The following is a 57,466-nucleotide window of genomic DNA, read 5'->3' as shown; positions in this document are numbered from 1 at the left end:
AAACGCCAGGATCGGCGGCAAATTTGCCAGCCTTTGTTCCCGCGCCGCGCGGCCAATCTGCTCCTGCAGGGCCTTCGTCAGCAGCCACGACTGGCGGGCGGCGTTCACCGGGAACGAGTTATATTTGTACGGATTATATTCCGGAGAGATATTCAGCCACGCCGCTTTGGCAAACGCCGGCAGCAGCGCCGGTAGCCCGGCGAAGCCGGCAAAGCGCGCAAAGGCCGTCACGCCAATCATCGGTGAGAGCAGGATCACCTGCTGCGGTTTACGCAGCGCAGGCGCGTCCAGCGCATCAAGAGCATATTTCATCGCCAGCGCCCCGCCGTTGGAGTAGCCCACCAGATGCAGAGGTACAGCCTCTCCCGCCAGACGCGTGGCTTCCCGCACGGCAAGGCGCGTCGCCGCGAGCCACATTTCCCAGTCGACGTCCGTCAGCGCGCCGGGCGCGGTGCCGTGCCCGGGCAGGCGCGGCACCACGGCCACAAAGCCGTGCTGCTGATAGTTCACCGCAAGGCGCATGACGCTGTAAGGCGAGTCCGTCAGACCGTGCAGCAGCACCACCGCGCCGCGCGGCTTTCCGGCAGGCATCAATACAAACGAGCGGTTGGCATCGGGCGTAAACCGTCCCGGCCACACCAGGCTCTGGCGATAATAGCGGTTTAACGGCGTACGTTCCTCGCCCACTGTTTTCGCCGTCACCGTGCGATCAAGATCGGCGAAAATCGCCTTTTCCCGGGCGAGATACCCGGCAAAATCGGCGTTATCCATCTCGCGGACGGACATCTCATCGGCCCGCCAGGTGTGCCAGAGGTGCAGTTCCGGTCCCTGCTGCGAGAGATAGACCCGAACCGCCAGCAGGACGACCAGGACGATCCCCACGACAATCCCTATTTTCTTTGCAAGCGCCATCAGGCGCACGCTGACTCGCCAGGGCAAATTTGCCATGCCGGGATCCCTTTTATATTCACAGTACATCTATCTTATCAAAAATGTGAACAGGCTGACGTATTCACCAAATTCATACCTGCCGCGTCAGACAGTGCACCAAAAGTGAACTACGCTGCACAAATGTTGATCATTGGTTAAGCAAATATTGCATGAAGTTTACTGCACTGGGGGTTTCACCCGCCCTGTAATCATGGCACGCGTCATGCATTGTTAACCAGGTAACAAAAATTCGGCCATTGACAGCCTGTTAACAGCGAGGCGGTATGACGACGAAACCTGAGATGTTGAGCCGTATCGAAGCGACGTTCAGCCAGCTTACGCCCAGCGAAAAGCGGGTCGGAAGCTGGCTGCTGGCGCACGCGGCGCAAATCCCGTTTGAAACGGCAGAGAGCATCGGTCAGGCGAGCGGGACCAGTGGAATTACCGTCGGACGCTTCCTGCGCAAGCTGGGGTACCGCAACCTGGAAGATGCCAAAAAGAGCCTGCGCGATCCGTATCAGCCCTGGGGCATGAACGAGCGGCTGGACTCCTGGCAGCAGCAGCGCCCCCTTTCCAGCCGCCTTCAGCACGCCCTGTCGCTGGAAGTGGATGCCATCACGCAGGTGTACCAGCTGGCGCAAACGGACGCCTTCCGTCAGGTGGTGCATAACCTCACCTACGCCGATGCGGTGTTTGTGCTGGGGATCCAGTCCACGCGCGGGATTGCCAACGCCTTCTTCAGCCACCTCGAGTACCTCCGCCCGCGCGTGAGCTATTCGGAGGGCGCTTCCGGCAGCTGGGTGGAATCGCTGAACTCGGGGTTTTCGCACCCGTACGTTGTGCTGACCGATACGCGCACCTACTCCTCGATGGCCCGCCAGTACTGCCGCGTCGCCAGCGAGAAAGGCATTCCGCTGGCTTTAATCACCGATATCTGGTGCCCGTGGGCGCGGGATTACCCGATGGATTTACTGCAGGTGAAAACCGATACCGGTCATTTCTGGGATTCACTTGCTCCCGTGAGCTGTCTGTTCAACCTGCTGCTGTCGGGCGTGGTGGAAGCGCTGGGTGATGCGCTCCCGGCGCGGCTGGCGATAAACCGACAATTACAACAAGAGTTTGGTCAATTCGAACGCTAAAGGAGCGGAGATATGCCCGAAGAGAGTGAACTGATTGATGTGGCGAAGACGTTTCCCACGCTGCATATCGATCTGAAGTACGCCACCGCCGACAACATTACCGGCCGCCCGATCTATCAGGAGGCGCTGTGCCTGCTGCATACCGACGCGGCCACCGCGCTGGCAAAGGCCATCAGCATTGCCTCACTGGCCGGGCTGAAGCTGGTGGTGTACGACGCCTATCGGCCGCAGCAGGCGCAGGCTCAGCTGTGGGATGCCTGCCCGAACCCGGAATACGTGGTCGACGTGGCGATTGGCTCCAATCACAGCCGCGGTACGGCCATCGACGTCACCCTGATGGATGAACATAACGCCGTGCTGGATATGGGTGCCGGTTTTGACGAAATGCACGACCGCTCGCATCCGTATCACCCCTCCGTGCCGCCGCACGCCCAGCGCAACCGTCTGCTGTTGAACGCCATCATGTTTGGCGGTGGTTTTGTGGGTATCAGCAGCGAATGGTGGCACTTCGAACTGCCGAACGCCGCCAGCTACCCGCTGCTTGACGACCGTTTTGCCTGTTTTCCCCTGACGCACACTTCTCTTTAAACCTGGAGCACTGCCATGAAAACATCGCTTGTCTCGACTCTGATCGCCGCCACGCTGGCCCTGAGCGCACCGCTGGCGCTGGCTGCCGTCCCGAAAGACATGCTGGCGATCGGTAAAGCCGCCGACCCGCAAACGCTCGATCCTGCCATCACCATTGATAACAACGACTGGACCGTCACCTATCCGTCCTACCAGCGTCTGGTCAAGTACAAGCCGGGCTCTACCGAGGTGGAAGGCGATCTGTCGACAGGCTGGAAGGCGTCTGAAGACCAGAAAGAGTGGACCTTTACCCTGGCGGATAACGCGAAATTTTCCGACGGCACGCCGGTCACCGCCGAGGCGGTAAAACTCTCCTTTGAGCGCCTGCTGAAGCTCGGCCAGGGGCCGTCTGAAGCTTTCCCGAAAGACCTGAAAGTTGATGCCGTCGATGACCATACGGTGAAGTTCACACTCAGCCAGCCCTTCGCGCCTTTCCTCTACACGCTGGCAAACGACGGGGCGTCCATTATTAACCCGGCGGTGCTGAAGGCCAACGCGGCGGACGATGCGCGCGGTTTTCTGGCGCAAAACACCGCTGGTTCCGGGCCGTTTATGCTGAAAAGCTGGCAGAAAGGCCAGCAGCTGATTCTGGTCCCTAACCCTCACTGGCAGGGTGAAAAGCCGCACTTTAAGCGCGTATCGGTGAAAATTATCGGTGAGAGCGCCTCGCGCCGACTGCAGCTTTCCCGCGGCGATCTGGACATTGCCGACTCCCTGCCGGTCGATCAGCTCGCAGCCCTGAAGCAGGAAGGCAAAGTCGCCGTCGCGGAATACCCGTCCCTGCGCGTGACTTACCTCTATCTCAACAACAGCAAAGCGCCGCTCAATCAGGTGGATTTACGTCGGGCCATCTCCTGGGCGACGGATTACCAGGGCATGGTGAAAGGCATCCTGAGCGGCAACGGCAAGCAGATGCGCGGCCCGATCCCGGAAGGCATGTGGGGCTTTGACGCCACGGCAATGCAGTACAGCTTCGATGAGGCCAAAGCCAAAGCGGCGCTGGAGAAGGTCAAAGACAAACCCGCCAGCCTGACCTTCCTCTACTCGGACAACGATCCGAACTGGGAGCCTATCGCCCTCTCCACTCAGGCCAGCCTCGGCAAGATCGGCATTAGCGTCAAGCTGGAAAAACTGGCTAATGCCACCATGCGCGACCGCGTCGGAAAAGGCGATTACGACATTGCCATCGGCAACTGGAGCCCGGACTTTGCCGACCCGTACATGTTCATGAACTACTGGTTTGAATCGGACAAAAAAGGGCTGCCGGGCAACCGTTCGTTCTATGAGAACAAAGAGGTCGATTCGCTGCTGCAGGCGGCGCTGAAAACCACCGACCAGGCGGAACGCACCAAAGATTATCAGCAGGCGCAAAAGGTGGTTATCGACGAGGCGGCCTACGTTTATTTGTTCCAGAAAAACTACCAGCTGGCGATGAACAAAGAGGTCAAAGGCTTCACCTTTAATCCGATGCTCGAGCAGGTGTTCAACATCGCCACCATGAGCAAATAACGGTTCTCGCCGGGGGAAAGCGTATGACGTTCTGGAGCATAGTGCGCCAGCGCTGCTGGGGGTTAATCCTGGTGGTGGCCGGTGTCTGTATTATCACCTTTATTATTTCACACCTGATCCCCGGCGATCCGGCCCGTCTGCTGGCCGGCGACCGCGCCAGCGACGAGATCGTGCAGAACATCCGCCAGCAGCTGGGGCTGGACCAGCCCCTGTATGTTCAGTTTGGCCGCTACGTGGACGCTCTGGCCCACGGCGATTTAGGCACGTCCATCCGTACCGGTCGCCCGGTCGCGGAAGACCTGAAGGCCTTTTTCCCCGCCACGCTGGAGCTGGCCTTTTGTTCTCTGCTGCTGGCGCTGGTCATCGGCGTGCCGCTTGGGATTTTGTCGGCGGTGTACCGCAACCGCTGGCTGGATCACCTGGTGCGTTTAATGGCGATGACCGGGATCTCCACGCCGGCCTTCTGGCTCGGGCTGGGCGTCATCGTGCTGTTCTACGGGCACCTGCAGATCCTCCCGGGCGGCGGCAGGCTGGACGACTGGCTCGATCCGCCGACGCACGTCACCGGGTTTTATCTGCTGGACGCGCTGCTGGAGGGCAACGGTGAGGTCTTTTTTAACGCGCTTCAGCACCTGATTTTACCCTCGCTGACGCTGGCGTTTGTTCACCTGGGGATCGTGGCGCGCCAGGTTCGTTCGGCGATGCTGGAGCAGCTCAGCGAGGACTACATCCGCACCGCGCGCGCCAGCGGACTGCCCGGCTGGTACATCGTCCTGCGCTACGCCCTGCCGAATGCGATGATCCCGTCCATTACCGTGCTCGGGCTGGCGCTGGGCGATCTGCTTTACGGCGCCGTACTGACCGAAACCGTCTTTGCCTGGCCGGGCATGGGCGCCTGGGTGGTGACGTCCATTCAGGCGCTCGATTTCCCTGCCGTGATGGGCTTTGCGGTCGTCGTTTCGCTGGCCTACGTGCTGGTTAATCTGGTGGTCGATCTGCTTTACCTGTGGATTGACCCGCGAATCGGGCGCGGAGGTGCCGAATGATGTTAACGCAGGAAACGCCCGTCCCGGTTAAAACCGCCGGACAACGCATCAACTGGGCAAAGCTGTTCTGGATGCTGCGCCAAAGCCCGCTCACTATCGTCGGCGGCGTCATTATGATGGCGATGCTCTTTCTGATGGTGGCTTCGCCGTGGATTGTGCCGCATGACCCTAACGCGCTGGATCTGACTGCACGCCTGCAGGCGCCGTCTGCACAACACTGGTTTGGTACCGATGAGGTGGGACGCGACCTGTTTAGCCGCGTGCTGACGGGCAGCCAGCAGTCGATTACCGCCGGGCTGGCGGTGGTGGCGATTGCGGGCGGCATCGGCTCGCTGCTGGGCTGTTTTTCCGGCGTACTGGGCGGGCGCGGCGACGCCATCATCATGCGGGTGATGGATATCATGCTCTCCATTCCCTCCCTGGTACTGACCATGGCGCTGGCCGCCGCGCTCGGGCCGAGCCTGTTCAACGCCATGCTGGCGATTGCGATTGTCCGCATCCCGTTTTACGTCCGCCTGGCGCGCGGGCAAACCCTGGTGGTGCGCCAGTTTACCTACGTTCAGGCCGCCCGCACGTTTGGCGCGTCCCGCTGGCATTTGATCCGCTGGCATATCCTGCGCAACGCCCTTCCGCCGCTGATTGTGCAGGCTTCGCTGGACATTGGCAGCGCCATTCTGATGGCCGCCACGCTGGGATTTATCGGCCTGGGCGCGCAGCAGCCGACCGCCGAATGGGGCGCGATGGTGGCCGTAGGCCGTAACTACGTCCTGGACCAGTGGTGGTACTGCGCCTTTCCCGGTGCGGCGATTTTGATTACCGCCGTAGGCTTTAACCTGTTTGGCGACGGTATCCGCGATCTGCTGGATCCGAAATCGGGAGGAAAACAGTGATGACCGAACCGGTATTACGTATTGAGGACCTGCACCTGAGCTTCCCGATTTTTCGCGGTGAGGTCCACGCGCTGAACCACGTCTCGCTGGAGATCGGCAGGGGCGAAATCGTCGGCGTGGTGGGCGAGTCGGGTTCGGGTAAATCCGTGACCGCCATGCTCGCCATGCGGCTGTTGCCGGAAGGGAGCTACCGCATTCATCACGGACAGGTGAAGTTACTCGGCGAAAACGTCCTGACGGCGTCCGAGAAGCAGCTTCGCCAGTGGCGCGGTGCTCGAGTGGCGATGATTTTTCAGGAGCCGATGACCGCCCTCAACCCGACGCGGCGGATTGGCAAACAGATGGTGGAGGTGATCCGCCAGCATCAGCCGCTTTCGCGGCGCGAGGCGCAGCAGAAGGCGATTACCCTGTTGGAAGAGATGCAAATCCCGGACGCGAAGCAGGTCATGGAGCGTTATCCGTTTGAACTCTCCGGCGGCATGCGCCAGCGGGTGATGATCGCCCTTGCCTTCTCCTGCGAGCCGGAGCTGATTATCGCCGACGAGCCGACCACCGCGCTGGACGTTACCGTCCAGCTGCAGGTGCTGCGCCTGCTGAAGCACAAGGCGCGGGCCAGCGGGACCTCGGTGCTGTTTATCAGCCACGATATGGCCGTGGTGTCCCAGCTCTGCGACAGAATGTACGTGATGTATGCGGGCAGCGTGATCGAGAGCGGTGCCACGCAAACGCTGATCCACCGCCCTGTACACCCTTATTCCATTGGCCTGCTGCGGTGCGCGCCGGAACACGGCCAGCCGCGTGCCCCGCTTCCCGCCATCCCCGGGACGGTGCCCAACCTCAGCCAGCTTCCGCAGGGATGCGCGTTTCGCGAGCGCTGCTTTGCAGCCGGGGCGAAATGCAGCGAAACGCCGCGCTTAGCGCCCACTGGCGCAGAAGGCCAACAGGCCGCCTGCTGGTATCCGCAACGGGAGAAACACCATGACTGACGTACTGCTGGAACTGGATAGCGTGCACGTGAACTTTGCGGCGCGCAAAAACTGGCTGGGCCGCGTGACGGAACAGGTCCATGCCCTCAACGGGCTCGATCTTCAGATCCGTCGGGGGGAAACGCTGGGCATTGTCGGGGAATCCGGCTGCGGGAAAAGCACGCTGGCACAGCTGCTGATGGGCATGCTTAAACCCAGCACCGGTGCGTGCCAGCGGGCGCACCACGCGGGCGGTATGCAGATGGTGTTTCAGGATCCGCTCTCGTCTCTCGACCCGCGATTGCCGGTCTGGCGCATCATCACCGAGCCGGTGTGGGTGCAAAAACGCAGCAGCGAGCGCGAGCGCCGTCAGCTGGCGGAGGATCTGGCGCTGCAGGTGGGCATTCGCCCGGAATACCTCGACAGGCTTCCGCACGCCTTCTCCGGCGGGCAGCGCCAGCGCATCGCCATCGCCCGGGCGCTCTCATCCGATCCCGATATTATCGTGCTTGATGAACCCACCAGCGCGCTGGATATCTCCGTGCAGGCGCAAATCCTCAACCTGCTGGTGAACCTGCAACAGCAGCGTAATCTGACCTACGTGTTAATCTCGCATAACGTCTCGGTGGTCAGACACATGAGCGACCGCGTGGCGGTGATGTACCTTGGGCAGATTGTGGAGCTGGGCAGCGCCGGGCAGGTGCTTGGCGAGCCGCGCCATCCCTATACCCGTCTGCTGCTCGACTCGGTTCCCCGCACCGGTGAACCGCTGGATGAAAATCTGGCGTTACGCAAAACGGAGCTTCCCGGCAATCGTCATCTGCCCGAAGGCTGTTTTTTCCGCGACCGTTGTCCGATGGCAACGCAGGGGTGTGAACGTCCCCAGCCGCTACAGCCCTCACGCGAGGGCCGTAACGTCCGCTGCTGGCGCAGTCTGGATTAGATTTGCGCCATTCCGCCGTCCACAAACAGCTCGATGGCGTTAATAAAGCTGGCCGCGTCGGAGGCCAGAAACGCCACCGCTTTACCCACCTCGCCCGGCGCGCCTAAACGCCCCAGCGGTACCTGGGCGGCCAGCGCGTCGTACAGCCCCTGACGGTGTTCTTCCGGCACCAGATCGCCGAGACCTGGCGTTTTGATCGGGCCCGGGCTCACCACGTTGACGCGGATCCCGCTGCCCTGCAAATCCAGCGCCCAGGAGCGGGCAAAGTTGCGCACGGCGGCCTTGCTGGCGCTGTAGACGCTGAAGTTGGCCGTCCCTTTAATGGACACCGTCGAGCCGGTCAGAATAATCGACGATCCGGCGGAGAGCAGCGGCAGCGCCTTCTGCACCGTAAACAGCACCCCGCGAACGTTAGTGCCGAAAATCCGGTCAAACTGCTCTTCGGTGATCGCGCCCAGCGGCAGCATATCGCCGCCACCGGCATTGGCGAACAGGATATCAAGACGGCCTTCTTCTTTTGCTATACGGGCATAAACCTCATCCAGATCGGCAAGCTTTGAGACGTCAGCGCGAATGCCCACTGCGTCAGAAGCAATCTCTGCTACCGCCGCGTCCAGCTCGGCCTGGCGACGCCCGGTGATGTACACCTTCGCGCCCTGCGCCGCCAGCTCTTGCGCCGTGGCAAGACCAATACCGGTGCTGCCGCCGGTGACCAGTGCGATTTTTCCTGCGAGAGTCGTGTTCATGTCATTTACCTTTTGTTGTGTTTGCGTTGGACAAACTTTAGCCCTTGCGGCATTTGTGAAAAACGGGCAAAAATGAAAATGACTATTCACCCACAGAAATAATCAGAGGTCATCATGGACCAGCTCATGGCGATGCGCGCCTTTACGCGGGTGGTGGAGTCCGGCAGCTTTACCCGCGCGGCGGACTCGCTGAATATGCCGATTGCCACGCTGAGCAAGCTGGTCAAATCGCTTGAGGCGCACCTGGAGATACGCCTTCTGCACCGCACCACTCGCCGGGTGGTCGCGACGCCTGAAGGGATGGAATACTACGAAAAAGCGCTCAGGGTCTTGATTGATATCGAAGATATCGACACCTCGTTTCGCGTTTCCCGCGCGACGCCAAAAGGGCATTTGCGGGTTGACGTGGGCGGCTCCACCGCCCGGGACGTGCTCATCCCCCTGCTTCCGGACTTTATGCGGCGCTACCCGGATATCCGCATCGACCTTGGCGTGGCCGATCGGCCGGTCGATCTCATCAGCGGTAACGTAGACTGCGTGATCCGCGGCGGTCCGCTGGACGACTCAACCCTCATCGCCCGTCATCTCGGTAACGCTGAAATGGTCACCTGCGCGACGCCGTGTTACCTGAAAAATCACGGCGTCCCGGCCTATCCGCAGGAGCTATGCAACGGGCATAAGCTGATCAGCTACCTTTCGCCCGTCACCGGGAGGGCATTTCCGTTTCGCTTCCGGCAGAACGGCGAGGCGCTGGAAATCAACATTCCGCACTATCTCGGCGTCAATGAAAGTAATGCCCATCTGGCTGCTGCCGCGGCGGGGCTGGGTATCGTTCAAACCTTTGAGTATTCGGCAAAGTCGTATTTGCAGGCGGGAACGCTGACGGCGATTCTGGGCGGCTGGCGCCCTGCCGCGTATCCGTTTCATGTGGTATACCCGCAGAACCGGCATTTGACGCACAGGCTGAAGGTGTTTATCGCCTGGCTGGCGGAGGTATTCCCCGCCGCGCTGAAGGGATAGCCGGGCGCAAACCCGGCTGCGGCTTAATTGAGCTTATAGTCCAGCGTAATCTCAGCTTTCAGGAGCTGCGAGACCGGACAGCCCGCTTTTGCTTTCTGAATAATGCCGTCGAACTGCTGCGGGGCGATGCCTGGAACGGTCACCTTGCTTTTCAGGGCAACCTTAGTGATGGCAAAGCCGCCGTCGGTTTTATCCAGAGAGACGTCCGCCGTGGTATCAATGGAATCGGCGGTATAACCCGCTTCGCCGAGCATCAGCGACAGCGCCATTGAGAAGCAGGCCGCATGTGCCGCGCCAATCAGCTCTTCGGGGTTAGTCCCCTTTTCGCCTTCAAAGCGGGTATTGAAACCATAAGGCTGTTGATTGAGAACGCCGCTCTCGGTGGAAACCGTACCTTTTCCGCGCTTAATGTCGCCAGACCAGTGTGCCGAACCGTGCTTATGAATAGTCATTCTTGCTCTCCTTTTGGCTTACAAAGGGTTAAGTATAGACTACGCATCTGCCCCACCCTGGAACACAGACAATTCCGGGACTTTCACCTGCTGTACCGACAAAAAGGATAATGATATGGCGCTAAAAATCAGGATGGCCGTTGCCGTCACCACGCTGGCTCTGTCGCTCTCTTCACTGGCGAAAACGCCGGAGAACTTTATCTATACCAGCTCGGGCGATCTCGACGCGGCGTTTCCGCTCGTTGCGCGAAGCGATATCGGCGGCGTGCAGATCGTTTACAACTGGCGCCTGCTGGAACCCGAGAAGGACAACTATGACTTCTCGCGGATTGAACAGGATCTGGCGCGTGTAAATGCCGCCGGAAAAAAACTCTTTATTCAAATCCAGGATCGTTTCTTTGAGTCGGACGCCCGCTACGTTCCGGACTATCTGATGCATGACACGCAGTACGGTGGCGGGATTGCGCCGCAGTTCGATAACCCCGGCGAAGGCAAGCCGGTCGGGTCAGGATGGGTGGCGCGTCAGTGGGATCCTGCCGTGCGCCAGCGCTACCAGGCGTTGCTGGCCGCCCTCGCGAAACGCTTTGATGGCAAGGTGTAAGGGGTAAACCTGCCCGAAACCGCCATTGATATCGACGAAAAAAATCCGCCCGCCGGATTTACCTGCGACAGCTATTTCGCAGGTGAAATGGAAAACCTGGACTTTGCGCGAAAGGCTTTTCAGAAATCACACGTGGTGCAGTACGTGAACTTCTGGCCGTGCGAATGGGATAATGACCACAACTACATGCGGCGACTGTTTGCGTATGCCAGCGCCAACAATATAGGCCTGGGTGGGCCGGACATTGTTCCCAACCGCAAGGCACACATGAAGAATGCCTATCCCTTCTTCCATAAAAATAAACAGACGCTGCCGCTCATCGCCATGGCGGTTCAGGAACCGACCCTGACCTATAAGAATCCTCAGACCGGCAAACCGTTTACCAAAGCGGAATTTGTCCGCTTCGGCGAAAGTTATCTCGGTGCCGATATTATTTTCTGGAGCACGACGTCTCCCTGGCTAAAGGCGAAGTAATCCCTTCTTATGCCAGGTAGCGCGACAGTTCGTCAAGGAACACGCGCAGCGCGGCAGGCTGGTATTCCCGGGACTGATAAATACCATGGATGGCAAGCGGTTTCGGCTCCAGCGCCTCCAGTATCGGCACCAGTAATCCCTGTTCCAGCGCGGCACGCGCTTCGCGCTCCGGCAGCATGGCGATACCGCAGTGCTTAATCGCCGCGTCCATCAACAGCGAAGAGATGCTGGCGCTCAGGTTGCCGCTGACGGCCACGCTCAGGCTTTCCCCTTCCGGCGTCAGAAAGTGCCAGGACTGCCCGGCGAAAAAGCTGTAGTGCAGGCAGTTGTGCTGCGCTAATTCTTCAAGGCTCATGGGGGTACCGTGCTGTGCAAGATAGTCCGGCGAGGCGCAGAGCACCGACCGACACTCCCCCACCCGGCGGGCAATCATGCCGGGTTCGGGGTTATCGGTAATGCGCACGGCGACATCAATGCGCTCTCCCACCAGGCTGACCGGGTGGTTATTCACGTCCAGCTCGATGCGCAGCTGCGGGTAACGCAAGAGCAGCTCAGGCAGGACCGGCGCAATCAGGTGCATGGCGGTAAAGTGCGCGCAGGCGACCCGCAGGGTGCCGGACGGGAGATCTTTCTCCGACTGGCCTTCGATTTCCTGCGAGATCTGCGAGAGCGTCCGCGTTTTTTGCAGCACCTTCTCCCCTGCCGCGGTCAGCGTCAGCTTGCGCGTGGATCGGTTTACCAGCCGCGTTCCCGCCCACTTCTCCATTTGCTCAAGGTAGCGGCTCACCATCGGTCTGGAAATGCCCAGCGCGCGGGCCGCCGCGCTCAAGCTTCCCAGCTCGCATATCCGGTTATAGACCTGAGCGGCGATAACGCGATCCATATAAGCTCCATTTGCTCGATTTATGAAACTAAGCATGTCCTGTTTCAGGAATTCTGGCAAATGCAAATATCCGTACAATAGAGGCATTCCTGAACAACAGAGACAACAGCATGAAATTTACTCACCTTGCCCTGCTTTCCACCCTCTTCACACCGGCTGTTTTTGCCGCGCCGTTAACCATTGATACCTGGAACCCGCAGGAAAAAGGCATTTTCCCGGTCTCCTCCACGCTGGTTTCCGGCCCGAAAGAAGCGGTGCTGTTTGACGCGCAGTTCAGCGTGAAAGATGGGGAAGCGCTGGTAGAAAAAATTCGCCGCAGCGGTAAGACCCTGAATAAGATTGTGATCACCTCCGGCGATCCGGATTTCTATTTTGGCCTGCAGCCGCTGGTCAAAGCCTTCCCGAATGCCAAAGTGGTGGCCACGCAGCATGTGGTTGACCATATTAAAGCCACCAAAGACGCCAAGCTCGCCTTCTGGGGCCCGCAGATGAAGGACGGCGCGCCAACGGAGCTGGTCGTCCCGCAGGTGATTGCCTCCACCACGTTCATGATTGACGGTGAAAAGGTCGATATCGAACAGCCAGACAGCTACGCGGCCTACGTGTGGATCCCGTCAGCAAAAACAATCCTCGGCGGCACCGGGGTAGCCTGGGGTATTCACGTCTGGACGGCAGACACCCAGACGGCGGCAAGCCGCAAGCAGTGGCAGGAAACGCTGGAGAATATGGCCGCGCACAGGCCTGAACGCGTGATCCCAGGCCACTATCTGGGCAACCCACCAGCGGGCACTGGCGCGATTGATTTTACCCGCGACTATCTGCAGCGCTTTGAAAAGGCCTTATCCGCGCATAAAGATTCCGCAGGCGTCATCAGCACCCTGAAAAAACAGTATCCGAACCTGGCTGACGAAAGCTCGCTGGAATTAAGCGCCAGGGTGAATACCGGCGAAATGAAGTGGTAATTTAAAATCTGCTCCTGCTATATTTCCGCAATAGCAGGAGCACCGCCAAAATATCCACGCTGTTACCCTTCGATATATCCACACCTTTTAAAAGCGCATAAAAGCATGCACTTATGTCATTTTTATTTCTAAGATGAATCTGAACCACAACCGGGGAAATATTTGCCATTCTGTTTATGAATTAAATTTTTTGCGAGCCGTACCATTAAACAGACAACGACACGGAGGCAGCATGTTTACTTATTACCCGGCTAATACCGCAGCAGCACAACCTGAACTCGTTAACGCGATTGCGCAGGGTCTTCACGCCGAGCACGGTGCTGTGACTGAAGATGACATTTTGATGGAACTGACCAAATGGGTGGAATCCACGGATAATGACATCCTCAGTGACATCTACCAGCAGACTATTAACTACGTCGTCAGCGGGCAGAACGCACCCTTGTAAAAACCTGCTAAGCTGGATCTGCAACCTAAGGGGTTACATTTCGTTTGCGTAAGCAAACTGGTCCTTAAAACTATCAACAGGATTGAGGAGTTAACATGAAATCGAACCGTCAGGCACGCCATATTCTGGGACTGAACTACAAGCTTTCAAATCAGCGTAAAGTGGTGATTGAAGGCGACCACGAAACGCAGGTCACGCACGCCACCGGCAGAAAACGCCACGCCGGCAAGTAAGTTCCAGACTGAGATCCAGAACACCATCGGTAATCCCGATGGTGTTTTTGTTTATGTGTTGCGGTAATTAATATTTAGCTCCTTTATAATACCGCCTGACCGCACCCCATCGCACAGGCCAGAAAGATGACAAACAGCAGTGTCAGGGACGGATCTTCATAAAAAGAGTGAGTGACATGGACAACAAACTGAAAAAACATCGTTCCTTATACATCCCATACGCCGGACCGGTTTTACTCGAATTCCCCCTGCTCAACAAAGGCAGCGCCTTCAGCATGGAAGAGCGCAGCAGCTTTAACCTGCTGGGTTTACTGCCCGAAGTGGTTGAAACCATAGAAGAACAGGCGGAGCGCGCGTGGATCCAGTATCAGGGTTTCAAAACCGAAATCGACAAGCACATCTACCTGCGCAACATTCAGGACACCAATGAAACCCTCTTCTATCGCCTGGTGCAGAACCATCTCGAAGAGATGATGCCGGTGATCTACACCCCGACGGTGGGTGCGGCCTGCGAGCGTTTCTCAGAGATCTACCGTCGTTCACGCGGAGTTTTCATCTCCTATCAGAACCGCCACAACATGGACGATATTCTGCAGAACGTGCCGAACCACAATATCAAAGTGATTGTGGTGACCGACGGCGAACGTATTCTCGGCCTCGGCGACCAGGGCATTGGCGGGATGGGGATCCCAATCGGTAAACTCTCTCTCTACACCGCCTGCGGCGGCATCAGCCCGGCGTATACCCTGCCGGTGGTGCTGGACGTCGGGACCAACAACCAGCAGTTGCTCAACGATCCGCTCTATATGGGCTGGCGCCATCCGCGCATTACCGACGACGAGTACTATCAGTTTGTCGACGACTTCATCCAGGCCGTGAAGCACCGCTGGCCGGACGTTCTGCTGCAATTTGAAGACTTCGCGCAGAAAAACGCGATGCCGCTGCTGAACCGCTATCGCGATGAGATCTGCTCTTTTAACGACGACATCCAGGGCACCGCAGCCGTGACCGTGGGTACGCTTATCGCTGCCAGCCGCGCAGCCGGCAGCCAGCTTAGCTACCAGAAAATCGTCTTCCTGGGCGCAGGCTCTGCGGGCTGTGGTATCGCCGAGCAGATCATCGCCCAGACGCAGCGCGAAGGCTTAAGCGAAGAGCTGGCCCGCTCCCGCGTCTTTATGGTTGACCGTTTCGGCCTGCTGACCGACGCTATGCCGAACCTGCTGCCGTTCCAGAACAAGCTGGTGCAGAAGCGCGAGAACCTGAAAAACTGGGATACCGACAACGAAGTCCTTTCCCTGCTGGACGTGGTGCGCAACGTGAAGCCGGATATTCTGATCGGCGTTTCCGGGCAAACAGGTCTCTTCACCGAAGAGATTATTCGCGAGATGCACAAACACTGCGAACGCCCTATCGTGATGCCGCTTTCCAACCCGACCTCCCGCGTGGAAGCGACGCCACAGGACATCATCGCCTGGACCGAAGGTAACGCGCTGGTCGCGACCGGCAGCCCGTTCGACCCGGTGGTGTGGAAGGATAAAACCTATCCGATTGCCCAGTGCAACAACTCCTATATCTTCCCGGGCATTGGTCTGGGCGTTATCGCCTCCGGCGCGTCCCGCATTACCGATGAGATGCTGATGTCGGCGAGCGAAACCCTCGCGGGCTACTCTCCGCTGGTCAACAACGGTGAAGGGCTGGTGCTGCCGGAGCTGAAAGACATTCACAAGGTGTCGCGCGCTATCGCGTTCGCGGTAGGTAAAATGGCGCAGCAGCAGGGCGTGGCGGTGAAAACCTCTGCCGACGCGCTGCAGCAGGCCATTGACGACAACTTCTGGAAGCCTGAATACCGCAGCTATCGCCGTACCTCGATTTGATTCACTACAACTGTTCCCTCTCCCTGTGGGAGAGGGTCAGGGTGAGGGCAACAGACCGCACCATCGAATACCCGCTAGCCAAACCCCTTTTCCCCCGCTACACTCCCTTCATCCATTAACCTACTGAATATATAAGGAGGCCAATTATGCTGTATCGTGAAATTTTCAATGTTTCACATACATTTGGTGATCGCACCAGCTCAAGCGTTATCGGTATCGTGCTGCGATAACTTCTGCTTGAGCGAAGACACCACCCCCTGAAATCCCTTCTCTCGGGCTTACTGAGTTATCGTCAGCGATGTTTGACGAGGCATAAACATGCCTGTAACTCTTGGGTAAGCAACAATGAGCACTTTACTCACTGCACAATTTTTACGCGTTGATACGGCGTTTGGCACGCTCTTCGACTCACTCTCCTTTACGCTGAAAAAAGGCGACCGTATTGGCCTGCTGGGCGACAACGGCTGCGGTAAAAGCACGCTGCTGAAGGTGCTGGACGGCACTGACTCCCCCGCCGCCGGAACGGTCGCGCTGGCCGGACACTGCCTGATGGCGCGCGTGGAGCAACATCTTCCGGACGCCATTTTCCCGCTGACCATGCTGGATGCCGTACTCGCACAGCTGCCTTTTGCCGAGCGCGATAGCCTGTGCTGGAAAGCCGAAACGCTGCTGGCAGGCATGGGCTTCACGCCGCAGGATATGATGCTGCAATCCGCCACGCTGAGCGGCGGGCAGCACACCCGCCTGCTGCTGGCGCGGGCGCTGATTCACGAGCCAGACCTGCTCCTGCTCGATGAACCCAGCAACCACCTCGATTTGCCGACCATGCTCTGGCTGGAACACTTTCTGCAGAACTGGTCAGGCAGCTTCGTGCTGGTCTCGCATGACCGACAGCTGCTGGATGCCGTCACTAACGGCAGCTGGATCCTGCGCGATAAAACGCTGCACTACTTCGCCCTTCCCTGCACGGCGGCCCGCAAAGCGCTTGAAGCAAAGGATGAAAGCGACGCGCAGCGCCACAAGGCGGAGCAAAAGGAGATCGACCGCGTGACCGCCAGCGCGAAGCGGCTGGCGACCTGGGGCAAGGTTTACGACAACGAAGACCTGGCCCGCAAAGCCAAACAGATGGAAAAACAGGTCGAACGGCTGAAGGAGAGCCAGACGGCGCTTACGGCAGGCAGCCAGTGGACGTTAGCCCTGCGCGGCGACGCGCTGCGGGCCGACCGTTTACTGGAGATGGAAAATCTCAGCGTCCCGCCTGCACCCGGGCTACCACCGCTGTTTAACATCGAGATGGCGCGGCTAAAAAGCGGCGATCGCGTGGCGATTGTTGGTCGTAACGGCTGCGGAAAATCGTCGCTGATGAGGCTTATCTGGCAACAGTTTGCCGATGAGTCCGCAGACAGCGGGTTGAAAATCCATCCGCGCGTGTCGCCAGGCTATTACGACCAGACGCTTCACCAGCTTGCGGACAACGCCACGCTGCTCGACGCGCTGGAGCCTTTCGCTCCGGATCCGCAGAACCGCAAAATGGCGCTGATAAGCGCGGGTTTCCCGTGGGCGCGTCACGGGCAAACGGTCAGCACGCTCAGCGGCGGCGAGCGCTCGCGCCTGCTGTTCGTTGGCCTGACGCTTGCCCGCTATAGCCTGCTGATGCTGGATGAGCCGACCAACCACCTCGACATGGAAGGCAAAGAGGCGCTGGCGCAAACCCTTCAGCAGTTTGAAGGCGGCGTCCTGCTGGTCAGCCATGACCGTCAGCTAATTTGCCAAAGCTGCAACCGTTTCTGGCTGATTGAAGAGGGAAAGCTGAGCGAGTGGCACGATGCAGAAGCGGTGTTTGAGCGCCTGCGTGAAAGCGCGGGGCTGGGGACATCCACCGCGCCCGCCATCGACGCGGCGACGGTTCAATCCTCGCCGTATGACGATCTGCTCGAACGCCTGGTCGCGCTGGAAACGCTGCTGGAAGACGATCTGGCGCGTAAGCCGAAGCATCAAAAGCCGCATCTGCAGGCGCAATGGCGTAAAGAGATAGAGGAGATAGAGGCACAGCTGTAAGTCTGCGCCCGGCGAGTCTCTCGTCGGGCCAGTATTTTCCCCCTAAATTATTAGAGGAACGCCGTATTCTTATTCTGAAAAAGGATTAAATAATGACATTATGTTGCCGTTGCCTTGCATTACAGCGCCAAACCACTAATCCTTGAGGGGTATTACACCTGCTATGCAGATACTCATCATGAACAAGGAGATACACATGAAGGCTGCTGTTGTCACTCAGGATCATCAGGTTAATGTCACCGAAAAAACCTTACGCTCGCTAAAGCACGGGGAGGCCCTGCTGAAGATGGAATGCTGTGGCGTATGCCATACCGATCTCCACGTGAAGAACGGTGATTTTGGCGATAAAACCGGGGTTATCCTGGGCCACGAAGGGATTGGTATCGTAAAAGAAGTCGGCCCAGGCGTGAAGTCGCTGAAAGTCGGCGATCGCGCAAGCGTGGCCTGGTTTTTCGAAGGCTGCGGCCACTGCGAATACTGTAATACCGGCAACGAAACCCTGTGCCGCGACGTGAAAAACGCCGGTTACTCCGTTGACGGCGGCATGGCGGAAGAGTGCATCGTTACCGCGGACTACGCCGTAAAAGTGCCAGACGGTCTGGAATCCGCTGCGGCCAGCAGCATCACCTGCGCCGGCGTCACCACCTATAAAGCGGTGAAGGTGTCGGGTATTAAACCGGGCCAGTGGATCGCAATCTATGGTCTGGGCGGTCTGGGCAACCTTGCGCTGCAGTACGCCAAAAACGTCTTTAACGCCAAAGTCATCGCTCTCGACGTTAACGACGAACAGCTGAAGCTGGCGGCCAGCATGGGTGCGGATTTAACCATCAACTCCCGCAGCGAAGATGCCGCGAAAATTGTGCAGGAGAAAACCGGCGGCGCGCATGCCGCTGTCGTTACTGCCGTCGCAAAAGCGGCCTTTAACTCAGCCGTTGACGCCGTGCGTGCCGGTGGCCGCGTGGTCGCGGTTGGCCTGCCGCCGGAAGCGATGAGCCTCGACATTCCGCGTCTGGTGCTGGACGGCATCCAGGTGGTAGGTTCCCTGGTCGGCACCCGTCAGGATCTGCAGGAAGCCTTCCAGTTTGCCGCTGAAGGTAAGGTGGTGCCGAAAGTCACGATGCGTCCAATCGAGGACATCAACGCCATCTTTAAAGAGATGGAACAGGGCCAGATCCGTGGCCGTATGGTGATCGACTTACGTTCGTAAACACCTTTTGCCGGGTAATGGCTATGCCTTACCCGGCTCATAACTACGACGAACGACGAACTGAAATCCACTCCTGAACCTCAATCTGGAAGGTGTCCGGCGCCTTTCGGTACATTTTGCGCGCCAGGTCGAGAATAGTATGACGCGCGAGCTCCTCTTCCATCCGCTGCTGCGCACTGTCCATTACTGAACGTACTCCGCACGGGCCGTCGCATACCCAGGCGGGAGGGGTTTCATCAAACACGGCCAGCCGCTGGCGCACTTCACGACATTCAAACATATTTTTCTCGCCGTCAATGGCATGCGCCACATCCAGCACGCTGATCAGCTCCGCCGGACGCGCCAGCTTAAAGCCCCCGCCCTTGCCTTCCGTACTGATGACCAGCCCGGCGCGCGACAGGCGCGTAAAAATTTTTCCAAGATAATCATACGGCACGCCCTGCAGGGCAGCCATCTCCCGGACGCTCATCTCACGCTCGTTGCCCTTCGCATCCACCATACACATCAGGCTGTGAATGCCGTATTCCACACCGGAACTGTAAAACGCCATGGTTCACTCCGAATCATTGTTCGCAGCAGTATAACGTTTTTTAACTCAGAAAGAAGTTGTCGCAGTTAACTCCGACAAGTATAGTGGCAGTTATGTCAGGTATACAGCCTGCCGTTCAAAAGGATCGAGTATGAAAAAGCAGATATTAATTGTGGGTTGCGGGTTTTCTGGTATGTGGGCTGCGGTCAGCGCCGCGCGCCTGTCGGCGCAGCAGGAAAAAGACAGCCTTAAAATTGCCGTACTGGCCCCCGAGCCTGAACTGCGTGTTCGCCCACACTTCTATGAGGAGAACGTGTCAACGCTGGTCGCCCCATTAACAGACCTGTTTGCTGAGCTTGATATTACGTTCATCGCCGGACACGCAGAACAGATTGATACCGCGAAGAAAACCGTTTCATACCGGACGTCGCATGGCGATCGTGCTACGGCTTCCTTCGACCGGCTGATTCTCGCTACGGGCAGCCAGACCAAACGCCCACCGATTGCCGGCCTGGCTGACTACGCCTTCGATATCGACCAGTTGGAAACTGCACAGGCATTCGAGCGTCACCTGGACTCGCTGGCGTTACGCCCCTCAACGCCTGAACGCAACACCGTGGTAATCTGCGGAGGCGGCTTTACCGGCATTGAGCTGGCAACGGAGTTGCCTGCCCGGCTGCGCTCCCGTCTTGGGGATGATACAGAGATTAAAATAGTCGTAGTTGAAAGAGGGCCAGTCATTGGCGGCCGCTACAGTGAAGCACTACGTGAAACCATTGCGGAGGCGAGCCAGGCGCTGGGCGTTGAATGGCGATTAGACAGTGAAGTTGAAGCCGTTGATGCCCACGGGGTAACGCTGAAAAATGGTGAACGTATTGCTACTGCGTCCGTCGTCTGGACCGCCGGCGTAGAGGCCAACCCTCTTAGCCTGCAGATTGACGGTGAACGCGATAGCCAGGGTCGCCTGGTCGTGGCAGAGACGTTACAGGTTCCGACGCATCCGGACGTCTATGCTACTGGCGATATGGCTCACGCCAAAACAGACGATGCGGGCAATACGGCACTGATGACCTGCCAGCACGCGATCCAGCTAGGGAAATTTGCCGGACACAACGCGGCGGCCAGCCTGCTGAACATTGAACCTTATCCTTATCGTCAGGTGAATTACGTAACCTGCCTGGACCTGGGGGGCTGGGGTGCGGTTTATACAGAGGGCTGGGATCAGGCCGTTAAATCAGTGCGGGATGAAGCCAAGAAGATCAAGATTGCCATCACTAACGAGCTGATCTACCCCCCGGCAGCCGATAAAGCGGTTGCGTTTGCCGCCGCAGACCCGCTGGCGAAATTCGTTTAATTCCCAGCCTGTGCCCCCCTGACGGGGCGCTTTTATAGCCATTTTCCGGCAATCCTTATCTTAATTCCTTGGTTCCCTTGTTTTCCTCCGCGCCCGATGATGAATCCGACGCTAACAAGAAGATAACAAAGGAATTCACCATGCAAATCCCATTTCGTCTGCCGCTGCTGACGGCGCTGATTCTGGCGACAACCGCAGCCTGGGCCGCAGATGCGCCCGTCAAAGGCGGCACGCTGATTTATCTGGAGCAACAGGCGCACACCAACCTCTATCCGCCTGCCGGTGGCTTTTACCCGAACGGCGGCATTCTGAATCAAATCACCGACAAACTGACGTGGCAGAACCCAAAAACGCTGCAGGTGGAACCCTGGGTGGCCGAAAGCTGGACCACCAACGCCGATAAAACCGAATACACATTTAAGCTTCGTCCTGGCATCACCTTCTCCGACGGCACGCCGCTGGACGCCAACGCCGTGGCGAAAAACTTTGATACCTACGGTTTAGGCAATAAGGCGCAGCGCCTGCCGGTGTCAGAAGTGATCAATAACTACGATCGCAGCGAAGTCATCGACCCGCTGACCGTGAAGTTCTACTTCAAAAAACCGTCGCCGGGGTTCCTGCAGGGCACCGCCACCATTGGCTCGGGTCTGGTCTCGCTCAGCACGCTGAAGCGCAACTTCGAAGAGCTGGGAGATGCCCGCCACATCATTGGTTCCGGCCCGTTTGTGGTGAAGGACGAGAAGCTGGGTCGTGAAGTGACGCTCGAAGCCCGCAAAGACTACCAGTGGGGACCGAAAAACCTGGCGCAGCAGGGGCCCGCTAATCTCGATGGCATCAAGTTTATCGTCACTCAGGAAGACAGCGTGCGCGTCGGCGCCCTGCTGGCCGGTCAGGCCGACTTTATTCGCCAGGTGCAGGCGTATGACGAAAAGCAGGCGACCGATCAGGGCTATAAGATCTACGCCGCCCCGACGCGCGGGGTGAACGACAGCATCAGCCTCCGCCCGGATAACCCGCTGGTCTCCGATATTCGCGTTCGCCAGGCGCTGCTGCATGCCACCAATGCAAAACAGGTGGTCGAGACCCTCTTCTCGGCCAACTATCCGCAGGCGAAGTCGGTGATTGCCGGTTCCGCCGCAGGCTTTGTCGATCTCAGCGACAAATTGACCTTTGACCCGGCAAAAGCCAACCAGCTGCTGGACGAGGCGGGCTGGAAAGCAGGCGGCGACGGGATCCGCGCCAAAGACGGCCAACGTCTGGCGCTGACGGTGTATGAATCCCTGCCGCAGCCGCAAAACAAAGAGGTGCTGCAGCTGGTTGCCCAGCAGTGGCGCCAGGTGGGCGTGGCGCTGAGCGTCAAAGCCGGAGACGCAGGCAGCCGCACGCTGGATAACCTTGACCCGCTGAAAACCCCGTTAACCGTCTCCGAAGTAGGACGCGCCGATCCGGACGTGGTGAAAAGCATGTTCTACCCGGCTAACCGCGACGCGCTGCTGCAAAAAGGCGGATCCAGCGACAAGGTCAAAAACTTCCGTGACGACAGGCTGAATGCGCTGCTGGTGAATATTTCGGCTGAGGTCGACCCGCAAAAACGCCTGCAGCTGACGGGAGACGCCCAGCGCTACCTGCTGGATAACGCCTACGTCATTCCGATTTTCGAGGAGCCGCAGGTCTTCGCCGGTGCGCCGTGGCTGAAAGGCGTCAATTTTGAAGCGGTAGGCCGCCCGTCGTTCTACGGCGCGTGGATTGAGAAACACTGAGGAGCTGACGATGCGCCACGCACTTCTTCAACGCTTTGGGCACGGGCTGCTGGTACTGTGGGCCGCCTTTACCCTCTCGTTCGTGTTGCTCCAGGTGCTGCCGGGCGACGCGGTGCTGATTAAATTTCAGAACCCGGACCTGGGCTTAAGCCCGGCGCAAATCGAGGAGATGCGCGTGGCCTACGGCGCGGACAGCCCGCTGTGGCAGCAATACGGCCACACGCTGCTGGCAATGCTGCGCGGGGATTTCGGCTATTCGCTACAGGCAGGCGTGCCGGTCAGCGAGCTGATTGCCAGCAATCTGCCGGATACCCTGAGCCTCGCCCTGCCCGCGTTTGTGCTCGCGGTCCTGCTGGCCTTTGCGCTGGCCTTTGCATCGCGTCTGCCGGGTCTGCGCTGGCTGAGCAACACCCTTCAGTCTCTGCCGGTCCTGTTTATCTCCTTACCGACGTTCTGGCTGGGGATTGCCCTCATCCAGCTTTTTTCTTTTCAGCTGCGGCTGATCCCGGTGATTAACCCGACGCCGCTGCAGGGGCTGATCCTGCCGATCGTGACCGTCGCGATCCCGATCTCCGCCCCGCTGGCGCAAATTCTGATGCGCAGTCTGGACCAGGTGGCGACGCAGCCTTTTGTCGCCGTCGCCCGTGCCAAAGGGCTGAGTGAAACCGCCGTCCTGTGGCGCCACGTTACCGGCAACGCCCTGCTGCCGGTCCTGAACATTGCCGGGCTGCTGCTGGGCGAGCTGATTGCCGGGGCGCTGATCACCGAAACCGTATTTGGCCGCAGCGGGCTCGGGCAGCTGACCCAGCAGGCGGTGAATAATCAGGATATCGCCGTACTTCAGGCGGTGGTCATGATTTCCGCCCTCGGTTTTGTCCTGATCAATCTGCTGGTGGATCTGCTGATGCCGCTGCTGGATCCCCGTCTGCAAACCATTACCGGAGGTGCATCATGAGTCTGGTCGATTACGCGGCCGCCGCGCGAAAACGCGTTCCAGCGTGGCAGGGAGTGGAATGGCAGCCGGGGCTATGGCTGGCATGGGCGGTGATTATTCTCGCCGCTTTTGCCGCCGTGGCGCCCGGCCTGTTAACCCACTTCAGCCCGATTGAGGGCATCGCCGGGGCACAGCGCCTGGCACCGCAGGCTGGTCACTGGCTCGGGACCGATCAGCTTGGCCGCGATGTTTATACGCGTATCGTTTATGGCGCCTCCCATTCCCTGAGCGCGTCGCTGGCCGCCGTCACGATGGGTTTGGTGGTAGGCACCGGCTTAGGGGTGGTTGCCGGGGCGTTTGCCGGGCGCGTCGAGTCTCTGCTGATGCGTTTCGTCGACGTGCTGCTGTCCATCCCGTCTCTGCTGCTCTCGCTGACGGTGATTATTCTGCTCGGATTTGGCACCGTTAACGCCGCGATTGCCGTCGGCGTGGCCTCTATTGCCAGCTTCGCCCGCCTCGCGCGCGGTGAAGTCGTGCGCATCCGGCACACGGATTATGTCGAAGCGGCGTTTGGCAGCGGCGGGACGTTTTTCGCCGTGCTGTGGCGACATATCCTGCCCAACGCGTTAACCGCCGTCCTGGCTTTTGCCACGCTGCAGTTTGGTCAGGCCATCCTGGCGCTCTCCACGCTGAGCTTTCTCGGCTACGGCACCCCGCCGCCGGTGCCGGAATGGGGCTTACTGATTGCCGAAGGCCGTAACTATCTCTCTACCGCCTGGTGGCTCACCACCTTCCCCGGCGTGGTCGTCATCGCCGTGGTGCTGGCCACCAACCGTATCAGCCAACAGTTCAGCGGAGGTCGCTAATGACCGTGCTCTCAGTGGAAAATTTGACGATTAGCTACCGTACCGCGCGCCAGTGGCGAGAGGTGGTGCATAACGTCAGCTTCACGCTCGGGCGAGGGGAAATGCTGGCGTTTGTCGGCGAATCCGGGTCCGGCAAAACGACCACGGCGCAGGCAATCATTGGCCTGCTGGCCGATAACGCCCGGCGCGATGCGGGAAAAATATCGCTCAACGGCGAGGAGATTAGCCGATGGTCCGCAAAGCGTCTCGATACCCTTCGCGGGGCGCGAATTAGCCTGGTTCCGCAGGATCCGGGTAATTCGCTCAACCCGGTGAAGACCATCGGTGCGCAGGTCGGAGAAATCATTCAGCTCCACCAGAAGGTGACCCGCGCCGAGCGCGACGAGCAGGTGCTCGCCCTGCTGACAAAGGTCGGCCTGAGCCATCCCGAACAGCGCATGATGCAGTATCCCCATCAGCTCTCCGGCGGGATGAAACAGCGCGTGCTGATTGCCATCGCCATTGCCCTGCGTCCGGACGTGATCGTTGCCGATGAGCCCACCAGCGCCCTGGATGTGACGGTGCAAAAACGCATTCTCGATCTGCTGGATATCCTGCGCCGGGAATCGGGTACCGCCGTTCTGTTTGTCACCCACGATCTGGCGCTGGCCGCACAGCGCGCGGACAGGCTGCTGGTGTTTCGCGATGGCGAGGTTCAGGAACAGGGCAACACCGCCGATATCGTCCGCACGCCGCAGCACGCCTACACCCGCCAGCTGCTGAGCGATCTCCAGGGCCAGCGCCTGACCATCGCCCCGGTTGCTGGTCTCCCGCTCGCGTCCCCGGCCATTCGCGCCCGGGCCATCAGCAAGCAATTCTCCCTGGGCAAAGGTCATCAGCTTCAGGCGCTGGATCGGGTGACGTTTGACGTCAGGCGCGGCAGCACGCATGCACTGGTCGGTGAATCCGGCTCCGGGAAAACCACCCTCGCCCGTATTCTGCTGGGTTTTGAACAAGCCGACAGCGGACAGGTCATCATTGATGATATTGATGCCACCGCGCTCAGCCGCGAGGCCCGTCGTCAGCTGCGCCAGAAGATACAGTTTGTTTACCAGAATCCGTTCGCCTCTCTCGACCCGCGTCAGACGCTGTTTGACATCATCGAAGAGCCCCTGAAGAACTTTTCTCGCCTCGGCAAGACGGAGCGAAAGGTCCGGGTGGAGACCGTGGCGCAGCGGGTTGCCCTGCCCGTCGAACTCCTGAGCCGCACCGCCCGGGAGCTTTCAGGCGGACAGCGTCAGCGCGTTGCCATCGCCCGGGCGCTGATCCTGGAGCCGACCATTCTGGTGCTGGACGAAGCCACCTCCGCGCTGGACGTCACCGTGCAGGCGCAGATTCTGGCTCTGCTTCAGCAGCTGCAGCAGCAGCTGGGATTGACCTACCTCTTTATCACGCACGATCTGTCTACCGTCCGCCGGATCGCCCACAGCGTCACGGTGCTGCGCAGCGGTCAGGTGGTCGAACAGGGCGATGTCAGAACCTTATTCGCGTCGCCGCAGAACGATTATACCCGCGAGCTGATTGACGCCATTCCCCATTTTTCACCCGCTACGGAGGAGTTCGCATGACGCGAAAACGCCTGGGATTTTTCACCCGCCTGCTTGACGACGCTGCGCCAAAGGAGCGCTATCGTCTGGCAACTGAACAGATCCGCCACGCCGAACGCCACGGTTTTGACAGCGCCTGGATTGCCCAGCACCACTTCCACGAAAGTGAAGGCGGCCTGCCGTCGCCGCTGCTGTTTCTGGCGCACGTAGCCGCGCATACCGAAAACATCCGACTGGGCACGGCTATCATCACCCTGCCGATGGAAAACCCGCTGCGCGTCGCGGAAGATGCCGCCGTGCTCGATTTACTCGCCGATGGCCGTCTTGAGGTCGGTTTTGGTTCGGGCGGCACACCGACCTCATTTCTGCCGTTCGGCCTGACGTTTGAGGAGCGCGGCGCGGCGTTTGCTGACCATTTGCATGTGATCCAAAGCGCCTGGCGCGGGGATTCGCTGACCCATCCGGATAACCACCTTTACCCGCCTGCGCCACAGCTTGCCGACCGTATCTGGATTGCCACCTTCTCTGTTGACGGTGCCGTTCGCGCCGCCCGGGCCGGACACGGTTTAATGCTCTCCCGCACGCAGCCGCGCCCGGCAGATCGGCTGGATTTAACGCTCGACGAGATCCAGAACCCGATTGTGGATGCCTACCTCGATGCGCTGCCTGAGGGCATCGCACCGCGCATTCTGGCCTCCCGTACGGCGTTCGTCGCCGACAGCGACGACTATGCGCTCAGGGTCGCGACGCCGGGCCTCACGAAACAGGCCCAGCAGCATCGCGCTGCCGGGCACGTAGTTAAAGGTGACAATGTCACCGATTATCGCCGCCAGTTTGACGCCCATATTGGTTCGCCCGATACGGTGCTGCATTCCCTGAATGCTGACTCCATTCTCAGGCGTGCCACGGATATCTCATTCCAGGTCCATTCGGTCGAACCCACGCATCGCGACACGCTGCGGTCCATCGAACTGATCGCCGAACGTATTGCCCCCCACATCCTTTGAGGAGACACCTATGTCGTTAAGTCAGGACATTCTCGCCGAGCTGGCGGAAATTAAACCCGGTTCCCCTCTGGCAGAGGCGCGCGCCACGCGTGATGCCGCCACGCGCCACGCGCAGGGCAGCTACGAAATTCTCTTTAGCCAGCAGGATGCTGATTTTGCACTGGACGAGCGCTTCGCCGTAGCGGCAAAAGTCGCCAGGTGGCACAGCGCGGAGGCGCTGGCCGCGCACTATGCGGGGTTTGGCCTGGCCGATCCCACCTCAGAACGCCTGACCCCGGCGCTGAACTTCGCGCGCCTGCTGACGTTCTCCCCCGTCGAAGCGACGCCCGCAGCGTTAAAAGCGCTGACCCAAGCGGGATGGAGCAAGGAAGGCATTGTTACCCTGGCGCAGCTTATTGCGTTTGTGAGCTTCCAGAGCCGACTCATCACCGGGCTGCGGCTGCTGAACGACAGGCCCGTCGCCAAAAGCGATGCGCCGGTGGCCGCTGGCATCTGGCACACGACCGCAACAACGGTCACCGGGAAGGCGGCCCCCGTCGCGTTCACCCAGCAGGAGCTGGGATGGGAACCGTGGATAGCGGCCAAACCGCTGGCGGATTTCCGTGACGATGAGGTTGCCATTCTGGCGAAATTTGGCCATACCGATTCCGACTACTTCCGCCTGCTGGGGCGCAACCTGCCGGTGCTTGAACAGCGCACGTTAACGGATAAAGGAATTTTTTATACATCGGGGGGATTGCCGCGCGCCGAGCGCGAGCTGGCCGCAACGGTAGCCAGTAAAATCAACGGCTGCATTTACTGCGCATCTGTCCATGCGCGTAAAGCCAGCCAGCTGTCAAAGGATGACGCTGCGGTAGAGGCCCTGCTGGCCGTGAGGCCGGGGAGGTCCCTGAGCGAGGGGCAGTCCGCACGCTGGCAGGCGGAAATCGATTTTGCGGCGGCGCTGTCGGTCACGCCGCCTGCCGCTACGCCGCTGCACCTGGCCGCACTGGAAAAAGAGGGGCTGGATACCCTGGCGCAGCTTGATCTGGTGCAGTCCGCGGCGTTCTTCGCCTGGGCCAACCGCCTGATGCTGACCCTTGGTGAGCCCTGGCTTGCCTGAAACCTGTCAGGCTAGCGCGCGAGCGTTAGCCTGAGCCCGTCTGGCCCGCAGGTGACCGTAGATCAGCAGTGCACTCATGGCCGAGAAAGAGAGTATCGCCGCAGGAAGCGTGACGTAGTTCCAGCTAAAGCCGAGAGTAATCATCATCCCGCCAAAGTACGCGCCAATCGCGCTGCCGAGATTAAACGCCATCTGCCCGCCCGCGGCCCCCAGCATCTCACCGCCCTTCGCATTTTGCAGAAGCAGAATTTGTAGCGGCGCAGAGAGCGCGAACAGCCCGGCGCAGCAGATAAAGCCCATGACCAGCGAGGCCGTTTTCAGTTCGCCAAAGGCAAAAAGCAGCAGCAATGAAGCGACAATCACCATGTCGGTGGTGGCCGCAATGCGCAGCGGGCTAAAACGCCCAGAGAGCTTACCGCTCAGCAGATTGCCCAACACCATACCAAGCCCCATCAGCATCATGATGATGGTCATTACGCCATCCGGGAAGCCCGAAACGTTGACCATAAACGGCTTAACGAAGCTGAACCACGCGAACACCCCGGCGTTGCCAAACATGGTGGCGGCAAAAATCAGCCAGGGTTCTGGTTTTTTCAGAAAGTGGAACTGCTCGGTCAATTTGATTTCTGATGTGTCTCGTATGTCCGGCACCCAGAGCAGAACCGAGAGGATCACCAGCGCATCGAACACGGCAATCAGAAAAAAGGTATAGCGCCAGCTGAACTGGTGCCCGAGCCAGGTGCCGAGCGGGACGCCCACCAGGTTGGCCACCGTCATGCCGGCGATCATCCCGGCCACCGCGACCGTCACCCTACCCGGCGGCGCAATTTTAGACAAGATAATCGCCCCGACGCCAAAAATAGCCCCGTGCGGAAAGCCGGAAATTAAGCGCCCCGCCGCCATCCAGAAATACGACGTTGAAAACGTAAACAGGGCGTTCCCAACCGCGCACATGGCTACCAGAAACAGCAGCGTGGTTTTTAACGAGAACTTGCCTGAGAACAGCGCCACTATCGGGGCGCCTATCACCACGCCGAAGGCATAAAACGAGATCATATTCCCGGCGGAGGGAATCGAAATACCGGTGTCATGCGCCAGCTCGGTGAGCACGCCCATAATGCCAAATTCAGCCATTCCGAGGCCAAATGTGCCAAGCGCCAACGAAAATATTGTCTTTTTCATACCTCAACCACGTGTTAATCACTCGCTACGGGCATTATTGGATAATCTTGTATGGTGAGCCAGTTCAAATCAGCTGGCTGACACGTTAATCCATTAATTCAGGTGGATTACACTTCATAGTGCGGCCTCGCTTTTTTCCGCGCCGGACAATCTGAGGATGACCATATGGGAAACAAAAAGAAAACCAGTGTCGCTGTTGATGTCGCAAAGAATGCACCGCTCAAGACCAAAGAGTATGAACAAGAGCTACGTCGCCTGCACGTTGAACTGGTTAAGCTCCAGCAGTGGGTCGTCGCCAAAGGGCTCAAAGTGTGTATTGTTTTTGAAGGACGCGACGGGGCCGGCAAAGGCGGCACCATTAAAGCGATCACCGAGCGCGTCAGCCCTCGCGTGTTTCGCGTTGTTGCGCTCCCTGCGCCGACAGAAAAAGAAAAAAGCCAGCTCTACTTCCAGCGCTATGTGCCCCATCTGCCCTCGGCTGGCGAAATCGTGATCTTCGATCGCAGCTGGTACAACCGCGCGGGCGTGGAACGGGTGATGGGGTTCTGCACGGAGGAACAGGCGGAGAAATTTTTGGACGGCGCACCGGTCATGGAAAAAGCGATGGTGGATGCCGGTATCATCCTGCTGAAGTACTGGCTGGAAGTGACGCCCAAAGAGCAGGAGCGCCGTCTGCGCGACCGTATTAACGATGGCCGTAAAATCTGGAAGCTATCGCCGATGGATATTAAATCCTTTAACCTGTGGGACGAGTATACCCTCGCGCGCGACGCCATGTTTGAAGCCACCGATACCGCCTGGGCGCCGTGGTTTGTGGCGCGTTCAGAAGATAAAAAACGCGTGCGCCTGAATATTATTTCGCACCTGCTAACCCAAATTCCGTATAAAGAAATACACGTAGACAAGGTGGATTTACCGAAACGTAAAATCGGTAAAGTCAAACCCACAAAATACCCGTTCCGGTATGTGGAAGAGCGGTTCTGATCTGGCAGAGGTAGGCCCGCGCAAGCGCAGCGCCGCCGGGCAAAGCCGACGGCGCAGGTCTTACTTCATTCCTTCTGTGCTTTCCTGTTTCGCTTCCAGACGTTCCACATCACGATACCAGCGCGGGTGGTGTTTCTGCGCCCAGCGGCGGCTCACCTTTCCTTCAATCATCCCTTTAATCGATCCCTTCACCCAGAACGCCATATACATATGGATCAGGATGGCGTGGATCAGAATGATGGCCGACGTGGCGTGGATCAGCAGCGCGTAGCGAATCACCTGAATCGGGAAGTAGTGCGCAAAATACGGACGCCAGATAATCACGCCGGTCACCAGCAGCACAAAAATCATGCTCATGATGGTCCAGAACATCATCTTCTGCCCGGCGTTGTATTTCCCCACCTTCGCGACCTTATGCTCGTTACCCTTCAGGACTTCGACGATCCCTTTCACCCACGGGATATCCTGCTTGTCCGGGATGTTATGGTGAACAAAACGCACGAACATAAACATCAGCACCACGAAAATCAGCACGCCGAAGAATGGGTGCAGAATGCGCCCCATTTGCGGGGTACCGAAGGTTTCGGTCAGCCACTGCAGCGTCGGGAAGAAGAACGAAATCCCCGACACCGCCACCAGGAAGAAGCAGATCACCACCGTCCAGTGACAGGCGCGGTCGACAAACTTCGTGCGCACGATCATTTTCGACTTACTCATGATGCTCCTCCTCCTCGTCATCCACCTCTTTGTTTGGCCCGATCCCGATGTAGTGATAGATCAGCCCCGCAAAGGTGGCGATAAACCCCGCCGCCGAGAGCGGTTTAAGCGCTCCTTTCCACAGGTTGATGGAGGTATCGATCGCAGGATCCTTCGGCAGGTTGTGATACAGCTCCGGCTGGTCGTTGTGGTGCAGCACATACATCACGTGCGTACCGCCCACGCCCTGCGGGTTGTAAATGCCCGCATTCTGGTAGCCACGCGCTTTCAGCTTGTCCACTCGCGCCTGCGCCACGTCCAGCATCTCTTTTTTGGTGCCGAAGTGGATCGCCCCGGTCGGACAGGTTTTCACGCAGGCAGGCTCCTGCCCGACGCTGACGCGGTCTACGCACAGGGTGCATTTGTATACCCGGTTATCCTCTTTATTGAGGCGCGGGATATTAAACGGACAGCCCGCGATGCAGTAGCCGCAGCCGATGCAGTTGTCCTGCTGGAAGTCGACGATCCCGTTGGCGTACTGAATAATCGCGCCAGCAGACGGGCACGCCTTCAGGCAGCCCGGATCCTCACAGTGCATGCAGCCGTCTTTGCGGATGAGCCACTCCAGCCTGCCGTTCTGCTCGGTTTCGCTAAAGCGCATCACCGTCCAGGACTTGGCGCTCAGATCCGCCGGATTGTCGTATACCCCAACGCAGTGCCCCACCTCGTCGCGAATGTCGTTCCACTCCGAACAGGCCACCTGGCAGGCCTTACAGCCCACGCAGGAGGAGACGTCGATAAGCTTAGCGACCTCTGCCTTGTAGTCCCGCGCGCGGGGCGCGGGAGTTATCGGGTTAGTCGCGGAGCGTTTGATAACGTCTTGTGTTTCCATCGCCATTGAATCGCTCCTTACGCTTTCTCGATGTTGACCAGAAACGCCTTGTACTCAGGCGTTTGCGAGTTGGAATCGCCGACGTTTGGCGTCAGGGTATTCGCGATGTAGCCTTTCTGCGCCACGCCCTCAAAGCCCCAGTGCAGCGGGATACCGACGGTTTCCACCTGCTGCCCGTGCACGTTCAGACTTTGCAAACGACGGGTCACCACCGCCACCGCGCGGATAAAGCCGCGCTTGCTGCTCACCTTCACGCGGTCGCCGTTGGCGATGCCTTTCGCCTTCGCCAGCGTTTCGCTGATCTCCACAAACTGTTCCGGCTGCGCGATGGCGTTAAGCCGCGCGTGCTTGGTCCAGGTATGGAAATGCTCGGTCAGGCGGTAGGTCGTTCCTACGTATGGGAACTTGTCCTTTTTGCCCAGGCGCAGGACGTCGTCTTCGTAGATGCGCACCACCGGGCTGGAGATCACGTTCGGGTGCAGCGGGTTCGTGCCCAGCGGCGTTTCCATCGGCTCGTAGTGTTCCGGGAACGGCCCTTCTGCCAGCTTGTCGAGGGCAAACAGGCGTCCCAGCCCTTCCGGCTGCATGATGAACGGCCCGGTGCGGCTGCCCGGCGCGGCGGTGTTGTAGTCCGGGATATCGTTCCCCGTCCATTTCGCCCCGTTCCACTGGATCAGCATCCGCTTCGGATCCCACGGCTTGCCGTTTACGTCTGCAGACGCGCGGTTGTAGAGCACGCGACGGTTCAGCGGCCATGCCCATGCCCAGCCCAGCGTATTGCCCAGCCCGGAGGGGTCAGCGTTGTCGCGGTTGGCCATCTGGTTGCCCTGCTCCGTCCAGCTGCCGGTGTAGATCCAGCAGGACGACGCCGTCGTGCCGTCGTCGCGCAGCAGCGCGAAGCTGTTCAGCAGCTGGCCTTTCTTCGCCACCAGGCTGCCGCTCGCGTCGTAGAGATCTGCCAGCGCTACGCCGTTGTTCTCTTTGGCGACTTCCTCTGACTCAGGATGGTCAGGCTGCTTGTAGTTCCAGCTCATCTTCAGCAGCGGCTCGACACCCTTGCCGCCTTCGGTGCGGTACATCTCGCGCAGACGATGGTAAATCCCGGCCAGGATCTCGCCGTCATTACGCGCTTCGCCCGGGGCGTCCTGGCCTTTCCAGTGCCACTGCAGCCAGCGGCCAGAGTTAGCAATCGAGCCGTCCTCTTCCGCAAAGCAGGTGGACGGCAGGCGAAACACTTCGGTCTGAATCGACGCCGGATCGACATCGTTTGACTCTCCGTGGTTCTGCCAGAAGGTGGACGTTTCGGTCACCAGCGGATCGATAACGACCATGTACTTCAGCTTGCTCAGGCTGCGAACGACTTTGTTTTTGTCCGGGAAGGAGGCCACCGGGTTGAAGCCCTGGCAGATATACCCCGTGACGTTACCTTTATCCATCATGTTGAAATACTTGATGACGTCGTAGGCCTGGTCCCACTTCGGCAGCCACTCAAAGCCCCAGTCGTTCTCCTTCTGCGCCGCATCGCCGTAGAAGGATTTCATCAGGCTGACGTAGAACTTCGGATAGTTGCTCCAGTAGTTCACCTGGTCCGGCAGCGTCGCTTTCGGCGTATTGGCCTCAAGATACGTTTGCAGATCGGCCTGCTTTTCAGACGGCAGCGTCAGGTAGCCCGGCAGGCTGGTCGAGAGCAGACCGAGGTCGGTCAGCCCCTGGATGTTAGAGTGACCGCGCAGCGCGTTCACGCCGCCACCGGCCATGCCCATGTTGCCGAGCAGCAGCTGGATCATCGCCATGGTGCGGATGTTCTGCGCGCCCACGGTATGCTGCGTCCAGCCCAGCGCGTACAGGAACGTGGTGGTTCTGTCGGCGGCGCTGGTGGAGGCCAGCACTTCACACACCTTCAGGAAGTCCGCTTTCGGCGTGCCGCAGATGTTTTCCACCACCTCCGGCGTGTAGCGGGAAACATGCTGCTTCAGCAGGTTCCACACGCAGCGCGGGTGCGTCAGGGTTTCATCACGCAGCGCGTAGCCGTTTTCATCGAACTGATAGTTCCAGGACGTTTTATCGTACTGGCGCTTTTCGGCGTCATAGCCGCTAAACAGCCCGCCATCGAAGGCAAAATCATCCCGCACCAGCAGGTTTGCGTTGGTGTAGTGCTTAACGTATTCCGCGTTAATTTTGTTGTTTTCGATCAGGTACAGCAGCACGCCGGACAGGAACGTAATGTCCGTACCGGAACGGATTGGCGCATAGATATCGGCCACCGATGCCGTGCGCGTAAAGCGCGGATCGACGACGATAAGCGTCGCATCGTTGTTATTTTTCGCCTCCATCGCCCAGCGGAACCCCACCGGATGGGCTTCAGCAGCGTTACCGCCCATCACCACCACGACGTTAGCGTTTTTGATATCAACCCAGTGGTTGGTCATCGCACCGCGACCAAATGTTGGAGCAAGACTTGCTACCGTTGGTCCGTGTCAGACGCGCGCCTGGTTGTCTACCGCCAGCATGCCGAGAGAGCGCACAAATTTTTGCGTCAGCATGCCGGTTTCATTACTTGCCGCCGAGGCGCACAGCATGCCGGTGGATAACCAGCGGTTAACCGTTACGCCCTGGGCGTTCTTTTCAATAAAGTTGGCGTCGCGGTCGGCTTTCATTAATTTGGCAATACGGGAGAAAGCCTCATCCCAGGAGATACGCTGCCATTTATCAGAACCCGGTGCGCGGTATTCCGGGTAGCGCAGGCGGTTTTCGCTGTGTACATAGTCCAGCAGCCCCGCCCCTTTCGGGCAAAGCGCCCCACGGCTTACCGGATGATCCGGATCCCCTTCAATATGGTAAATCGCTTCTCTGGCGTTCTTCGCGCCATCGCCCAGGCTATACATCAAAAGCCCACAACCTACGGAGCAGTATGTGCAGGTGTTACGGATCTCTTTCGCGCGCAGCAGCTTATAGTTGCGTGCCTGAGCCAGCGCCATTTTGGGAGCAAATCCCAGCATGGCTGCCGTTGTTCCGGCCATACCGCCCGCGCAGATTTTAAAAAATTGTCTGCGGCTGACGTCCATTGTTGTCCTCGTTTTCGTATGAGACTTCGCGCCGCAAACTAACAGCAAAGCCCCTGTTTTTTTTGCGTCAAATCAAGGTCATCTGCCTTCCCCCCCTTAATAGTCACCCCCGGAACCTTTAAATACTCCTTTTTGATTAACGGTTTAAGAGAATAATTGGCGACAGCGTCAGGATGAATGCGATACATTTTTCCTTTGATTTTTATTGCAATGGCGAAGTAATGGACAGAAAAAGAGCAACGCTTATTGGGCTGGCGGCAATACTGTTATGGAGCACCATGGTCGGCCTTATTCGCAGCGTGAGTGAGGGACTGGGGCCGGTAGGCGGCGCGGCGATGATTTACACCCTCAGCGGATTACTGTGTCTGGTTACGGTAGGATTTCCTGGTATCAGGCGGTTTTCACCCCGCTATCTTATTGCCGGCAGCATTTTATTTGTCAGCTACGAAATATGCCTGGCGCTGTCGCTGGGCTATGCCGCAACGCGATCGCAGGCGATTGAAGTGGGCATGGTCAATTACCTTTGGCCAAGCCTGACCATTGTGTTTGCCATCTTGTTCAACGGGCAGAAATCTACCCTGTGGGTGATCCCCGGCTTAGCCGTCTCATTGCTGGGCGTCTGCTGGGTATTGGGCGGTGAACAGGGTTTACATCTTGATGAAATAACCCGCAATATCGTTTCCAGCCCGCTGAGCTACGCGCTGGCGTTTGCCGGGGCATTTATCTGGGCCGCCTACTGCACGGTCACCAGCAAATTTGCGAAAGGACAAAACGGCATTACCCTGTTTGTTTTACTGACCGCGCTGAGCCTGTGGGTGAAATATTTCCTGAGCGATCAGCCCGAGATGGTGTTCACGATTCCGGTGGTCGTGAAACTCGTCATGTGCGGTATTGCGCTTGGGTTTGGTTACGCCGCATGGAATATTGGCATCCTTCACGGTAACGTCACGGTACTTGCCGCCGTATCCTATTTTACCCCTGTCCTCTCCGCCGCGCTTGCCGCCGCAGTGCTGAGTTCGCCCCTCTCATTCTCGTTCTGGCAGGGCGCGCTGATGGTCTGCGCCGGGTCGTTGCTCTGCTGGTACGCAACAAGACAATAATGTCGGTTTTGCTGTCGAGAAATATTTATCCCGACAGCAATTAATTAACATAAATTTAATATGTGAGCGCACGCCAAAATATTCATCTGAACAGTAGAGCACGTGTTTAGATTCTGTTTATATTCCACCCCCTTTCGTAAATTCCGGCCCTCCCGCATTGACATAAACTGACACCGACAGGTGATTAATACGCTCCAAATACTCACAAGATTAATAGCACAAAGTGCAATAGTATGTTTCTGTTTATTTCAGCTTTCAGAACGGAAATTCCGTGCATTAATGGTATAAAACAAGGCATTACGGCTACTATGACCATTACCCCCTCAAAAATGAACGGAAATACCGATAATTACCGATTTTTATAAAACCATAAAGAAACTATATCCACAGCAATCAACCCGGCAATTAGTTGATTAAATGCTAATCATTTGACGCTATTTCATCGCCATTTACCCGATCTCGATCACACTAAATGAAATTATTGCTAATAATTTGAAACTTATTATTGAAATAGGACTACAAGATTTTTAAAAATAGCATGCCATTGACGATCAGCCTCGTTTAGAAATCGTTCAAAGTGGCTCAGGAAATACCAAAGAAAATTATAAGGAACATTTAAGATGAAACTTAAATTAGTTGCAGTGGCAGTGACTTCCATGTTGGCAGCAGGCGTTGTAAACGCGGCTGAAATTTATAACAAAGACGGTAACAAGCTGGATCTGTACGGTAAAGTAACAGGTCTGCACTATTTCTCTGATGATACTGATAACGACGGCGACAAAACTTACGTTCGTTTGGGCTTCAAAGGCGAAACTCAGATCAACGATCAGCTTTCCGGTTACGGCCAGTGGGAATATGAGTTCAAAGGCAACCGTTCTGAATCCCAGGGCTCTGACGGCAACAAAACCCGTCTGGCCTTCGCGGGTCTGAAATTCAACGAATTCGGTTCATTCGACTACGGTCGTAACTACGGTGTTGCTTACGACATCGGCGCGTGGACTGACGTTCTGCCAGAGTTCGGTGGTGATACCTGGACTCAGACCGATGGCTTTATGACTGGCCGTACGACTGGCGTTGCAACCTACCGTAACACCGACTTCTTCGGTCTGGTTGACGGTCTGAACGTTGCCGCTCAGTACCAGGGTAAAAACGACCGTAACGACATCACCGAAGCGAACGGTGACGGCTGGGGTCTGTCTTCTACCTATGAAATGGACGGCTTCGGTGTCGGTGCAACCTACGCGAAATCTGACCGTACTGACCGTCAGGTTGCTGCAGGTCGCGTCGCTAACACCGTTAACGCTGGCGGTGAGAACGCAGAAGTATGGGCTGCTGGCCTGAAATACGATGCGAACAACATCTATCTGGCAACCACCTACTCTGAAACCCGCAACATGACCAACTTCGGTGACGGTTATATCGCGAACAAAGCTCAGAACTTCGAAGTTGTTGCTCAGTACCAGTTCGACTTCGGCCTGCGTCCATCTATCGCTTACCTGAAATCCAAAGGTAAAGACCTGGGTTCATACGGCGACCAGGATCTGGTTGAATACGTTGACGTTGGCGCGAGCTACTACTTCAACAAAAACATGTCTACCTATGTTGATTACAAAATCAACCTGGTTGACGACAACAGCTTCACCAAAGCAACTGGCGTTGCTACCGACAACATCGTAGCTGTAGGCCTGACCTACCAGTTCTAAGATTTGTCACGATAAAAGGCCAGCCCATGCGGCTGGCTTTTTTTATACGGATTTCTGGCGTCAACAAGGAGTACGCCATGCACATATTCAAAGGACGCTGCTTGTGCGGAATGAGTCAGTTCAGCGTGAGCCTCAATAATTTTGACGTATACGCATGTCACTGCACCCAATGCCAGAAGTGGTCGGGCGGCATTGCCATGTATCTTGAGCCGCAGGGCGAACCGCTTCTTGAGCAAGACTCTATCGCCCCTTCTCATTTCGCGTCATCGGCGCGCGGCGAACGCTGGTTTTGTCCCGGCTGCGGCTGCCCGCTGTGGTTCAAACTGACCTCAACGTCGCGCTATTTCATTCCCTGGACGCTGCTTGAGATGGGTGAAGATGAGCGACGCCGGCTGGTGCTCGCCGCGGAAATCTACACCGAAACCCAGCCTGCGTTCTTTGGCCTGACCGGGCAATACGCACGCTACAGCGGTTCGGAAATTGAAGCGCTTGATAAACACTGCCTGCTTACGCCGTAAGCGGTTCGACGCCTGCAGCCCGACGAAGCCAGTTTTGCAGCAGCTTACCGTCCTCGGTCATCTCTGAATCCGAACGCGTGCAGAGATAATAGTCGCGGCCGTCGTCAATGGGTAAGTCAAATATCTTCACCAGCTCGCCGCTCTCAAGATAAGGCGCGATCAGCGGCTCGCGCATCAGCGCGCAGCCCAGCCCGGCCTGCACGCCCGCCAGCGTCAAAAGCCCGTCTTCAAACAGGGGGCCGCTGCGCCGCAGAGATCGTTTTACCCCCTGCAACTGAAACCACTGCGGCCAGCTGGTGCGCTCCTCATCATGCAGCAGCGGCATTTGCAGCAGTTGCTCAGGCGTATCGATATGGCCATGAATGCGCAAAAACGCGCGGCTGCACACCGGAACCATCTGTCCGGAAATCAGCTTTTCGCTCTGATAGCCCGCCCACTGGCCGTTACCAAAACGAATCGACATATCCGACGCATCGCTCAGATAGTTACGATGGTTGGCATACACAACGTTGATCTCGGTCTGCGGGTTGGCACGCATAAAATCAGGCAGACGCGGGATAAACCACCCCATGCCAAAAAGCGGGATCAGGCTGATGGTGACCTGACGCGTTTGTGCCTGCTCGGCCAGATGCTCCGTTGCCTGGCGCAGCACGTTAAACGCCGCACGGATCGAACGGTAATATTCACGTCCGTGCTGGCTCAGCACCAGCCTGCGCCCCTGACGTTCCGTCAGCGGCATTTGCAGATACCCTTCGAGGACCTTGAGCTGATGACTGACCGCCGACGGTGAGATATCCAGCTCCTGCGCGGCCAGCGTGACGCTGCCCAGCCGGGCGATGGCCTCAAAGGCCCGGACGGCCCGAAGCGGCGGGTCGTTTGCCAGACGGCTGTCTGCATACGCAGACAAACCTGGCGATTGTTCTATTTTATTCATATGTTGATTTCTTTAGGCTTTTCACCTTAATGCGAGATTACATTATCTTTATATAAATCATAAAGATAAAGCAATAGCGGTTTATCATAAGAAATAATATATGTGTATTTTACAATTTAATTCATTTATCGGATGGTAGCCACAGAAAAAAGACTTTGCGAGAACAGACGTTGGATACACTCATACAACAACTGATCAACGGTGTGATGCTGGGCAGCATTTACGCGCTGATCGCGCTGGGCTATACCATGGTGTATGGCATCTTGCGCATTATTAACTTTGCTCACGGCGATATTCTGATGGTCGGTGCGCTCACCACCCTTTCCGCCACTAACGCCCTGAACGCCACTTTCCCTCACATGCCGCTGCTGTTGCAGCTTGGCGTTGCCCTGGTGATTGCCATGGCCGTTTGCGCCCTGCTGGCAATGGCCGTGGAGCGCTTTGCCTATCGTCGACTGCGCAACGCCCCGCGCCTGGCACCGCTTATCTCGGGTATCGGCGTCTCGGTCCTGCTGCAAACCGTGGCGATGATTATCTGGACGCGCAACCCGCTGATGTTCCGGCAGATCCTGCCCATGGAGCCGATCGCCGTGACGTCAGGAAGCGAACTGCATCCCCCCGCCATTGTGACCGTCACCGGCATTGTTACCGTGGCGCTGGCGCTTGCGGTGATGACCGGGCTATGGCTGCTGGTTGAATACACCCGCCTGGGGCGCGGCATGCGCGCCGTGGCGGAAAACCCGCGCGTTGCCACGCTGATGGGGGTTAACCCCAATGCCATTATTACCCTGACGTTCGCCATTGGCGGCGTGTTCGCCGCGCTGGCAGGCGTCATGATGGCCAGCAACTACGGCAACGCCAGCTTCTCGATGGGCTTTTTGCCCGGGATAAAAGCCTTTACCGCCGCCGTGCTGGGGGGCATTGGCAACATTCGTGGCGCAATGATTGGCGGGATCCTGCTCGGCATTATCGAAGCGCTGGGCGCAGGTTACCTGGGTGAACTGACCCACGGCGTCTTCGGCAGCAACTATCAGGACGTCTTTGCCTTCATGGTTCTGATTCTGGTGCTGGTCTTCCGTCCGGCAGGCCTGCTGGGCGAGCGCGTAGCGCACAGGGCGTGAGGGAAACAATGACAACGCTTCAACTACAAACCCCGGCGGCGACGCGCAAATTCTGGTCAGGCATGGTTCTGTTCTGCCTCGCGCTGCTGGTTGCTCCCGTGGTGGCCACGCAGCTTGGCGGCAACTACTGGGTGCGCGTTATCGACTTCGCCCTGCTCTACATCATGCTGGCGCTGGGGCTAAATATTGTGGTGGGCTATACCGGTCTGCTGGATATGGGGTTTATCGCCTTTTACGCGGTCGGCGCCTATCTCGCCGCGCTGTTGGCCTCCCCACACCTGCTGGAGGTTTTCCCGATCCTCGGCGTCTGGTTCCCGGACGGACTGCACACCTCATATCTGCTGATTATTCCGCTGGCGGCGCTCGTCGCTGCGGTCTGCGGCATTTTACTGGGCGCTCCCACGCTGAAGCTGCGCGGGGACTACCTGGCGATAGTGACCCTCGGCTTTGGCGAAATCATCCGCATCCTGATGCGCAACCTCGACCGTCCGGTGAACATCACCAACGGTGCGAAGGGCATTACCGGGGTGGATACGCTGAATCTGTTCGGCCTGAAGTTTAGCGGCGTATACCACTGGTTAGGTTTCAAAGTGCCCGCGCTGTGGCTGTGGTACTACCTGCTGATGCTGGTGATTGTGGCGATTATTTTTGTCTGCCTGCGCCTGCAGCATTCCCGTATTGGTCGTGCCTGGCACGCCATCCGTGAAGATGAGGATGTGGCTCGCGCGATGGGCATCAACGTGCGTAACTATAAGCTGCTGGCCTTTGCGATGGGAGCCTCTTTTGGCGGCGTGGCGGGAGCCCTGTTCGGCGCGTTCCAGGGCTTTGTCTCCCCGGAATCCTTCACGTTACAGGAATCCATTGCCGTGCTGGCGATGGTGGTGCTGGGCGGGATGGGACACATTCCGGGCGTGATCCTCGGCGCGGTACTGCTTACCGCCCTGCCGGAACTGCTGCGCAGTCAGGCAGCTCCGGTTCAGCAGGCGCTGTTCGGTACGGTACTGATTGACCCGGAAGTGCTGCGTCAGCTGTTCTACGGCCTGGCACTGGTGCTGGTCATGCTGGTGCGTCCTGCCGGGATCTGGCCGGTACGCCACAAGGAGGTGAATACATGAGTCTGTTAACCGTGCGCAACATGTCCAAACGCTTCGGCGGGCTTACCGCCGTGGATGACGTTTCGATCGCCGTGAACAAGGGCGAGATCTACGGCCTGATTGGTCCTAACGGGGCGGGAAAAACCACCTGTTTTAACCTGATCACTGGGCTTTATCCGGCGGACAGCGGTGAATTTTCCATTGCCGACAAGCCCTATTTCCCAAAGCACATTGAGAAAGTCACCGCCGCCGGGATCGCACGCACCTTCCAGAATGTGCGCCTCTTTAACGACATGTCGGTGCTGGAAAACGTGATGGTGGGCCGCCACGTGCGCACCCGTAACGGCCTGTGGGCCGCGCTGAGCCGTCACAAACGCGCTCGTGAAGAAGAGAAACAGACCCGGGAGCTGGCCTGGCACTGGCTGGAGTACACCGGCATTGCGAAGTTCGCCCACTACCGCGCCTGCGATCTGGCCTATGGTCATCAGCGCCGTCTGGAGATTGCCCGCGCGCTGGCAACGGATCCGCTGCTGCTGGCGCTGGACGAACCCGCCGCCGGGATGAACGCAGCGGAAAAAGTGGCGCTCGGCGAGCTGCTCGTCCGCCTGCGCGATGACGGCAAAACTCTGCTGATGATTGAACATGACGTCAAGCTGGTGATGGGCATCTGCGATCGCCTGACGGTGCTTGATTACGGCAAAACGCTCGCCAGCGGCACGCCGGAGAGCGTGCGTCGCGACCCGGCAGTGATCGCCGCCTGGCTTGGAGGCAACGCCTATGTCTGAATTACTGAAGGTTGAACGTGTGGACGTGCATTACGGCGGCATTCAGGCCGTACGCGATGTCTCTTTTACCCTGCACGAGGGCGAACAGGCTACGCTGATCGGTGCTAACGGCGCGGGGAAAAGCTCTACCGTGCGCGCCATTACCGGGCTGGAAAACTTTAGCGGCCGTATTGAATTCAACGGTAAAGCGGTGCGTAAGCACAGGTCCGAAACCCTGCTCCGTGACGGACTGGTGATGGTCCCGGAAGGCCGGGGGATCTTCTCCCGAATGACGGTGCTGGAAAACCTGCGGATGGGTGCCTGGCTCAGGCGTGACACTGTCACCGTTGAGCGCGAGATGAACGAGATCTTCGAGCGCTTCCCGCGCCTGGGAGAACGCCAGCATCAGCTCGCTGGCCTGCTTTCCGGCGGAGAACAACAGCTGCTGGCCCTTAACCGCGCCCTGCTCAGCCGCCCGCGACTGCTGATCCTCGACGAACCCTCGATGGGCCTTGCCCCGAAGATGGTCGAAAACATTTTTTCCGTCATTGCCGGCCTGCGCGAGCGCGGCGTTGCCCTGCTGCTCATCGAACAAAACGCCCGTCTCGCGCTGGAAGTCACTGACAGCGCGTGGGTGATGGACAGCGGAAGCATCGTCCATAACGGCGAATCGAAAGCGCTGCTCAATGACGACCAGATTGCACAGATTTATTTGGGCGAAATGCCCGTTTAACAACACCAGCCAACATCAGGGAAATACAATGAAAACAGTAAAAATCAGTGCGCTCAGCGCCGCTATTCTCCTCGGCAGTTTTGCCTCGACGGCCGCGTGGGCAGCCGACGGTGAAACCGTGGTTATCGGCCTGGCAGGCCCGCTCACCGGCCCGTCTGCCCGTATCGGTAAGGATCTGGAGAACGGCGCGCAGCTGGCCATTGACGACATTAACAAGCAGCACCCGACCATCGGCGGCAAAGCGGTGACCTTCAAACTGCAGTCCGAAGACGATCAGTCCGACCCGCGCACCGCCGTGGCCGTGGCGCAGCGTCTGGTGGATAGCGGCGTGGCGGGCGTTGTCGGCCACTGGAACACCGGTACCAGCATTCCTGCCGCACGCGTCTATCACGATGCGGGCATCGCACAGGTGGCACCGGTCGCGACCGGTCACGCCTATACCAAACAGGGTTTTGATACCAGCTTCCGCGTGATGGGCCACGACGACGACGGCGGTCAGCTAGCCGGCCAGTACGCGGTTAATACGCTGAAAGCCAAACGCATTGCGGTGATCGACGACCGCACCGCATTTGGTCAGGGTCTGGCGGACCAGTTTATTAAATCGCTTGAAGCGCAGGGCGTGAAGGTTGTCGATCGTCAGTACGTTGATGACAAAACGGTGGATTTCAGCGCCGTGCTGACCGCCATCCGCAGTAAAAACGCCGATCTGATCTTCTTCGGCGGCGTCGACAGCCAGGCCGCACCGCTGGCGCGTCGTATCAAACAGCTGGGCATGAACGCCACCCTGATGGGTGCAGGCGGATTTGTCAGCCAGACGTTCCTGCAGCTGGCGCAGAAAGAAGGCGAAGGCGTGGTCGCGCTGGAGCCGGGTCTGCCCGTTGACCAGATGCCGGGCGGTAAAGCGTTCGAGCAGGCTTATCAGTCGCGCTACCACACCCATATCGAACTGCACGCCCCGTTCGCCTATGACGCCACCCGCGTGCTGGTTGCGGCGATGGAAAAAGCAAACTCCGTTGAGCCGTCCGACTATCTGCCCGCCCTGCGCGCCATTAGCTATTCCGGCGTCACCGGCCAGATCGCGTTTGATAAAGAAGGTAACCTGAAATCGCCGTCCTTCACCGTTTACAAAGTTGTCGACGGCAAATGGCAGCCGCAGACCGTGCTGGGTGGCGCAAAAGCGAAGTAACGCAGCGAGGGCAATGTGATGAGTGATAATAACGAGCTGGGCATTCTCGCCCGCCGCAAAATTGAAGCAGAAATTATAAAGCCAATTTATGAAATCCTGGTGCGCGAGATAGGGAAAACCCGCGCCCAGGCGGTCATTGGCGAGGCCATTGAGCAGGCCGCGATTGACGCTGGCAAAGCGTTTGCCAGCAAAGAACCCAACGGCACGGACGTCAAGAGCTTCATCGCCCTGCAGTATCTGTGGGAGAAAGATAACGCCCTGGACGTGAAGGTGATCGACGCCGACGACCAGCAGTACAACTACAACGTGACCCGCTGCCGCTACGCGGAGATGTATCACGAAATGGGGCTGGGCGAAATTGGTCATCTGCTCTCCTGCGCGCGCGATGAAAAATTCATCGTTGGCTATGCGCCGGACGTAAAGCTGACCCGCACGACCACCATCATGGAGGGTGGTTCGTGCTGTGATTTCCGCTACCGCAGCAGTAAGGACAAGACATGATCCGCGTCAACGCCGAACGGCTGTGGTCAACGCTTGAGATGATGGCGCAGATCGGCGGTACGCCCGCCGGCGGCGTGACCCGTCTGGCACTGAGCGAGGAAGATCGTATTGCGCGTAACCTGCTGCGCGACTGGGCGCTGGACGCGGGTTTCACCTGCGACGTTGACAGCATGGGCAATATGTTTATCCGTCGCGCGGGGAAAAACCCGCAGCTTGCCCCGGTCATGACGGGTTCACATGTGGATACCCAGCCGCTGGGCGGTAACTACGACGGGGTTTACGGCGTGCTGGCCGGGCTGGAGCTGCTGCGCACTCTCAATGACCATCGCGTTGAGACGGAGCGCGATATTGTGCTGGTGAACTGGACCAACGAAGAAGGCGCGCGCTTTGCGCCGGCCATGCTCTCTTCAGGGGTCTGGACGGGACAGTTTAGCGAAGCGTACGCGCATGCCCGCGCGGATAACGAAGGCACTACCGTGGGCGAAGCGCTGGAGAGCATTGGCTACCGGGGTGAAACCCCTGCCCGTGCGTTTCCCGTTCACGCCAGCTACGAACTGCACATCGAACAGGGCCCGATCCTGGAAGATGAAGCCATCGATATCGGGTTAGTACGCGCGGCAATGGGCCAGCGCTGGTTTACCCTGACGCTGGACGGATTCGCCGCCCACGCGGGCACGACGCCGATGCACAGCCGCCGCGACGCGCTGACCGCCTTCGCAGAGCTGGCGCTGAAGGTGGAAGAGATTGGCTATCGGCATGCGCCGGACGGACGCGCGACGATCGGCATGGCGAAGGTTACGCCAAACTCGCGCAACGTTGTGCCGTCTCGCGTGGAATGCAGCGTTGAGTTTCGCCACCCTATGCAGCAGGCGCTGGAAGCCATGGAAGCGGCGCTGCATAAGGTGGCTGAAAGCCTCAGCCTGCGCGGAGTCGCTGCTGCCGTTGAGCGCATTTTTGACTACGCGCCCATCGCGTTTGATACCGAATGCCTGGCGCGTTCGGAGAAGGCCGTGGCGGAACTGGGCTATTCGTCGAAACCGATGGTCTCCGGTGCGGGACACGACGCCTGCTATGTCAGCAAAATGGCGCCCGCCAGCATGATCTTTATCCCCTGCGTGAAAGGCATCAGCCATAACGAAGCGGAAAGGATCCTGCCAGAGTGGGCGGAGAAAGGGGCGAACGTGTTATTGCATAGCGTTCTGTCTGCGGCCCTTGAGAGATAGAACGGTGCGAAAGCAGAGGAGCTCTGCTTTCGCCAGAGTCTAAACGGCAACGCGTCGGCTGATTTCGACAACCCGATCGCTGGGAAGGTGATAGTGGTTGATGACGTGCGTGCAGTTGCGCTTCATGAACGCAAAAATGTGCCGTTGCCAGGCCGCCATTCCTGCCTCACCTTCGCCTGCCACAATGGTTTCATGCCCGACATACCAGGTGGCGTCATCCGTGGCAAAAAGCGCGTTAATCTCGCTGACACCCTGCAGCAAACGCGGGATGTCCGGGTGTTCCATAAAGCCATACTGCGCCACGCCGTGCCAGTAGCCCGGCGCACGCTGCTCTACCCTGATGCGTTGTTCTTCCCCCACGTAGGGAACATTCAGAATATCAATGGTAAGCGACAACACGTCCTGCTGTAGCGCCCGGTTTCGCGCGACGTGCCAGCGCATGACCGGCGGAATATTGTTCTGTGTCCGGGTCAAAAAGACGGCGGAGCCCGCCACTCTGGGCACCGTTTTTTGCTGAAGCTGGGCAAAGAACGCATCCACGCTGATGCCCTTCTCGCCCACCGATGCGGATACCGCCTTAACGCCGCGGTGCCAGATCAGCATCACCGTACAAATCGCTGCGGCCATCAGCAGCGGAATATAGCCGCCTTCAAGGACCTTAATCAGATTGGCAAACAAGAAGGTGGCATCAATCACCAGGAAGCAGAGGGCAATCACCGCGCTGCTGGCCAGGCTCCAGCGCCACACTTCGCGCATTGCCACAAACAGCAGCCCCGTGGTCATCAGCATGGTTAACGACACGGCAATGCCGTACGCGGCGGCGAGCTTATCGGAGGATTTAAAGAACACCACCAGCCCGATGGTTACCCCCATCAGCAGCCAGTTGATTATCCCGATATAAATCTGACCGTAGCTTTCCGCCGCCGTCTGCTTGATGCGTAATCGGGGTAACCAGCCAAGCTGAATAGCCTGGCGCGTCATGGAAAAAGCGCCGGTGATAATCGCCTGACTGGCGATGATCGTCGCCAGCGCGGCAAGAATGATGAGCGGAACCTGCAGCACAGGCGAACAGAGCGTATAGAAAAGGTTTTGCTTGCTGTCGGCACCGGCCAGAATCAGCGCTGACTGGCCGGCATAGTTGAGCAGCAGCGAAGGAAAGACGATGCCGTACCAGGCAAGCCAGATGGGCTTTTTGCCAAAATGCCCCATGTCTGCATACAGGGCCTCGGCACCCGTCACGCAGAGAAAAACGCCCCCCAAGACCAGGAAACTGGTGTACCCGTTCGAAAACAAAAACGCGATGCCGTACGCAGGGTTGAGGGCCAGCAATACCGACGGGTGTTGAACGATCCCTCGCACGCCCAGCGCAGCAATCGCCAAAAACCAAACCGCCATAACCGGGCCAAATATTTTCCCTATGCGAGCGGTACCAAAAGGCTGAAGAAGAAACAGCGCCAGCAGGACCGCCACCGTCAGGGGCAATATGTACGGCTGAGATTCAGGAATGACCATCTCCAGCCCTTCAAGGGCAGAAAGCACGGAGATAGCCGGGGTTATCGCGCCGTCACCGTAAATTAAAGCGGCGCCGATAAGGGCGGAAAAAATAACCCAGCGCCCGCCTTTGCCTTTCTCCACCAGAAGCGACATCAGGGCCATGATGCCGCCCTCGCCATGATTATCAATTCGCATGGCAAAGGCGGCATATTTTATGGACGTTACCAGGATGAGTGTCCAGGTTATCAGGGAGAGCAGGCCCAGGATGACGCCGGGCGTAGGGTCATGCTCAGAGAGCGACAGCACCGTGCGGAAGGTATAGAGCGGGCTGGTGCCGATATCTCCAAAAACGACGCCCAGCGCGCCTCCTGCAAGCAGGGTTAACCGGGAGAGCGGTTGGGACGGTTCACTGCTGTGGCGAGGGCTCATATTTTCCAGCAAGAGTCAGATAATCCTTTAAAAAACATAGCCCATCTGCCCCACCCGCGCCAACCGCGCGCCCTGTATTACTGCGGCCTGGCCTTCGCCAGGCTAAACCAGATCCCCACAGCCAACAGCAGCAGCATTCCGCCCGCGCTGCCCAGCGCCACGCTGTGCGAAGTGATAAACGCGCTTTTTGCCGCCTCAATCACCGACTCCGCCAGCGTCGGGGTCAGATCCTGCGCCACCTTCATCGCCTCACCAATGGATGACGAGGCTTTATCTGCGAGCGAGGCGTTCAGCCCCTGCGGCAGGTCAATCGACGCCGAGAAGCTGCGGGTCAACAGCAGACCAAAGATGGCGATCCCCAGCCCGGCGCCCAGCTCATAGGACATGGTTTCAATCGCCCCTGCGGCAGCGGCTTTCTCTTTCGGCGCAGCGGCCATAATCGCCGAGGTCGAGGCCAGCAGCGCGCTGGCGGCGCTGAAGCCGAGCAGCACCATCAGCCCCCACGCCTGCCACTGCTGCGTGCTGAAGTCGAGCATCGACAGGCCGATAAAGCTGAGGGCGCTGAGCCCCATTCCGCCGGCGGCGACGATGCGTAGCCCTAAGCGCCCGACCAGCACACCCGCGATCGGGCCGCTAAACCCGCTCGCCACCATCAGCGGCAGCATGAACATTCCCGCTTCAAACGGCGTAAAGCCATGAACAAACTGCAGCTCCTGGGCCATCAGCAGCTCAAACCCGACCAGGGCAATCATGGCGGTCATCGCCATCACCACGCCGCTCAAAATGATGCGATGGCAGAACAGACGCATGTCGATCATCGGTACGCGGGCGCGGAGCTGAATACGCACGAAGATAAACAGCAGCACCGAGCCGGTCACCAGCACGGACGCGACCACCCACGGTGACAGAACGCCTTTTAGCGCGGTTTTCGCACTGTAGACCAGCAGCAAAATCGCCACAATCAGCATAATGGCATGGCTGATATTCAGCGGCTGCTCCGGGCGACCCTGCTGAGGAGGCACAAAACGCGCGGCCAGCGAAACCACCACCAGCACGATCGGCACGTTGATTAAAAACACCGAGCCCCAGTAGAAATGCTCGAGCAGCATACCGCCAATCAGCGGGCCAAACGCCGCGCCACCGGATCCCACTGCGGCCCAGACGCCGAGCGCAATATTACGATCCCGCGCGTCGATAAACAGCGTGCGGATCCCAGCCAGCGTAGCCGGAATAATCATCGCCGCGCCGATTGCCAGCGAGGCGCGCGCCGCAATCAGCCACCCTGCTGACGGGGCAAACGCTGCCGCCAGCGATGACAGGCCAAACAGCGTGCTGCCAATCATGAGCAGTCGTTTAAAACCAATGCGGTCACCCAGGGCGCCCATCGGCAGCACCATACCCGCCATCACCAGCGAGTAAATATCGATGATCCACAGCAATTCATTGCCGCTGGCGCCCAGCGTCATGCTCAATGTCGGCGCCGCCACGTGCAGCACCGTCGCGTCGATCGCCACCGGGATATACACCAGCACGATAATCACTAACGCTAACCACTGACGAAACATAAATTTCCTTTTCTTTTAAAACATGGACACATGTCCAGGATGCGATCCTACGTAAAGTTGAACACATGTCCAGCTTTTTGTTACACTCGTTTCATTCCCATTGAGAGTGAGTAAACATGCGATATCTGAGCAAGGATGAACGGCGGGAAGCCATCTTACAGGCCGCCATGCGTGTGGCGCTGGCTGAAGGACTGGCTGCAATGACGGTACGCCGTATTGCCGCCGAGGCCGGAGTCGCCACCGGCCAGGTGCATCATCATTTTACGTCCGGCGGCGAACTAAAATCGCTGGCCTTCGTACGGCTAATTCGCGAGCTGCTGGATGCGGATGTCGCGGGTAAACAGGCCGGCTGGCGGGAACAGCTTCATGCCATGCTCGGCAGCGATGACGGGAGGTTTGAGCCCTATATTCGCCTGTGGCGTGAGGCGCAAATCCTGGCCAGCCGCGATGCCGATATCAAAGGCGCCTATGTGATGACCATGGAGATGTGGCACCAGGAAACGGTGGTGATTATTCGGGGAGGAGCTGAAGCCGGGACCTTTACGCTTACTGACCGGCCGGAAAATATTGCCTGGCGCTTGATAGGCCTGGTATGTGGCCTGGATGGGATTACGGTATTGAATATGCCAGAAATGGACGACGCGGCATTTAATAAGCATCTCGATAAACTTATTTCCCTCGAGTTATTTTAATACTCCAAACGGAATATTATTCTTTATAAAATTTACAATTAGTGCGAGCACTGCCTCAAGCCAGGCAGCGTGGCTTCCTGCCCGAGCGGTGCCATCGACAACGGCATCGTGTCGATCGTTCTTATCTTCCCCTTCACCCGCCTGGTACACGTGTGGAACGCGCCGTTTGAGTACTTCACGCGTCGGTACCAGATGGTGAGATCGCGCCGCTGACTGTGTCGGGTGGCGGCTTCGCCTTAGCCGACCTACGTTCGAACCCTGTAGGCCAGGTAAGGCGTAGCCGCCCCCGGGCTAAAAGGTCAGAACGGAGTGCTTCCGCTTATGATTGAAACAACTAACATCAGGAGCAAAACCGCAGCGATAAGACCAAAAGCCAGGAGCGCCGCATGGAAAGCGATCGTGGCCCCGGAAAAAAAGAGTGCCCCACTCACGGTCCATTTGTTCTCTTTACGCAGGCCACTAATGAAAGCAAGTCCCAATGCCATCACAGATAACATTATTCCGCTAGCGATCAGTAACCGGTCAATATCTACCGGTTCCTTTTTCTTCTCAACGGTCGGCTGCTCTCCTTTTATACCAGCCATTATTCCTTTTTTTACCGCCGAAACCTTTTCAGCCACAACAACTTCAAGCGCTGTCGACTTTGAAGAAAACGGACCGAGGGTGAACTGAACTAATGAGAGAAGCAGAGCAATTACCCCGAGCAACATTCCCGCTGAACTGAATTTATTCCGAATCAAGATTTCCATATCAGTATGCCTTTGATATTGTCGGGTGGCGGCTACGCCTTACCCGACCTATGTTCGAGCCCTTGTAGGCCCGGTAAGGCGTAGCCGTCACCGGGCTATTTTCCTGCCTGCGGATGCGTATCAAACCCTGCCATCACCGCCGTCAATTCTGACAGTGTAAAGCCGTGCTTCGGATCGTCAACCCCCAGCCCAAAGCGCTCCTGCATCAGCTGGTATAGCGCCTCAGCATCCGGCAGATGGATCTGCTCCTCCACATGGCCATTCTGCCAGTGGGTAAAGTTGAAGTTGGTTAGCGTCAGCTTGCCGCCGTCCGGCAGATGGCGACACATCAACAGATGATGACGAAAATGCGACTGCGGCCAGTGCGCCGACCAGAAATTCCCCATCACGTAATCGCTGAAATACTGCGTCGTCAGGTCAAACTGGTACATCGACTGCCAGTGCTCGTGGTGACGGAACTGCAGCACCCAGTCGTTCCCCTCGCTCAGCAGACGATACAGCCCGTGCGGCGTCTCCTGTTCTTCATTAGCGAGCAGCCGAATCGGCGCCGTCAGCGTCTGGCCGCCAAAGCCAACATCGGCAATCCAGCGCTCACCGTTAAGCTCAACCAGCAGCAGACGGTGCGTGCGCGGCGACATTTGCGGCGGATTCGCTAATACCACGCGCCCCAGCTCGCTACGCACCGTAAACCCAACTTCACGCAGGACGCGCTCGAACAGGCCGTTTTGCTCAAAGCAGTACCCTCCGCGACGTGCGGTGACCAGCTTGTCGACCAGGCACCGATCGTCAAGCTGGATTTCGCGAGGCAGAACAACATCAATATTCTCAAAAGGGATCGCACAGTTGTGATGTAAATGCAGCGCGCGCAGGGTATCGATATCCACCCGCGTCGGTTGCGCCCAGCCGATGCGGGCAAAATAGGCGGTCAGAAATGGGGACATACATCAGTTTCCTTTGATTGAGATGTTCTGTTTATAAACTAATTTTACGCACCCACTTTGATTTACGTGCTTTTTCGTCATACTCATCGGTGTAGATGAGGAGATCCTATGAGCCACTTTCGCCCTGTTGAATTACGTCATGCCAGCCGTCTGCTGAACCACGGCCCTACTGTGCTTATCACCAGTCGGGATGAAAGCCTCGACAGACGCAACGTGATGGCCGCCGCATGGTCAATGCCCGTTGAGTTTGAACCGCCGCGCATCGCAATAGTCGTGGATAAAAGCACCTGGTCGCGCGAGCTAATTGAGCGCAGCGGAAAATTTGGCATCGTCATCCCCGGCGTGGCGGCGGCCAACTGGACATACGCGGTCGGTAGCGTCAGCGGGCGCGATGAGGACAAATTTAACTGCTATGGGATCCCGGTCGTGAACGGTCCTGAACTTGGCCTGCCGGTGATAGAAGAAAAATGTCTGGCGTGGATGGAATGTCGGTTATTACCCGTCACCTCAGCGGCAGAAAAATACGATACGCTGTTTGGGGAAGTGGTTTCAGCTGCAGCCGATGAACGCGCGTTTATCGCCGGGCGCTGGCAGTTTGACGGGGATAAGCTGAATACCCTGCATCATCTTGGTGCCGGGACGTTTGTCGCGAGCGGGAAGATGGTGAAGGCGCTGGATTGAGAAAACCCTCCCCCTATTGGGAGAGGGTGACCGTATTACTTCGCGCGCCGCGTAATAATCTCATCCGCAACATTCCGCGGGGCTTCCGCAAAATGATGGAACTCCATCGTATACGTCGCGCGCCCCTGGGACATCGAGCGCAATGTTGTGGCATAACCAAACATCTCTGCCAGCGGCACGTCAGCGCGAATAATCTGGCTTCCGTACTGCTCTGCCATTCCCTGCACCATGCCGCGCCGGGAGGAGAGATCGCCCATGATGTTGCCAGCGTACTCTTCCGGCGTTTCCACCTCTACGTGCATGATCGGCTCGAGAATCACCGGATCTGCCCTGCGGGCGCCCTCTTTGAAGCCCAGGATCGCCGCCATGCGGAACGCCATCTCCGAGGAGTCGACGTCGTGATACGAGCCAAACGTCAGCGTCGCTTTGACATCAACGACCGGATAGCCCGCCAGCACGCCGCTGTTCATCGCTTCCCGCAGCCCTTTCTCAACGGACGGGATGTACTCGCGCGGCACCACGCCGCCCTTGGTGGCATCTTCAAATTTAAAGCCACTTCCGGGCTCCAGCGGCTCCAGGCTCAGCACCACATGGCCGTACTGCCCTTTACCGCCGGACTGACGAACAAATTTACCTTCGATATCCTTCACCGTTTTACGCAGTGTTTCACGGTAGGTTACCTGTGGGCGGCCAATGTTCGCCTCGACGCCAAACTCACGCTTCATTCGGTCGACGATAATCTCAAGATGTAGTTCACCCATCCCGGAGATAATGGTCTGGCCGGACTCTTCGTCAGTATGCAGGCGGAAAGAGGGATCCTCCGCCGCCAGACGCTGCAGCGCGATCCCCATTTTCTCCTGATCGCCTTTGGTTTTAGGTTCAATCGCCAGCGAGATAACCGGATCCGGGAACTCCATGCGTTCAAGCGTGATCACGGCATTCGGATCGGTGAGCGTGTCGCCGGTGGTCACATCCTTCAGCCCAACGCAGGCCGCGATGTCTCCCGCGCGCAGTTCGTCCACCTCGTGGCGATCGTTGGCATGCATCAGCACAATACGCCCGATACGCTCTTTCTTCCCTTTCACCGGGTTGTACACCGCGTCGCCTTTGCGCAGCACGCCAGAGTACACGCGAATAAAGGTCAGTTGACCGACGTACGGGTCGCTCATCAGCTTGAACGCCAGGGCCGAGAACGGCTCATCATCGCTCGGATGACGTTCCGCGTGCTGCCCTTTTTCATCCACGCCATCAATGGCCGGCACGTCCAGCGGCGACGGCATGAGCTCAATGACCGCATCAAGCATGCGCTGCACGCCTTTATTTTTGAACGCGCTGCCGCACAGCATCGGCTGAATTTCACCCGAGATGGTGCGAATACGCAGCCCTTTGATAATTTCCGCTTCCGTCAGGTCGCCCGTTTCCAGGTACTTATCCATCAGTTCATCGCTGGCTTCCGCCGCCGCAGAAACCATTTTTTCCCGCCATTCCTGAGCGGTACTGACCAAATCATCCGGCACGGGCGCATAGGTAAACACCATGCCCTGCGTCGCGTCGTCCCACAGAATGGTGCGCATCTTGATGAGGTCCACCACGCCGGTGAAATGATCTTCTGCACCCACCGGAATGACAATCGGCACCGGATTGGCCTTCAGGCGCTCCTGCATCATCCGCACGACGCGGAAAAAATCGGCACCCGGACGGTCCATTTTGTTGACGAAGGCCAGACGCGGAACGTGATATTTATTGGCCTGACGCCAGACGGTTTCCGACTGCGGCTGCACGCCGCCCACGGAGTCATACACCATCACGGCGCCGTCGAGTACGCGCATGGAACGTTCCACCTCAATGGTGAAATCCACGTGCCCCGGGGTGTCGATGATGTTAATCCGGTGCGGCTCATAGCCTCTGTCCATACCCGGCCAGAAGCAGCTGACGGCCGCGGAGGTGATCGTGATCCCGCGCTCTTGCTCCTGCGCCATCCAGTCAGTGGTTGCCGCGCCATCGTGTACTTCACCCAGCTTGTGGCTCATCCCGGTGTAAAACAGGATGCGCTCAGTGGTGGTGGTTTTACCGGCATCGATATGCGCGGAGATACCGATGTTGCGATAACGTTCGAGAGGGATGGGTCGGGGCATGATATTTCCTTAGTCACTATGACTTGTCTGTGACGACCAGGATGGTCGTGCATTCGTTCGTTTGCTATAATAGTCTTATTGTACGAGTATTATCGAACTATTTTTTAACGGTTGACCTATTGTTGATATAGCTCAATCTGACGCCAAACGCAGGAAAACGATGATCCCAAACCACCCTGAAACTGAACAAATACTGCTGGAAAATGTGCTGTTTGCCCTCGGCAATCCGCTCCGGCTGTCGATCATTCGCCGGCTGTCCGATGGCAGCGAACTCAGCTGTAACGCGCTGCGCCCGGAGGATGTAGTAAAGTCGACAATGACGCACCACTGGCGCGTACTGCGCGACAGCGGCGTTATCTGGCAGCGCCCGCAGGGGCGGGAGAACATGATTTCCTTACGCCGGGACGATCTGGATGCCCGTTTTCCAGGTCTGATGGAGATACTGCTGCAGGTTAAATAATTTCAGTCCCTTCCAGGCGATAGACCGGGATCCGCCGGGTAGTTTTGGTGAGCGTATCAAACACCTCGGCGTCGGACGTCACGATCCTCATCCCTGATTTGCGTAATCTCTGCACATCGGCCGCGATGCGCTGAATGCCAAACCAGAAAAGCCCGTCGAGTGCCGTTATCGCTAACCCATTTTCCAGCGCCAGCTTAAGTCGTTCGCGGGGGGCTTTAACCTGCTGGGCAATTTGCCGGTAAGGCGCTTCATTGCATCCTGTCGCGTCACTGCGCTGGATACGCGTTTTCAGCTGATAGGTAAATTCGTCAGGTATCCCGTCGAGATCTTTTTTCAGGCTATAGACGCAGCCAAAGCGCTTGCCGTTAAACAGAACATTTTTCTGACTTAGCTGAAGCTCTTTTCTGACAACGTCTATGAGCTGGGGCGCACGGGTAAGGAGCAGCCTGAAGGGCAGCTCGAAGCTGGTGACGTAATCCACATTAAGCAGCGCGAGGCGCAGCCGCTCCTCAGCACCGGACTTTTGCTCACGACACTCCTCCATCACCTCAGCCCACTGGCGCGTCAGGCGCTCCGGCTCAGCTGCTTCGGTAAGGAGATATTTTTCAATCTGATAATCAACTCTTCCGGTCATCGTGTGGAATCCCGTCACTGTGGATGCGGTAATTCTATACAGCGCGGTGATATTTATAAAGGACTGAACCGCAGCGACATCCTGAAAATGTCGTTGCGATTCAGCATCCTGACGTTTCGGATCAGTGCGCCATAATCCAGCCCATCAGCAGCGTGGCGAAAATCACCGTCGACGCGCCGCCGATGCGGGTGGCAATCTGCGCAAACGGCATGAGCGACATCCGGTTAGACGCGGACAAAATGGCCACGTCCCCCGTTCCGCCCAGTCCGCTGTGGCAGCAGGTCACAATGGCCGCTTCCACAGGATACATATTCAGTCGCGACGCGATAAAGTAGCCGCTCAGCGCCATCGCAATCACGACCGAACCGCATACCACCACGTATCCCACCGAAAAGACCGACACCACGCTCTCAAGCGGCACGTATAACATCCCGAGGCCGATCATCAGCGGCCAGACCAGCGCAGCCGAGACGAATTTATAGCAGCTGTGCGCGCCCTGCTCCATTGAGGCCGGGATCACCCTGAAGTATTTACACAGGACGGCAATCAGGATCATCAGCACCGGGCCGGGAATGTGGACCAGTTTTTCAAACAATCCGCCGACGATGAAAAACGCGCACACCATCAGCAATCCGCCCCCCATCAGATGAAAATCCGTCTGCTGCGTGCTTTGCGCCCCGGCAAACAGGCTGGCGTCGTCTTTACTCCGCGTAAGCATGCCATTTCCCGAAAGCGCAGGACGTTTCGCGCCGAGACGCGCCAGCGAGCCCGCACAAATAATGGCGAAGATATTCCCGACGACCGCAGCGGGTGCCAGCTGCGCAACGTAGACGTCCGGCGTCTGCCCCAGTATTGCCGAATAGGCCAGGGACAGCGGCAAAATCCCCTCGCCGATCCCGCCGCCGATAATAGGCACAATGATGAAGAAGAAGGTGTGGTAAGGCGTATAACCAAACAGTGAGCCCACAATGAGGCCGCTCAGCACGGCCATGCATGTTCCGGCCACCAGCGGAACAAACATGCGCATCATCCCCTGGATCAGCAGCACCCGGTTCATCCCCAGAATGCTGCCGACCACCAGGCAGGCGATGACGAAATAGAGCAGGTTCGCCTCTTTCATCAGCAGATGCACGGTATCAAGGGTATGTTTCCCGAATACGCCAAAATAGACCAGCACGGAGGGGACCATCAGGCACAGGATCGCCGGGCCGCCGATATCCTTCAGCACCGGAATTTGACGCCCCACTTTGGCAAACGCGAAACCGAGGGTCATGATGACCGCGAGTCCACCTATCATATTTTTCGGCAGCAGCCCTGCCCAGGCGGACGTCGCCACAATCGCGGCAATCCCGACGAACAGCATCAACGGGACCGTGCCCACCTCGGTATTATTGAGCCCAAAGGCAAAACGCGAGGTCGACAGTTCAGAAGTCGGTACAGGATTATCTTTCATATAATCACCTGAATTTATGTTCGGATAAACAGAGAAAGGAATAACTGGAACTATTCCTGATACGAATAAATGTTCTTAAATATAAATAAAGACTTAGATGGCCTTTTCTAAAAACAGGCTCACGATGAAATTATCATGGACCTGCGGGTAGAAATGTGAACAATCTGGCTCTTTGCTTTTAAATAACTTAATTCAGCATTAAGTAACTAAAGTTATTTATAACGGCTAATGTTGCTTTCTTGCGTCTTATCAATATTTGACGAAAGTATTAGTTATCCAACTAATGCAATCTTTTTGAAATTAATAAAACCAGAGAGAGTGTGACCCTTGTCACTCCTGCCCTGCTTTCTAAGCGCTAGATTAGCGCTGCAATAAAACACATAAAATACCCT

52 protein-coding genes and 2 pseudogenes (1 of these 54 only partly in view) are annotated in these 57,466 nt (G+C 57.9%); 37 read left to right on the top strand and 17 right to left on the bottom strand.

The window, feature by feature from the left end:
- On the bottom strand, positions 1-948 hold the 5' portion of the coding sequence (locus UTM25_RS06530; protein WP_194399285.1) for an alpha/beta hydrolase. 534 nt of this gene lie to the left of the window's left edge; 948 of the gene's 1,482 nt are visible here — the first part of the coding sequence; the start codon lies at positions 946-948; its stop codon lies off the left edge, out of view.
- A gap of 266 nt (positions 949-1,214) precedes the next feature.
- On the opposite strand from UTM25_RS06530, the gene UTM25_RS06525 reads away from it, so the two are divergent.
- Genes UTM25_RS06525 through UTM25_RS06495 form a run of 7 tightly spaced genes read left to right on the top strand, consistent with a single transcriptional unit; the run spans position 1,215 to position 8,049 of the window.
- A complete protein-coding gene (locus UTM25_RS06525; protein WP_194399286.1) occupies positions 1,215-2,069 on the top strand; it encodes a MurR/RpiR family transcriptional regulator in 855 nt (284 codons plus the stop codon).
- 12 nt (positions 2,070-2,081) lie between these two features.
- Complete coding sequence (gene ddpX, locus UTM25_RS06520; RefSeq protein ID WP_023311885.1) at positions 2,082-2,657, top strand: D-alanyl-D-alanine dipeptidase; 576 nt, start codon at positions 2,082-2,084, stop codon at positions 2,655-2,657.
- A 15-nt stretch (positions 2,658-2,672) separates the two neighbouring features.
- Complete coding sequence (locus tag UTM25_RS06515) at positions 2,673-4,205, top strand: ABC transporter substrate-binding protein (protein ID WP_194399287.1); 1,533 nt, start codon at positions 2,673-2,675, stop codon at positions 4,203-4,205.
- Positions 4,206-4,228: 23 nt separating this feature from the next.
- A complete protein-coding gene (locus UTM25_RS06510; RefSeq protein ID WP_033145620.1) occupies positions 4,229-5,251 on the top strand; it encodes an ABC transporter permease in 1,023 nt (340 codons plus the stop codon).
- Positions 5,248-6,141, top strand: a complete 894-nt coding sequence (gene ddpC / locus UTM25_RS06505; protein ID WP_194399288.1) for a D,D-dipeptide ABC transporter permease — start codon at positions 5,248-5,250, stop codon at positions 6,139-6,141. Before UTM25_RS06510 ends, ddpC begins: the two co-directional genes overlap by 4 nt.
- Complete coding sequence (locus UTM25_RS06500) at positions 6,141-7,127, top strand: ABC transporter ATP-binding protein (RefSeq protein WP_194399289.1); 987 nt, start codon at positions 6,141-6,143, stop codon at positions 7,125-7,127. Before ddpC ends, UTM25_RS06500 begins: the two co-directional genes overlap by 1 nt.
- Positions 7,120-8,049, top strand: coding sequence for an ABC transporter ATP-binding protein (locus UTM25_RS06495; protein WP_194399290.1), 930 nt, complete (start codon positions 7,120-7,122; stop codon positions 8,047-8,049). Before UTM25_RS06500 ends, UTM25_RS06495 begins: the two co-directional genes overlap by 8 nt.
- Here the strand turns inward: UTM25_RS06495 and UTM25_RS06490 are convergent.
- Positions 8,046-8,795: an SDR family NAD(P)-dependent oxidoreductase gene (locus UTM25_RS06490; RefSeq protein WP_194399291.1), complete on the bottom strand. Its 750-nt coding sequence runs from the start codon at positions 8,793-8,795 to the stop codon at positions 8,046-8,048. The two genes, UTM25_RS06495 and UTM25_RS06490, sit on opposite strands and share 4 nt — an antisense overlap.
- Before the next feature lie 114 nt (positions 8,796-8,909).
- Between UTM25_RS06490 and UTM25_RS06485 the strand changes: the two genes are divergently transcribed.
- Positions 8,910-9,815 carry a LysR family transcriptional regulator gene (locus UTM25_RS06485; protein WP_194399292.1) on the top strand — a complete coding sequence of 302 codons (906 nt, stop codon included), beginning with the start codon at positions 8,910-8,912 and terminating at the stop codon, positions 9,813-9,815.
- Between the two features lie 23 nt (positions 9,816-9,838).
- Here the strand turns inward: UTM25_RS06485 and UTM25_RS06480 are convergent, their stop codons facing one another.
- Positions 9,839-10,267 (bottom strand): OsmC family protein, encoded by a 429-nt coding sequence (locus UTM25_RS06480; RefSeq protein WP_023311893.1) that lies wholly within the window; start codon positions 10,265-10,267, stop codon positions 9,839-9,841.
- A gap of 115 nt (positions 10,268-10,382) precedes the next feature.
- Here UTM25_RS06480 and UTM25_RS06475 point away from each other — a divergent pair.
- A pseudogene (locus UTM25_RS06475) lies at positions 10,383-11,342 on the top strand (hypothetical protein).
- Between the two features lie 7 nt (positions 11,343-11,349).
- Here the strand turns inward: UTM25_RS06475 and UTM25_RS06470 are convergent.
- On the bottom strand, positions 11,350-12,225 hold the full coding sequence (locus tag UTM25_RS06470) for a LysR family transcriptional regulator (RefSeq protein ID WP_194399293.1): 876 nt from the start codon (positions 12,223-12,225) through the stop codon (positions 11,350-11,352).
- Between the two features lie 110 nt (positions 12,226-12,335).
- Here UTM25_RS06470 and UTM25_RS06465 point away from each other — a divergent pair, with 110 nt between their 5' ends.
- The 6 genes from UTM25_RS06465 to adhP all read left to right on the top strand — a co-directional run bounded on the left by UTM25_RS06465 (position 12,336) and on the right by adhP (position 19,007).
- Positions 12,336-13,187, top strand: coding sequence for a Vmh family MBL fold metallo-hydrolase (locus UTM25_RS06465; RefSeq protein WP_194399294.1), 852 nt, complete (start codon positions 12,336-12,338; stop codon positions 13,185-13,187).
- Between the two features lie 232 nt (positions 13,188-13,419).
- On the top strand, positions 13,420-13,635 hold the full coding sequence (gene bdm, locus UTM25_RS06460) for a biofilm-dependent modulation protein (protein WP_013096534.1): 216 nt from the start codon (positions 13,420-13,422) through the stop codon (positions 13,633-13,635).
- A 95-nt stretch (positions 13,636-13,730) separates the two neighbouring features.
- Positions 13,731-13,868, top strand: a complete 138-nt coding sequence (sra, locus tag UTM25_RS06455) for a stationary-phase-induced ribosome-associated protein (protein WP_008501714.1) — start codon at positions 13,731-13,733, stop codon at positions 13,866-13,868.
- Between the two features lie 176 nt (positions 13,869-14,044).
- On the top strand, positions 14,045-15,742 hold the full coding sequence (locus UTM25_RS06450) for an NAD-dependent malic enzyme (RefSeq protein ID WP_023311897.1): 1,698 nt from the start codon (positions 14,045-14,047) through the stop codon (positions 15,740-15,742).
- A 345-nt stretch (positions 15,743-16,087) separates the two neighbouring features.
- Positions 16,088-17,800, top strand: a complete 1,713-nt coding sequence (locus UTM25_RS06445) for an ABC-F family ATP-binding cassette domain-containing protein (RefSeq protein ID WP_194399295.1) — start codon at positions 16,088-16,090, stop codon at positions 17,798-17,800.
- Positions 17,801-17,996: 196 nt separating this feature from the next.
- Positions 17,997-19,007 (top strand): alcohol dehydrogenase AdhP, encoded by a 1,011-nt coding sequence (gene adhP, locus UTM25_RS06440; RefSeq protein WP_194399296.1) that lies wholly within the window; start codon positions 17,997-17,999, stop codon positions 19,005-19,007.
- Positions 19,008-19,050: 43 nt separating this feature from the next.
- Here adhP and UTM25_RS06435 read toward each other — a convergent pair whose 3' ends face one another.
- Positions 19,051-19,557: an RrF2 family transcriptional regulator gene (locus UTM25_RS06435; protein WP_047348427.1), complete on the bottom strand. Its 507-nt coding sequence runs from the start codon at positions 19,555-19,557 to the stop codon at positions 19,051-19,053.
- A 130-nt stretch (positions 19,558-19,687) separates the two neighbouring features.
- On the opposite strand from UTM25_RS06435, the gene UTM25_RS06430 reads away from it, so the two are divergent.
- From UTM25_RS06430 to UTM25_RS06400, 7 genes are all read left to right on the top strand, one after another.
- Positions 19,688-20,890, top strand: a complete 1,203-nt coding sequence (locus tag UTM25_RS06430) for an NAD(P)/FAD-dependent oxidoreductase (RefSeq protein ID WP_194399297.1) — start codon at positions 19,688-19,690, stop codon at positions 20,888-20,890.
- A gap of 140 nt (positions 20,891-21,030) precedes the next feature.
- Positions 21,031-22,650, top strand: a complete 1,620-nt coding sequence (locus UTM25_RS06425; RefSeq protein WP_194399298.1) for a TIGR04028 family ABC transporter substrate-binding protein — start codon at positions 21,031-21,033, stop codon at positions 22,648-22,650.
- A gap of 10 nt (positions 22,651-22,660) precedes the next feature.
- Positions 22,661-23,605, top strand: a complete 945-nt coding sequence (locus tag UTM25_RS06420; protein WP_194399299.1) for an ABC transporter permease — start codon at positions 22,661-22,663, stop codon at positions 23,603-23,605.
- Positions 23,602-24,450 (top strand): ABC transporter permease, encoded by an 849-nt coding sequence (locus UTM25_RS06415; protein WP_194399300.1) that lies wholly within the window; start codon positions 23,602-23,604, stop codon positions 24,448-24,450. Before UTM25_RS06420 ends, UTM25_RS06415 begins: the two co-directional genes overlap by 4 nt.
- A complete protein-coding gene (locus tag UTM25_RS06410) occupies positions 24,450-26,057 on the top strand; it encodes a dipeptide ABC transporter ATP-binding protein (protein ID WP_194399301.1) in 1,608 nt (535 codons plus the stop codon). The genes UTM25_RS06415 and UTM25_RS06410 overlap by 1 nt, the downstream gene beginning before the upstream one ends.
- Positions 26,054-27,043: a putative FMN-dependent luciferase-like monooxygenase gene (locus UTM25_RS06405; protein ID WP_194399302.1), complete on the top strand. Its 990-nt coding sequence runs from the start codon at positions 26,054-26,056 to the stop codon at positions 27,041-27,043. Before UTM25_RS06410 ends, UTM25_RS06405 begins: the two co-directional genes overlap by 4 nt.
- Before the next feature lie 10 nt (positions 27,044-27,053).
- Positions 27,054-28,145 carry an alkylhydroperoxidase domain protein gene (locus UTM25_RS06400; protein WP_194399303.1) on the top strand — a complete coding sequence of 364 codons (1,092 nt, stop codon included), beginning with the start codon at positions 27,054-27,056 and terminating at the stop codon, positions 28,143-28,145.
- A 6-nt stretch (positions 28,146-28,151) separates the two neighbouring features.
- Here the strand turns inward: UTM25_RS06400 and araJ are convergent, their stop codons facing one another.
- Entirely contained in the window at positions 28,152-29,327 is a 1,176-nt protein-coding gene (gene araJ, locus UTM25_RS06395) for an MFS transporter AraJ (RefSeq protein ID WP_194399304.1), read from the bottom strand.
- A gap of 165 nt (positions 29,328-29,492) precedes the next feature.
- On the opposite strand from araJ, the gene ppk2 reads away from it, so the two are divergent.
- On the top strand, positions 29,493-30,311 hold the full coding sequence (gene ppk2 / locus UTM25_RS06390; protein ID WP_194399305.1) for a polyphosphate kinase 2: 819 nt from the start codon (positions 29,493-29,495) through the stop codon (positions 30,309-30,311).
- 60 nt (positions 30,312-30,371) lie between these two features.
- Here ppk2 and fdnI read toward each other — a convergent pair whose 3' ends face one another.
- From fdnI to fdnG, 3 genes are read right to left on the bottom strand one after another with little or no spacing between them, the layout of a single operon-like run.
- Positions 30,372-31,028, bottom strand: coding sequence for a formate dehydrogenase-N subunit gamma (gene fdnI, locus UTM25_RS06385; RefSeq protein ID WP_032640727.1), 657 nt, complete (start codon positions 31,026-31,028; stop codon positions 30,372-30,374).
- Positions 31,021-31,905: a formate dehydrogenase subunit beta gene (gene fdxH, locus UTM25_RS06380; protein WP_194399306.1), complete on the bottom strand. Its 885-nt coding sequence runs from the start codon at positions 31,903-31,905 to the stop codon at positions 31,021-31,023. Before fdxH ends, fdnI begins: the two co-directional genes overlap by 8 nt.
- A gap of 11 nt (positions 31,906-31,916) precedes the next feature.
- Positions 31,917-34,964, bottom strand: coding sequence for a formate dehydrogenase-N subunit alpha (gene fdnG, locus UTM25_RS06375; protein ID WP_320714479.1), 3,048 nt, complete (start codon positions 34,962-34,964; stop codon positions 31,917-31,919).
- Between the two features lie 221 nt (positions 34,965-35,185).
- On the opposite strand from fdnG, the gene yddG reads away from it, so the two are divergent.
- The 3 genes from yddG to UTM25_RS06360 all read left to right on the top strand — a co-directional run bounded on the left by yddG (position 35,186) and on the right by UTM25_RS06360 (position 38,285).
- A complete protein-coding gene (gene yddG / locus UTM25_RS06370; RefSeq protein ID WP_194399308.1) occupies positions 35,186-36,064 on the top strand; it encodes an aromatic amino acid DMT transporter YddG in 879 nt (292 codons plus the stop codon).
- Between the two features lie 620 nt (positions 36,065-36,684).
- Entirely contained in the window at positions 36,685-37,767 is a 1,083-nt protein-coding gene (ompC, locus tag UTM25_RS06365) for a porin OmpC (RefSeq protein WP_023311940.1), read from the top strand.
- Positions 37,768-37,844: 77 nt separating this feature from the next.
- Positions 37,845-38,285: a GFA family protein gene (locus tag UTM25_RS06360; protein WP_045399961.1), complete on the top strand. Its 441-nt coding sequence runs from the start codon at positions 37,845-37,847 to the stop codon at positions 38,283-38,285.
- Here the strand turns inward: UTM25_RS06360 and UTM25_RS06355 are convergent.
- The gene (locus UTM25_RS06355) at positions 38,275-39,219 is read right to left on the bottom strand and encodes a LysR substrate-binding domain-containing protein (RefSeq protein WP_194399309.1); all 945 of its coding nucleotides are present in this window, start codon (positions 39,217-39,219) and stop codon (positions 38,275-38,277) included. The two genes, UTM25_RS06360 and UTM25_RS06355, sit on opposite strands and share 11 nt — an antisense overlap.
- A 170-nt stretch (positions 39,220-39,389) precedes the next feature.
- On the opposite strand from UTM25_RS06355, the gene UTM25_RS06350 reads away from it, so the two are divergent.
- The 7 genes from UTM25_RS06350 to UTM25_RS06320 are packed head-to-tail and all read left to right on the top strand — an operon-like array spanning position 39,390 to position 45,841.
- Complete coding sequence (locus tag UTM25_RS06350; protein WP_194399310.1) at positions 39,390-40,340, top strand: branched-chain amino acid ABC transporter permease; 951 nt, start codon at positions 39,390-39,392, stop codon at positions 40,338-40,340.
- An 8-nt stretch (positions 40,341-40,348) separates the two neighbouring features.
- A complete protein-coding gene (locus UTM25_RS06345) occupies positions 40,349-41,455 on the top strand; it encodes a branched-chain amino acid ABC transporter permease (RefSeq protein ID WP_063439031.1) in 1,107 nt (368 codons plus the stop codon).
- The gene (locus UTM25_RS06340; RefSeq protein WP_194399311.1) at positions 41,452-42,219 is read left to right on the top strand and encodes an ABC transporter ATP-binding protein; all 768 of its coding nucleotides are present in this window, start codon (positions 41,452-41,454) and stop codon (positions 42,217-42,219) included. The genes UTM25_RS06345 and UTM25_RS06340 overlap by 4 nt, the downstream gene beginning before the upstream one ends.
- Positions 42,212-42,931: an ABC transporter ATP-binding protein gene (locus UTM25_RS06335; protein WP_194399312.1), complete on the top strand. Its 720-nt coding sequence runs from the start codon at positions 42,212-42,214 to the stop codon at positions 42,929-42,931. Before UTM25_RS06340 ends, UTM25_RS06335 begins: the two co-directional genes overlap by 8 nt.
- Before the next feature lie 28 nt (positions 42,932-42,959).
- Positions 42,960-44,117 (top strand): branched-chain amino acid ABC transporter substrate-binding protein, encoded by a 1,158-nt coding sequence (locus UTM25_RS06330; RefSeq protein WP_194399313.1) that lies wholly within the window; start codon positions 42,960-42,962, stop codon positions 44,115-44,117.
- 18 nt (positions 44,118-44,135) lie between these two features.
- Entirely contained in the window at positions 44,136-44,618 is a 483-nt protein-coding gene (locus UTM25_RS06325; RefSeq protein ID WP_194399314.1) for an L-2-amino-thiazoline-4-carboxylic acid hydrolase, read from the top strand.
- Positions 44,615-45,841 (top strand): Zn-dependent hydrolase, encoded by a 1,227-nt coding sequence (locus UTM25_RS06320; protein ID WP_194399315.1) that lies wholly within the window; start codon positions 44,615-44,617, stop codon positions 45,839-45,841. Before UTM25_RS06325 ends, UTM25_RS06320 begins: the two co-directional genes overlap by 4 nt.
- Positions 45,842-45,880: 39 nt before the next feature.
- Here UTM25_RS06320 and UTM25_RS06315 read toward each other — a convergent pair whose 3' ends face one another.
- A complete protein-coding gene (locus UTM25_RS06315; protein ID WP_194399316.1) occupies positions 45,881-47,764 on the bottom strand; it encodes a potassium transporter Kup in 1,884 nt (627 codons plus the stop codon).
- Positions 47,765-47,841: 77 nt separating this feature from the next.
- Positions 47,842-49,329, bottom strand: coding sequence for an MFS transporter (locus UTM25_RS06310; protein WP_194399317.1), 1,488 nt, complete (start codon positions 49,327-49,329; stop codon positions 47,842-47,844).
- 116 nt (positions 49,330-49,445) lie between these two features.
- Between UTM25_RS06310 and UTM25_RS06305 the strand changes: the two genes are divergently transcribed.
- Together UTM25_RS06305 and UTM25_RS06300 are read left to right on the top strand one after the other, a co-directional pair.
- Complete coding sequence (locus tag UTM25_RS06305; protein WP_194399318.1) at positions 49,446-50,021, top strand: TetR family transcriptional regulator; 576 nt, start codon at positions 49,446-49,448, stop codon at positions 50,019-50,021.
- A 108-nt stretch (positions 50,022-50,129) separates the two neighbouring features.
- A pseudogene (locus UTM25_RS06300) lies at positions 50,130-50,234 on the top strand (respiratory nitrate reductase subunit gamma); the annotation flags it as partial.
- 86 nt (positions 50,235-50,320) lie between these two features.
- On the opposite strand, the gene UTM25_RS06295 reads toward UTM25_RS06300, so the two are convergent.
- Entirely contained in the window at positions 50,321-50,770 is a 450-nt protein-coding gene (locus UTM25_RS06295; protein WP_194399319.1) for a hypothetical protein, read from the bottom strand.
- A gap of 95 nt (positions 50,771-50,865) precedes the next feature.
- A complete protein-coding gene (gene nhoA, locus UTM25_RS06290) occupies positions 50,866-51,711 on the bottom strand; it encodes an N-hydroxyarylamine O-acetyltransferase (RefSeq protein ID WP_194399320.1) in 846 nt (281 codons plus the stop codon).
- A 108-nt stretch (positions 51,712-51,819) separates the two neighbouring features.
- On the opposite strand from nhoA, the gene UTM25_RS06285 reads away from it, so the two are divergent.
- On the top strand, positions 51,820-52,392 hold the full coding sequence (locus UTM25_RS06285) for a flavin reductase family protein (RefSeq protein WP_033145657.1): 573 nt from the start codon (positions 51,820-51,822) through the stop codon (positions 52,390-52,392).
- A 35-nt stretch (positions 52,393-52,427) separates the two neighbouring features.
- Here the strand turns inward: UTM25_RS06285 and fusA are convergent, their stop codons facing one another.
- Positions 52,428-54,527, bottom strand: coding sequence for an elongation factor G (gene fusA / locus UTM25_RS06280; protein WP_194399321.1), 2,100 nt, complete (start codon positions 54,525-54,527; stop codon positions 52,428-52,430).
- 160 nt (positions 54,528-54,687) lie between these two features.
- On the opposite strand from fusA, the gene UTM25_RS06275 reads away from it, so the two are divergent.
- Positions 54,688-54,987 carry an ArsR/SmtB family transcription factor gene (locus tag UTM25_RS06275; protein WP_194399322.1) on the top strand — a complete coding sequence of 100 codons (300 nt, stop codon included), beginning with the start codon at positions 54,688-54,690 and terminating at the stop codon, positions 54,985-54,987.
- Here UTM25_RS06275 and UTM25_RS06270 read toward each other — a convergent pair.
- A complete protein-coding gene (locus UTM25_RS06270; RefSeq protein WP_194399323.1) occupies positions 54,980-55,621 on the bottom strand; it encodes a helix-turn-helix domain-containing protein in 642 nt (213 codons plus the stop codon). The two genes, UTM25_RS06275 and UTM25_RS06270, sit on opposite strands and share 8 nt — an antisense overlap.
- A 121-nt stretch (positions 55,622-55,742) precedes the next feature.
- Entirely contained in the window at positions 55,743-57,074 is a 1,332-nt protein-coding gene (locus tag UTM25_RS06265) for a 2-hydroxycarboxylate transporter family protein (RefSeq protein ID WP_033145663.1), read from the bottom strand.
- Positions 57,075-57,466 lie beyond the last annotated feature (392 nt).

The sequence above is a fragment of the Enterobacter sp. 61D5 genome (assembly GCF_034107965.1).
Classification (GTDB): Bacteria; Pseudomonadota; Gammaproteobacteria; order Enterobacterales; family Enterobacteriaceae; genus Enterobacter; species Enterobacter cloacae_M.
Note: the sequence above shows the minus strand (reverse complement) of the source record. Positions and strands in the feature narration are given on the sequence as shown.

Bases quoted from the DNA above. Each gene is read 5' to 3' on its own strand.
- UTM25_RS06490 (WP_194399291.1), bottom strand. From the start codon at position 8,795: ATGAACACGACTCTCGCAGGAAAAATCGCACTGGTCACCGGCGGCAGC.
- UTM25_RS06330 (WP_194399313.1), top strand. From the start codon at position 42,960: ATGAAAACAGTAAAAATCAGTGCGCTCAGCGCCGCTATTCTCCTCGGC.
- UTM25_RS06315 (WP_194399316.1), bottom strand. From the start codon at position 47,764: ATGAGCCCTCGCCACAGCAGTGAACCGTCCCAACCGCTCTCCCGGTTA.
- ompC (WP_023311940.1), top strand. From the start codon at position 36,685: ATGAAACTTAAATTAGTTGCAGTGGCAGTGACTTCCATGTTGGCAGCA.
- UTM25_RS06325 (WP_194399314.1), top strand. From the start codon at position 44,136: ATGAGTGATAATAACGAGCTGGGCATTCTCGCCCGCCGCAAAATTGAA.
- UTM25_RS06415 (WP_194399300.1), top strand. From the start codon at position 23,602: ATGAGTCTGGTCGATTACGCGGCCGCCGCGCGAAAACGCGTTCCAGCG.
- yddG (WP_194399308.1), top strand. From the start codon at position 35,186: ATGGACAGAAAAAGAGCAACGCTTATTGGGCTGGCGGCAATACTGTTA.
- UTM25_RS06275 (WP_194399322.1), top strand. From the start codon at position 54,688: ATGATCCCAAACCACCCTGAAACTGAACAAATACTGCTGGAAAATGTG.
- UTM25_RS06400 (WP_194399303.1), top strand. From the start codon at position 27,054: ATGTCGTTAAGTCAGGACATTCTCGCCGAGCTGGCGGAAATTAAACCC.
- fdnI (WP_032640727.1), bottom strand. From the start codon at position 31,028: ATGAGTAAGTCGAAAATGATCGTGCGCACGAAGTTTGTCGACCGCGCC.
- ppk2 (WP_194399305.1), top strand. From the start codon at position 29,493: ATGGGAAACAAAAAGAAAACCAGTGTCGCTGTTGATGTCGCAAAGAAT.
- UTM25_RS06435 (WP_047348427.1), bottom strand. From the start codon at position 19,557: ATGGCGTTTTACAGTTCCGGTGTGGAATACGGCATTCACAGCCTGATG.
- UTM25_RS06305 (WP_194399318.1), top strand. From the start codon at position 49,446: ATGCGATATCTGAGCAAGGATGAACGGCGGGAAGCCATCTTACAGGCC.
- UTM25_RS06480 (WP_023311893.1), bottom strand. From the start codon at position 10,267: ATGACTATTCATAAGCACGGTTCGGCACACTGGTCTGGCGACATTAAG.
- nhoA (WP_194399320.1), bottom strand. From the start codon at position 51,711: ATGTCCCCATTTCTGACCGCCTATTTTGCCCGCATCGGCTGGGCGCAA.
- UTM25_RS06320 (WP_194399315.1), top strand. From the start codon at position 44,615: ATGATCCGCGTCAACGCCGAACGGCTGTGGTCAACGCTTGAGATGATG.
- UTM25_RS06450 (WP_023311897.1), top strand. From the start codon at position 14,045: ATGGACAACAAACTGAAAAAACATCGTTCCTTATACATCCCATACGCC.
- fdxH (WP_194399306.1), bottom strand. From the start codon at position 31,905: ATGGCGATGGAAACACAAGACGTTATCAAACGCTCCGCGACTAACCCG.
- UTM25_RS06410 (WP_194399301.1), top strand. From the start codon at position 24,450: ATGACCGTGCTCTCAGTGGAAAATTTGACGATTAGCTACCGTACCGCG.
- UTM25_RS06425 (WP_194399298.1), top strand. From the start codon at position 21,031: ATGCAAATCCCATTTCGTCTGCCGCTGCTGACGGCGCTGATTCTGGCG.
- UTM25_RS06470 (WP_194399293.1), bottom strand. From the start codon at position 12,225: ATGGATCGCGTTATCGCCGCTCAGGTCTATAACCGGATATGCGAGCTG.
- UTM25_RS06340 (WP_194399311.1), top strand. From the start codon at position 41,452: ATGAGTCTGTTAACCGTGCGCAACATGTCCAAACGCTTCGGCGGGCTT.
- UTM25_RS06420 (WP_194399299.1), top strand. From the start codon at position 22,661: ATGCGCCACGCACTTCTTCAACGCTTTGGGCACGGGCTGCTGGTACTG.
- UTM25_RS06510 (WP_033145620.1), top strand. From the start codon at position 4,229: ATGACGTTCTGGAGCATAGTGCGCCAGCGCTGCTGGGGGTTAATCCTG.
- sra (WP_008501714.1), top strand. From the start codon at position 13,731: ATGAAATCGAACCGTCAGGCACGCCATATTCTGGGACTGAACTACAAG.
- UTM25_RS06265 (WP_033145663.1), bottom strand. From the start codon at position 57,074: ATGAAAGATAATCCTGTACCGACTTCTGAACTGTCGACCTCGCGTTTT.
- UTM25_RS06430 (WP_194399297.1), top strand. From the start codon at position 19,688: ATGAAAAAGCAGATATTAATTGTGGGTTGCGGGTTTTCTGGTATGTGG.
- UTM25_RS06405 (WP_194399302.1), top strand. From the start codon at position 26,054: ATGACGCGAAAACGCCTGGGATTTTTCACCCGCCTGCTTGACGACGCT.
- UTM25_RS06345 (WP_063439031.1), top strand. From the start codon at position 40,349: ATGACAACGCTTCAACTACAAACCCCGGCGGCGACGCGCAAATTCTGG.
- adhP (WP_194399296.1), top strand. From the start codon at position 17,997: ATGAAGGCTGCTGTTGTCACTCAGGATCATCAGGTTAATGTCACCGAA.
- ddpX (WP_023311885.1), top strand. From the start codon at position 2,082: ATGCCCGAAGAGAGTGAACTGATTGATGTGGCGAAGACGTTTCCCACG.
- UTM25_RS06525 (WP_194399286.1), top strand. From the start codon at position 1,215: ATGACGACGAAACCTGAGATGTTGAGCCGTATCGAAGCGACGTTCAGC.
- UTM25_RS06355 (WP_194399309.1), bottom strand. From the start codon at position 39,219: ATGAATAAAATAGAACAATCGCCAGGTTTGTCTGCGTATGCAGACAGC.
- UTM25_RS06500 (WP_194399289.1), top strand. From the start codon at position 6,141: ATGACCGAACCGGTATTACGTATTGAGGACCTGCACCTGAGCTTCCCG.
- bdm (WP_013096534.1), top strand. From the start codon at position 13,420: ATGTTTACTTATTACCCGGCTAATACCGCAGCAGCACAACCTGAACTC.
- ddpC (WP_194399288.1), top strand. From the start codon at position 5,248: ATGATGTTAACGCAGGAAACGCCCGTCCCGGTTAAAACCGCCGGACAA.
- UTM25_RS06445 (WP_194399295.1), top strand. From the start codon at position 16,088: ATGAGCACTTTACTCACTGCACAATTTTTACGCGTTGATACGGCGTTT.
- UTM25_RS06515 (WP_194399287.1), top strand. From the start codon at position 2,673: ATGAAAACATCGCTTGTCTCGACTCTGATCGCCGCCACGCTGGCCCTG.
- UTM25_RS06465 (WP_194399294.1), top strand. From the start codon at position 12,336: ATGAAATTTACTCACCTTGCCCTGCTTTCCACCCTCTTCACACCGGCT.
- araJ (WP_194399304.1), bottom strand. From the start codon at position 29,327: ATGAAAAAGACAATATTTTCGTTGGCGCTTGGCACATTTGGCCTCGGA.
- fusA (WP_194399321.1), bottom strand. From the start codon at position 54,527: ATGCCCCGACCCATCCCTCTCGAACGTTATCGCAACATCGGTATCTCC.
- UTM25_RS06485 (WP_194399292.1), top strand. From the start codon at position 8,910: ATGGACCAGCTCATGGCGATGCGCGCCTTTACGCGGGTGGTGGAGTCC.
- UTM25_RS06360 (WP_045399961.1), top strand. From the start codon at position 37,845: ATGCACATATTCAAAGGACGCTGCTTGTGCGGAATGAGTCAGTTCAGC.
- UTM25_RS06285 (WP_033145657.1), top strand. From the start codon at position 51,820: ATGAGCCACTTTCGCCCTGTTGAATTACGTCATGCCAGCCGTCTGCTG.
- UTM25_RS06335 (WP_194399312.1), top strand. From the start codon at position 42,212: ATGTCTGAATTACTGAAGGTTGAACGTGTGGACGTGCATTACGGCGGC.
- UTM25_RS06295 (WP_194399319.1), bottom strand. From the start codon at position 50,770: ATGGAAATCTTGATTCGGAATAAATTCAGTTCAGCGGGAATGTTGCTC.
- UTM25_RS06310 (WP_194399317.1), bottom strand. From the start codon at position 49,329: ATGTTTCGTCAGTGGTTAGCGTTAGTGATTATCGTGCTGGTGTATATC.
- UTM25_RS06495 (WP_194399290.1), top strand. From the start codon at position 7,120: ATGACTGACGTACTGCTGGAACTGGATAGCGTGCACGTGAACTTTGCG.
- UTM25_RS06270 (WP_194399323.1), bottom strand. From the start codon at position 55,621: ATGACCGGAAGAGTTGATTATCAGATTGAAAAATATCTCCTTACCGAA.